The 56,615-nt window shown below is 71.0% G+C and carries 55 protein-coding genes and 2 tRNA genes (2 of these 57 cut by a window edge); 35 read left to right on the top strand and 22 right to left on the bottom strand.

Annotated features, from left to right (window positions below; all coding sequences use genetic code 11):
- Both GA0070215_RS03890 and GA0070215_RS03885 read right to left on the bottom strand, forming a co-directional pair.
- A protein-coding gene (locus GA0070215_RS03890; RefSeq protein WP_091041819.1) for a transglycosylase domain-containing protein crosses the window boundary here: on the bottom strand, positions 1-1,644 show its 5' portion. Its footprint begins 1,209 nt before the window's first position; the window shows 1,644 of its 2,853 coding nt (coding positions 1-1,644); its start codon is at positions 1,642-1,644; the stop codon falls past the left edge of the window.
- 194 nt (positions 1,645-1,838) lie between these two features.
- Complete coding sequence (locus GA0070215_RS03885) at positions 1,839-2,285, bottom strand: DUF5318 domain-containing protein (protein WP_091041816.1); 447 nt, start codon at positions 2,283-2,285, stop codon at positions 1,839-1,841.
- Between the two features lie 174 nt (positions 2,286-2,459).
- Between GA0070215_RS03885 and GA0070215_RS03880 the strand changes: the two genes are divergently transcribed.
- Positions 2,460-3,098: a PadR family transcriptional regulator gene (locus GA0070215_RS03880; RefSeq protein WP_018788504.1), complete on the top strand. Its 639-nt coding sequence runs from the start codon at positions 2,460-2,462 to the stop codon at positions 3,096-3,098.
- A 23-nt stretch (positions 3,099-3,121) separates the two neighbouring features.
- Positions 3,122-4,201: an inositol-3-phosphate synthase gene (locus tag GA0070215_RS03875; RefSeq protein WP_018788505.1), complete on the top strand. Its 1,080-nt coding sequence runs from the start codon at positions 3,122-3,124 to the stop codon at positions 4,199-4,201.
- 66 nt (positions 4,202-4,267) lie between these two features.
- Here GA0070215_RS03875 and GA0070215_RS03870 read toward each other — a convergent pair whose 3' ends face one another.
- Positions 4,268-4,747 (bottom strand): methylated-DNA--[protein]-cysteine S-methyltransferase, encoded by a 480-nt coding sequence (locus GA0070215_RS03870; RefSeq protein ID WP_026268622.1) that lies wholly within the window; start codon positions 4,745-4,747, stop codon positions 4,268-4,270.
- Between the two features lie 68 nt (positions 4,748-4,815).
- On the opposite strand from GA0070215_RS03870, the gene GA0070215_RS03865 reads away from it, so the two are divergent.
- From GA0070215_RS03865 to GA0070215_RS03850, 4 genes are read left to right on the top strand one after another with little or no spacing between them, the layout of a single operon-like run.
- On the top strand, positions 4,816-5,325 hold the full coding sequence (locus GA0070215_RS03865) for a SigE family RNA polymerase sigma factor (protein ID WP_026268623.1): 510 nt from the start codon (positions 4,816-4,818) through the stop codon (positions 5,323-5,325).
- Complete coding sequence (locus GA0070215_RS03860) at positions 5,322-6,419, top strand: TolB family protein (protein ID WP_026268624.1); 1,098 nt, start codon at positions 5,322-5,324, stop codon at positions 6,417-6,419. The genes GA0070215_RS03865 and GA0070215_RS03860 overlap by 4 nt, the downstream gene beginning before the upstream one ends.
- A gap of 31 nt (positions 6,420-6,450) precedes the next feature.
- The gene (locus GA0070215_RS03855; RefSeq protein WP_018788509.1) at positions 6,451-6,993 is read left to right on the top strand and encodes an NfeD family protein; all 543 of its coding nucleotides are present in this window, start codon (positions 6,451-6,453) and stop codon (positions 6,991-6,993) included.
- 27 nt (positions 6,994-7,020) lie between these two features.
- The gene (locus GA0070215_RS03850) at positions 7,021-8,529 is read left to right on the top strand and encodes a flotillin family protein (RefSeq protein ID WP_018788510.1); all 1,509 of its coding nucleotides are present in this window, start codon (positions 7,021-7,023) and stop codon (positions 8,527-8,529) included.
- Between the two features lie 172 nt (positions 8,530-8,701).
- On the opposite strand, the gene GA0070215_RS03845 is transcribed toward GA0070215_RS03850, so the two are convergent.
- Positions 8,702-10,162 (bottom strand): CCA tRNA nucleotidyltransferase, encoded by a 1,461-nt coding sequence (locus GA0070215_RS03845; protein ID WP_091041812.1) that lies wholly within the window; start codon positions 10,160-10,162, stop codon positions 8,702-8,704.
- A gap of 130 nt (positions 10,163-10,292) precedes the next feature.
- On the opposite strand from GA0070215_RS03845, the gene murJ reads away from it, so the two are divergent.
- The 7 genes from murJ (at position 10,293) to GA0070215_RS03810 (ending at position 18,555) form a co-directional block, all read left to right on the top strand.
- Entirely contained in the window at positions 10,293-12,035 is a 1,743-nt protein-coding gene (gene murJ, locus GA0070215_RS03840) for a murein biosynthesis integral membrane protein MurJ (protein ID WP_091041808.1), read from the top strand.
- 407 nt (positions 12,036-12,442) lie between these two features.
- Positions 12,443-14,053, top strand: a complete 1,611-nt coding sequence (locus GA0070215_RS03835) for a protein kinase family protein (RefSeq protein ID WP_167361474.1) — start codon at positions 12,443-12,445, stop codon at positions 14,051-14,053.
- 43 nt (positions 14,054-14,096) lie between these two features.
- Positions 14,097-14,801 (top strand): RNA polymerase sigma factor SigM, encoded by a 705-nt coding sequence (gene sigM / locus GA0070215_RS03830; RefSeq protein WP_091042139.1) that lies wholly within the window; start codon positions 14,097-14,099, stop codon positions 14,799-14,801.
- Positions 14,798-15,742, top strand: coding sequence for a hypothetical protein (locus GA0070215_RS03825; RefSeq protein ID WP_091041805.1), 945 nt, complete (start codon positions 14,798-14,800; stop codon positions 15,740-15,742). The genes sigM and GA0070215_RS03825 overlap by 4 nt, the downstream gene beginning before the upstream one ends.
- 176 nt (positions 15,743-15,918) lie before the next feature.
- Complete coding sequence (gene trxB / locus GA0070215_RS03820; RefSeq protein ID WP_091042137.1) at positions 15,919-16,872, top strand: thioredoxin-disulfide reductase; 954 nt, start codon at positions 15,919-15,921, stop codon at positions 16,870-16,872.
- Between the two features lie 38 nt (positions 16,873-16,910).
- Complete coding sequence (trxA, locus tag GA0070215_RS03815; protein WP_013289375.1) at positions 16,911-17,234, top strand: thioredoxin; 324 nt, start codon at positions 16,911-16,913, stop codon at positions 17,232-17,234.
- Positions 17,235-17,394: 160 nt separating this feature from the next.
- Positions 17,395-18,555: an N-acetylmuramoyl-L-alanine amidase gene (locus tag GA0070215_RS03810; RefSeq protein ID WP_026268627.1), complete on the top strand. Its 1,161-nt coding sequence runs from the start codon at positions 17,395-17,397 to the stop codon at positions 18,553-18,555.
- Positions 18,556-18,563: 8 nt separating this feature from the next.
- On the opposite strand, the gene GA0070215_RS03805 is transcribed toward GA0070215_RS03810, so the two are convergent.
- Positions 18,564-19,229: a hypothetical protein gene (locus tag GA0070215_RS03805; RefSeq protein ID WP_018788519.1), complete on the bottom strand. Its 666-nt coding sequence runs from the start codon at positions 19,227-19,229 to the stop codon at positions 18,564-18,566.
- Between the two features lie 281 nt (positions 19,230-19,510).
- Between GA0070215_RS03805 and GA0070215_RS03800 the strand changes: the two genes are divergently transcribed.
- Together GA0070215_RS03800 and GA0070215_RS03795 are read left to right on the top strand one after the other, a co-directional pair.
- Positions 19,511-20,824, top strand: coding sequence for an aminotransferase-like domain-containing protein (locus GA0070215_RS03800; protein WP_026268628.1), 1,314 nt, complete (start codon positions 19,511-19,513; stop codon positions 20,822-20,824).
- A 7-nt stretch (positions 20,825-20,831) separates the two neighbouring features.
- Positions 20,832-21,827, top strand: a complete 996-nt coding sequence (locus tag GA0070215_RS03795; RefSeq protein ID WP_091041801.1) for a D-alanine--D-alanine ligase family protein — start codon at positions 20,832-20,834, stop codon at positions 21,825-21,827.
- A gap of 1 nt (position 21,828) precedes the next feature.
- Here the strand turns inward: GA0070215_RS03795 and GA0070215_RS03790 are convergent, their stop codons facing one another.
- From GA0070215_RS03790 to rpmH, 9 genes are all read right to left on the bottom strand, one after another.
- Complete coding sequence (locus GA0070215_RS03790; protein WP_091041798.1) at positions 21,829-22,710, bottom strand: hypothetical protein; 882 nt, start codon at positions 22,708-22,710, stop codon at positions 21,829-21,831.
- A 1,446-nt stretch (positions 22,711-24,156) separates the two neighbouring features.
- On the bottom strand, positions 24,157-25,197 hold the full coding sequence (locus GA0070215_RS03785; protein WP_091041793.1) for a ParB/RepB/Spo0J family partition protein: 1,041 nt from the start codon (positions 25,195-25,197) through the stop codon (positions 24,157-24,159).
- 27 nt (positions 25,198-25,224) lie between these two features.
- A complete protein-coding gene (locus GA0070215_RS29470) occupies positions 25,225-26,559 on the bottom strand; it encodes a ParA family protein (RefSeq protein ID WP_091041791.1) in 1,335 nt (444 codons plus the stop codon).
- A gap of 247 nt (positions 26,560-26,806) precedes the next feature.
- Positions 26,807-27,559, bottom strand: a complete 753-nt coding sequence (gene rsmG / locus GA0070215_RS03775; protein WP_369754078.1) for a 16S rRNA (guanine(527)-N(7))-methyltransferase RsmG — start codon at positions 27,557-27,559, stop codon at positions 26,807-26,809.
- Positions 27,560-27,900: 341 nt separating this feature from the next.
- On the bottom strand, positions 27,901-28,491 hold the full coding sequence (locus GA0070215_RS03770) for a Jag family protein (RefSeq protein ID WP_036346880.1): 591 nt from the start codon (positions 28,489-28,491) through the stop codon (positions 27,901-27,903).
- 208 nt (positions 28,492-28,699) lie between these two features.
- Complete coding sequence (gene yidC, locus GA0070215_RS03765; RefSeq protein ID WP_018788528.1) at positions 28,700-29,692, bottom strand: membrane protein insertase YidC; 993 nt, start codon at positions 29,690-29,692, stop codon at positions 28,700-28,702.
- Entirely contained in the window at positions 29,693-29,932 is a 240-nt protein-coding gene (gene yidD / locus GA0070215_RS03760; protein WP_013477538.1) for a membrane protein insertion efficiency factor YidD, read from the bottom strand.
- Between the two features lie 44 nt (positions 29,933-29,976).
- Entirely contained in the window at positions 29,977-30,390 is a 414-nt protein-coding gene (gene rnpA / locus GA0070215_RS03755; RefSeq protein WP_091041788.1) for a ribonuclease P protein component, read from the bottom strand.
- Positions 30,391-30,424: 34 nt separating this feature from the next.
- On the bottom strand, positions 30,425-30,562 hold the full coding sequence (rpmH, locus tag GA0070215_RS03750) for a 50S ribosomal protein L34 (protein ID WP_018788530.1): 138 nt from the start codon (positions 30,560-30,562) through the stop codon (positions 30,425-30,427).
- 576 nt (positions 30,563-31,138) lie between these two features.
- On the opposite strand from rpmH, the gene dnaA reads away from it, so the two are divergent.
- The 5 genes from dnaA (at position 31,139) to GA0070215_RS03725 (ending at position 37,701) form a co-directional block, all read left to right on the top strand.
- A complete protein-coding gene (gene dnaA, locus GA0070215_RS03745; RefSeq protein WP_091041784.1) occupies positions 31,139-32,983 on the top strand; it encodes a chromosomal replication initiator protein DnaA in 1,845 nt (614 codons plus the stop codon).
- 926 nt (positions 32,984-33,909) lie between these two features.
- The gene (dnaN, locus tag GA0070215_RS03740) at positions 33,910-35,043 is read left to right on the top strand and encodes a DNA polymerase III subunit beta (protein ID WP_026268632.1); all 1,134 of its coding nucleotides are present in this window, start codon (positions 33,910-33,912) and stop codon (positions 35,041-35,043) included.
- 40 nt (positions 35,044-35,083) lie between these two features.
- On the top strand, positions 35,084-35,956 hold the full coding sequence (gene gnd / locus GA0070215_RS03735; protein WP_091041780.1) for a phosphogluconate dehydrogenase (NAD(+)-dependent, decarboxylating): 873 nt from the start codon (positions 35,084-35,086) through the stop codon (positions 35,954-35,956).
- A gap of 16 nt (positions 35,957-35,972) precedes the next feature.
- Complete coding sequence (gene recF, locus GA0070215_RS03730; protein ID WP_091041776.1) at positions 35,973-37,106, top strand: DNA replication/repair protein RecF; 1,134 nt, start codon at positions 35,973-35,975, stop codon at positions 37,104-37,106.
- Positions 37,096-37,701, top strand: a complete 606-nt coding sequence (locus GA0070215_RS03725) for a DciA family protein (protein ID WP_091041772.1) — start codon at positions 37,096-37,098, stop codon at positions 37,699-37,701. The genes recF and GA0070215_RS03725 overlap by 11 nt, the downstream gene beginning before the upstream one ends.
- Positions 37,702-37,739: 38 nt before the next feature.
- Here the strand turns inward: GA0070215_RS03725 and GA0070215_RS03720 are convergent, their stop codons facing one another.
- Positions 37,740-38,294: a hypothetical protein gene (locus GA0070215_RS03720; protein WP_018788536.1), complete on the bottom strand. Its 555-nt coding sequence runs from the start codon at positions 38,292-38,294 to the stop codon at positions 37,740-37,742.
- Positions 38,295-38,838: 544 nt separating this feature from the next.
- Between GA0070215_RS03720 and gyrB the strand changes: the two genes are divergently transcribed.
- The 9 genes from gyrB to GA0070215_RS28845 all read left to right on the top strand — a co-directional run bounded on the left by gyrB (position 38,839) and on the right by GA0070215_RS28845 (position 47,549).
- Positions 38,839-40,785: a DNA topoisomerase (ATP-hydrolyzing) subunit B gene (gyrB, locus tag GA0070215_RS03715; protein ID WP_018788537.1), complete on the top strand. Its 1,947-nt coding sequence runs from the start codon at positions 38,839-38,841 to the stop codon at positions 40,783-40,785.
- A 130-nt stretch (positions 40,786-40,915) separates the two neighbouring features.
- Positions 40,916-44,692, top strand: a complete 3,777-nt coding sequence (gene gyrA, locus GA0070215_RS03710; RefSeq protein WP_091041769.1) for an intein-containing DNA gyrase subunit A — start codon at positions 40,916-40,918, stop codon at positions 44,690-44,692.
- 3 nt (positions 44,693-44,695) lie between these two features.
- On the top strand, positions 44,696-45,622 hold the full coding sequence (locus GA0070215_RS03705) for a DUF3566 domain-containing protein (protein ID WP_091041765.1): 927 nt from the start codon (positions 44,696-44,698) through the stop codon (positions 45,620-45,622).
- A 142-nt stretch (positions 45,623-45,764) separates the two neighbouring features.
- Positions 45,765-45,838 (top strand) — tRNA-Ile (locus GA0070215_RS03700).
- 44 nt (positions 45,839-45,882) lie between these two features.
- Positions 45,883-46,011, top strand: coding sequence for a DLW-39 family protein (locus GA0070215_RS28850; RefSeq protein ID WP_013283222.1), 129 nt, complete (start codon positions 45,883-45,885; stop codon positions 46,009-46,011).
- Between the two features lie 10 nt (positions 46,012-46,021).
- Positions 46,022-46,094 (top strand) — tRNA-Ala (locus GA0070215_RS03695).
- A 113-nt stretch (positions 46,095-46,207) separates the two neighbouring features.
- Positions 46,208-46,462 carry a FitA-like ribbon-helix-helix domain-containing protein gene (locus tag GA0070215_RS03690; RefSeq protein WP_018788540.1) on the top strand — a complete coding sequence of 85 codons (255 nt, stop codon included), beginning with the start codon at positions 46,208-46,210 and terminating at the stop codon, positions 46,460-46,462.
- The gene (locus GA0070215_RS03685) at positions 46,444-46,860 is read left to right on the top strand and encodes a type II toxin-antitoxin system VapC family toxin (protein ID WP_091041761.1); all 417 of its coding nucleotides are present in this window, start codon (positions 46,444-46,446) and stop codon (positions 46,858-46,860) included. Before GA0070215_RS03690 ends, GA0070215_RS03685 begins: the two co-directional genes overlap by 19 nt.
- A gap of 434 nt (positions 46,861-47,294) precedes the next feature.
- A complete protein-coding gene (locus tag GA0070215_RS28845; protein ID WP_341844949.1) occupies positions 47,295-47,549 on the top strand; it encodes a TetR/AcrR family transcriptional regulator in 255 nt (84 codons plus the stop codon).
- 167 nt (positions 47,550-47,716) lie between these two features.
- On the opposite strand, the gene GA0070215_RS03675 is transcribed toward GA0070215_RS28845, so the two are convergent.
- The 4 genes from GA0070215_RS03675 to GA0070215_RS03665 all read right to left on the bottom strand — a co-directional run bounded on the left by GA0070215_RS03675 (position 47,717) and on the right by GA0070215_RS03665 (position 49,538).
- Complete coding sequence (locus GA0070215_RS03675; RefSeq protein ID WP_091041758.1) at positions 47,717-47,965, bottom strand: hypothetical protein; 249 nt, start codon at positions 47,963-47,965, stop codon at positions 47,717-47,719.
- Positions 47,966-48,328: 363 nt separating this feature from the next.
- Entirely contained in the window at positions 48,329-48,475 is a 147-nt protein-coding gene (locus GA0070215_RS28350) for a hypothetical protein (RefSeq protein ID WP_167361473.1), read from the bottom strand.
- A gap of 62 nt (positions 48,476-48,537) precedes the next feature.
- Entirely contained in the window at positions 48,538-49,008 is a 471-nt protein-coding gene (locus tag GA0070215_RS03670; RefSeq protein WP_026267927.1) for a hypothetical protein, read from the bottom strand.
- On the bottom strand, positions 49,005-49,538 hold the full coding sequence (locus tag GA0070215_RS03665; protein WP_091041754.1) for an RNA polymerase sigma factor: 534 nt from the start codon (positions 49,536-49,538) through the stop codon (positions 49,005-49,007). The genes GA0070215_RS03670 and GA0070215_RS03665 overlap by 4 nt, the downstream gene beginning before the upstream one ends.
- A gap of 829 nt (positions 49,539-50,367) precedes the next feature.
- On the opposite strand from GA0070215_RS03665, the gene GA0070215_RS03660 reads away from it, so the two are divergent.
- On the top strand, positions 50,368-50,652 hold the full coding sequence (locus GA0070215_RS03660; RefSeq protein WP_026267926.1) for a type II toxin-antitoxin system Phd/YefM family antitoxin: 285 nt from the start codon (positions 50,368-50,370) through the stop codon (positions 50,650-50,652).
- A gap of 20 nt (positions 50,653-50,672) precedes the next feature.
- Positions 50,673-50,966, top strand: coding sequence for a type II toxin-antitoxin system RelE family toxin (locus tag GA0070215_RS03655; protein ID WP_091041751.1), 294 nt, complete (start codon positions 50,673-50,675; stop codon positions 50,964-50,966).
- A gap of 649 nt (positions 50,967-51,615) precedes the next feature.
- Here the strand turns inward: GA0070215_RS03655 and GA0070215_RS03645 are convergent.
- Positions 51,616-52,578 (bottom strand): hypothetical protein, encoded by a 963-nt coding sequence (locus tag GA0070215_RS03645; protein ID WP_141708149.1) that lies wholly within the window; start codon positions 52,576-52,578, stop codon positions 51,616-51,618.
- A 280-nt stretch (positions 52,579-52,858) separates the two neighbouring features.
- Between GA0070215_RS03645 and GA0070215_RS03640 the strand changes: the two genes are divergently transcribed.
- A complete protein-coding gene (locus tag GA0070215_RS03640) occupies positions 52,859-53,164 on the top strand; it encodes an ArsR/SmtB family transcription factor (RefSeq protein ID WP_091041742.1) in 306 nt (101 codons plus the stop codon).
- Entirely contained in the window at positions 53,161-53,547 is a 387-nt protein-coding gene (locus tag GA0070215_RS03635; RefSeq protein ID WP_208600278.1) for a VOC family protein, read from the top strand. The genes GA0070215_RS03640 and GA0070215_RS03635 overlap by 4 nt, the downstream gene beginning before the upstream one ends.
- Positions 53,548-53,550: 3 nt before the next feature.
- On the opposite strand, the gene GA0070215_RS03630 is transcribed toward GA0070215_RS03635, so the two are convergent.
- Positions 53,551-54,141: a dienelactone hydrolase family protein gene (locus tag GA0070215_RS03630; RefSeq protein ID WP_091042134.1), complete on the bottom strand. Its 591-nt coding sequence runs from the start codon at positions 54,139-54,141 to the stop codon at positions 53,551-53,553.
- Positions 54,142-54,192: 51 nt separating this feature from the next.
- Between GA0070215_RS03630 and GA0070215_RS03625 the strand changes: the two genes are divergently transcribed.
- Positions 54,193-54,783: a winged helix-turn-helix domain-containing protein gene (locus tag GA0070215_RS03625; protein WP_091041734.1), complete on the top strand. Its 591-nt coding sequence runs from the start codon at positions 54,193-54,195 to the stop codon at positions 54,781-54,783.
- A gap of 100 nt (positions 54,784-54,883) precedes the next feature.
- A complete protein-coding gene (locus GA0070215_RS03620; protein ID WP_091042132.1) occupies positions 54,884-55,831 on the top strand; it encodes an L-threonylcarbamoyladenylate synthase in 948 nt (315 codons plus the stop codon).
- Between the two features lie 17 nt (positions 55,832-55,848).
- Here the strand turns inward: GA0070215_RS03620 and GA0070215_RS03615 are convergent, their stop codons facing one another.
- On the bottom strand, positions 55,849-56,615 hold the 3' portion of the coding sequence (locus GA0070215_RS03615; protein ID WP_091041730.1) for a cation-translocating P-type ATPase. Its footprint extends 3,748 nt past the window's final position; the window shows 767 of its 4,515 coding nt (coding positions 3,749-4,515); its start codon lies beyond the right edge, outside the window; it ends in the stop codon at positions 55,849-55,851.

The raw sequence follows: 56,615 nt of genomic DNA, 5'->3' as shown, positions 1-56,615 counted from the left end.
GGCGGCCATCAGGTTCGACGGCTGGCCGGCAAGCTCGGAGCCCTTCTTGGCCCGCTGGGCCGCGGCGAGCGCCGCCTCCTGCATCTTCCGGTTGATCGTCGTGGTGATCTTGTAGCCGCCGCGGCTCAGTGCCTTGGCGCACAGCGGCTTCTTCTCGGTCGCCTCGGCCTCGTTGTCGGTGCAGAGCTTCATCTCGCGCAGTTCCTGCGAGACGTAGTTGACGATGTTGCCGTACGGGGTGTCGATGCCGAAGCCGCCGCCGCTGTTCTTCGTCGGCTTCGCGATGTTCTTCGGGTACTCGGTGGGGTGCGCCGGCGTGTTCGGCGCATCAAGCCACTTCTCCGTGATCATGCCGTTGATCACGTAGTTCCACCGGTCCAGCGCGGCGGTCGGGTTGATCGCCGGGTCGTAGCCCTGATGGGTGGCGCTCGGCTCCGGCTGCTTGATCAGTGCCGCCAGCACCGCGGCCTCCGCCACGGTCAGCTTGTCGACGTTCTTCTTGAAGTACGTCTGCGACGCCGCCTGGATGCCGTACGCGCCGCGGCCGAAGTAGATGACGTTCAGGTAGTGCTGCATGATCACGCGCTTGTCGTACTTGTCGTTCAGCTTGGAGGCGAGGATCGCCTCCTTCACCTTGCGGCCGTACGTGTCCTGGTTCAGGTTCTCGAACGCGTTGCGCGCGTACTGCTGGGTGATGGTCGAGGCGCCCTGCTTGTCGCCGCCGGTGAGGTTGTTCCACGCGGCGCGGGCGATGCCCTTGTAGTCCACACCGGAGTGCTTGTAGAAGTTCCGGTCCTCCGCCGCGGCGACCGCGTGCTGGACGTGCTCCGGGATCTGGTCGATGGTGACGAGCTGGCGGTTCTGGTCGCCGATCCGGGCGATGGCGGTCTTGCCGGTCGAGTCGTAGATGGTGGTCGACAGCGGCGGGATGGTGTCCTGCGGGAGCACCACCTTGGTGGAGTACCAGGTGAAACTCACCACACCGATGCCGGCGAGCATGATGAACACGGCGAAGCCGGCGATCAGCATGTTGATCCGGCGGCGCTTCTTCGCCCGCGCCGGGTCCTCGCCGCGGCCACGCCGGCCGGGACCGGCCGGACCGCCGGGACCACCGGGGCCGCCACCGGCGGCGCCGGGCACCCGGGCGCGGCCACCGACAGCTGCCGCGCCCACGCTCGCGCGTCCACCCACGCTCGCCCGCCCGCCTACCGCCGCCGCGCCCACGCTCGCCGCGCCCACCGAGGCGCGTCCCGCCGGAGCCGCCGGGGACACGGGCACCGACGCCCGGCCGGCGCCCGCGCGTCCGGAGGCGCCGGGTGCCGGGGAGACCGGCACCGACGCCCGGCCGGCGCCGGCGCGTCCGGAGGCGCCGGGTGCCGGAGAGACGGGCACCGAGGCGCGGCCGCCTGTGCCGGCCCGGCCCACCGGGGCCGAGCCGGCCGCTGCGCGCGGTACCGGAGCGGCGCCGCCGACCGAAGCCCGGCCACCCGCGCCGTACGGTGACACGGAGGCGCGCGCCGAGGCGCCGCCCTCCGCCGCGCCGGACCAACCGTTCCCACCCCAGTTCCCTTCGGAACCGGGGTCGCCGTTCGGGCCCGGGATCTGGGCCCGCCCACGCGAAGAACTGGGATCGCCGTAGTTCATTCCTCACACCCTGCCGGTCGCGGTGGGACGCGGGGGCGCCGCCACCGGGTTGCCGTGAGCTGGAACACGGGACGTTACCCGCCGGCGGTACCGGCGCGCGCCCGTCAAATCCGATCTATTCGGACTATTTACGCTTGAAAGCTGTCGATCCTGCCGCCCGGGGAATGGGCCGGCAGCGATCGGGACAGCCGCGTTCACCGTTGCGCCTCTCGCCTTCGCCGAGGGGTGGAGCCGTTGGCCGCGACCGACTCGCCCGCGCCCTCCGCCTCGCCCGCGAGACCGTCCCGGCCGAGCAGGAACTGCTCGACGAGATGGTTCCAGTCGCAGCCGGGGCAGACCTCCACCACGAACACCTGGAACTCACGCAGCGTCATGGCCAGGACGGGCAACTCGGCCCGGGTACGCGCCTGGCCGGCCGACTGCTTGAGTTCGTCACCGTAAATGTAGTGGACGTGGATCAGGTTCTCGCTGCGGCAGATCGGGCAGCGGTGGTCGGTCGGCTCGCCGTGGAAACGAGCAGCGTTCTTCAGGTACGGCGAGGCGTCGCAGACGTCGTACGTGCCGATCCGCCCGGCGAGGAGTTCGCGCAGCACAGCCCGCTTCTGAAGCGAGTAGTCGACGACCTGGCGAGACGTACGCATGCGGCAAAGGGTACGCGCTCCCGCGGACCCAGGCGACCATGGTCACGATGCGTGATGGACGCGTCGCACAAGCAGGGGTTTGCCCCACCCTCACCTCTCCGCTAACGTGCGATGTATCGGTCCGATACATCGCGGTGGTTAGTGCTCCGCGCAGGGGGAAAGTAGGGATGGCCCGTGCTCGAACTCGCCGTCCTCGGCCTCCTGCAGGAGGCGCCGATGCACGGCTACGAGCTGCGCAAGGAGCTGACCGCCAAGCTCGGCGCCATCCGGGCGGCGATCAGCTACGGCTCGCTCTACCCGACCCTGCGCCGGCTGCAGGCGGCGGGATGGATCACCGAAGCCGCCGAGACACCCGCGACCGCCGAGGAGGTTCCCGCGCTGACCAGCCGACGCGGTCGGGTGGTCTACACCATCACCGCGGAGGGCAAGGAACGCTTCGCCCAGCTCATAGCGCAGGCTGGACCCGAGACGTACGACGACACGGGCTTCGGCGTGCACTTCGCGTTCTTCGCCCGGACCGACCAGGCCACCCGGCTCCGGATCCTGGAAGGTCGTCGTCGCAAGATCGAGGAACGTCGCGAAGGTCTTCGTGACGTGCTCGGCCGGGCAGCCGAGCGACTCGACGCGTACACCCTGGAACTGCAACGCCACGGGCTCGACGCCTGTGAGCGCGAGGTCCGCTGGCTGGAGGAGCTCATCGCCAACGAGCGCTCCGGCCGGGCCCCGGCCGACCCGCGACCCGGGACGGCCGGTGGCCGAGGAGACAACGACAGCCCGCCCACGCCTGGAACGTCCAGGACAGAGCGGCCGTGATGAAGAAGAAGGAGGCAGACGCTATGGGCTCCGTCCGCGTCGCCATCGTCGGTGTGGGTAACTGCGCCTCGTCGCTCGTACAGGGCGTGGAGTACTACCGGAACGCCGACCCGAACGACCGCGTCCCGGGTCTCATGCACGTCACCTTCGGCGACTACCACGTCTCGGACGTGAAGTTCGTCGCGGCGTTCGACGTGGACGCCAAGAAGGTGGGCATGGACCTCGCGGAGGCGATCGTCGCCAGCGAGAACAACACGATCAAGCTCTGCGACGTGCCGCCGACCGGCGTCACCGTGCAGCGCGGCCCGACCTACGACGGTCTCGGTCAGTACTACCGCGAGATCGTCGAGGAGTCGGACGCCAAGCCGGTCGACGTGGCGCAGGCGCTGCGCGACGCGCAGGTCGACGTGGTCGTCTCCTACCTCCCGGTGGGCTCCGAGGAGGCCGACAAGTTCTACGCCCAGGCCGCGATCGACGCCGGCTGCGCGTTCGTGAACGCCCTGCCGGTCTTCATCGCCTCCGACCCGGAGTGGGCGAAGAAGTTCACCGACGCCGGTCTGCCGATCGTCGGCGACGACATCAAGAGCCAGGTCGGCGCCACCATCGTGCACCGCGCCCTGGCGAAGCTCTTCGAGGACCGCGGGGTCGAGCTGCTGCGCACGTACCAGCTCAACTTCGGCGGCAACATGGACTTCATGAACATGCTGGAGCGCAACCGCCTGGTCTCGAAGAAGATCTCGAAGACCCAGTCGGTGACGTCCCAGATCCCGCACGAGATGAGCAAGAGCGACGTGCACATCGGCCCGTCCGACCACGTGCCGTGGCTGGACGACCGCAAGTGGGCGTACATCCGCCTGGAGGGCCGCTCCTTCGGTGACACCCCGCTGAACGCGGAGCTGAAGCTCGAGGTGTGGGACTCGCCGAACTCGGCCGGTGTCATCATCGACGCCGTCCGCGCCGCGAAGATCGCGCTGGACCGGAAGATCGGCGGCCCGATCCTCTCCGCCTCCTCGTACTTCATGAAGTCCCCGCCGGAGCAGTACGCCGACCACGATGCGCACGCCGCCGTCGAGGCGTTCATCGCCGGCGAGATCGAGCGCTGACGCGCCGTACCAGCACAAGGAGGAAGGCCGGGTCCGCGCGGACCCGGCCTTCCTCCTTCGCGTACGTCAGGACCAGGCTCGCCGCAGCGCCACCGACGCCTCCATCTCCAGCAGCGTCACCTTGCGCGGCAGCCCGCCACCGAAGCCGACCAGCTTGCCGCCCGCGCCGACGATCCGGTGACAGGGCACGATCACCGGCACCGGATTGCGGTTGCAGGCCACCCCGACCGCCCGCGCGCCTCCCGGGTCACCGACCGCCTTCGCCACCTCGCCGTACGTGCTCGTCTCCCCGTACGGGATGCGGGTCATCTCCCGCCACACCGCGCGCTCGAACTCCGAGCCGCGGGGCGCCGACACCGGCACCGTGAACTCGGTCAGCTCGCCGGCGAAGTACGCCCGCAGCTCCGCCACCGCCAACCGGGCCACCGCGTCGCCGGGCTCGCCGGACGCCCCGTCCACCCGGCCGAAGTGCGCGCCGCGCACCGCGTCGTCGTCGGTGCCGACGGAGAACTCCCCGATCGGTGAGTCGAGCACGGTCCAGCGCATGTCACCCATTGTGGCGCGGCGGGCAAAGATTTCCCCGCCCCGAGCGTCTGGAGATGCGGAGGTGCACGGTGGCAGAGGTCGACGGGGAGTTCACCGCGTTCGTCAACGAGCGGGGAGCGGCCCTGCTGCGGGTCGCGTACGCGCTGGCCGGCAGCCAGCACGCGGCGGAGGATCTGCTGCAGAACGCGCTGGCCAAGGCGTACGTCCGGTGGCCACGGATCCACGGCGACGCGGAGCCCTACGTGAAGCGGATCCTCTACCACGACCAGGTCTCCGGCTGGCGGCGGCGGGCGCGGCGGGCGGAGGTGCCGGTGGCCGAGCTGCCGGAGCGACCGGCCGCCGGCGACGACAGCGACCTGCGGCTGCTGGTACGCGACGCGCTACGGGCACTGCCGCCCCGCCAGCGCGCCGTGCTCACCCTGCGCTATCTGGAGGACCTGAGCGTCGAGCAGACGGCCGCGCTGCTCGGCTGCCGCCCCGGCACCGTGGCCAGCCAGAGCACCAAGGCGCTGGCCCGGCTCCGGAAGCTGGTACCGGGACTCGACGGGCTGACGAACCGGACGGAGGTGACCCGATGAGCACGTCACTGGACGAGACGCTCCGGACGGCCGTACACGATCTCGCCGACGGCGCCGCGCCCGCGCCGGACCTGGCGTCGCGCGCACTCGGCCGGGGCCGCCGGCTGCGCCGTCGCAGGCGTGCGGGCGCGGCGGCTGCCGCGCTCGTCGCAGTGGTCGCCGTGACCCTGCCGTTCGTCCTGCTCCGTCCGCGTCCCACCCCGCCGCCGACCGCGCCGGTCACCGTCGCCCCGTCGCCGGTCGTCCGGTCGGCGCCCGGACCGGACTGGGCGGACGGGCCGCTGGTGCTGCCCGGCGACTGGGTGGTCACCGGCACGCGGGCGCGGACCGGCGCCGCCGGACCGTCGTACCTGCTCGACCGGGGACGCGGCCGGTACGTCGGCAACGCCCGCTACGACGCCGTCCTGCCCGCGCCCGCCGGTTCGCTGGTGGCGGTTTGGGACGACGACCGGCCCCGGCAGGTCGGCCTGGTCGACCTGGCCCGGGGAACCACCAGCTGGCACGAGCCGGGCCGCGCGCTCGGCTCGCCGAACTGGTCGCCGGACGGCCGCCGCCTGCTATTCACCAGTCAGCGGGTCGGTCAATCCGGTTTCGTCGTGCTGAGCGCCGACGGCACCACGCGATCCCACGCCGTCGACACCACCCGCTACCCCTGCACCGACTACTGCTTCTTCCTCTGGACCCGGGACGGGCGGGAGGTGCTGCTCCAGCAGACCGACCTGAGCCGTCCCCGGTCCGAGTCGGCCCGGCACCTGCGGCGGGGCGTCCAGTTCTTCGCCGCCGACAGCGGCCGGCCCACCCGGTTCGAGCCGCTGCCGGGCGACCCGGCCGGGCCGTGGGCCTGGTCACCCGACGGGAAACTGGTGGCGGTGCAGGGGCAGACGGAGCCGCTGCTCGTGGAGGCGGCGACCGGCCGGGTGGTGAACCCGCTGCCGGTGGCCGACGTCGTCTGGGTCGGTGACGAGCGCCTGCTCTACCGGCGGCCGTACGGGTCGCGAGACTTCGTGCTCGCCGACACCACCGGCCGCGAACTCGTGCGTCAGCCGCTGCCGGAGGACTTCTCCCTCGCCGAGGTGACGATCGCGCCGCGCTGACCCGCCGCTGAACGTCCGCTGAACGAAGTCGATGTTGCACGGCGTCGATACCGTGCAGGTCATGGCCACCGGGACGCTCATCTTCCTGATCATCGGCGGGGTCGGTGTCGGCGTGCTGACTCTCGCCCTGCTCGGCTCGGGAGTGCTCCACCTCGGCCAGCCGGACGTCGACGGGCCGGTGTCGCTGGAGGCGGCCGCCGGGTTCACCGGGGCGTTCGGTTTCGGCGGCGCCATCGTCAACGAGCTGCTCGGGGGTCGTACCCCGGGCATGATCGCGGCGGCGGTGGCCGGCGGCGCGCTCGCCGCCGTGCCCACCGGCTGGCTGGCGGCGCGGCTCAGCCGCGCGGCCCGCACCATGCGTACCGACGCCACACCCACCCGCGACCATCTGGCCGGTGCGATCGGCCTGGTGGTGACGCCGATCCCCAGCGGCGGCTACGGCGAGGTGCGGGTCCGCCTCGCCGGTCAGCCGGTGAAGCTCAACGCCCGCGCCGACGGGCCGATCCCGGTCGGCACCCGGATCTTCGTGGTCGAAGCGCTGAGCGAGACCAGCGTGTACGTCGAGACCTACTGACACACCACCACACAGACGGGAACGCCCATGCCCCTGCTCGTCGCCATCGGCGGCGCGGTCCTCCTCGCCGTCGTCCTCGTCCTCTTCGTGTTGTCCCGGATCAAGGTGGCCGGGCCGAACCAGGCGTTCATCGTCACCGGCCGCAAGGGCCGCACCACCCAGACCGCCGACGGCGGCCGGGCCACCGACATGTCCGGGCAGAAGGTCGTGCTCGGTGCCTCGGTGTTCGTCCTTCCGGTGGTGCAGAAGCTCCAGTCGCTCGACCTGTCCAGCCGCCGGATCGACGTCAGCATCCGCGGCGCGGTGAGCAAGCAGGGCATCCGCACCGAGCTGCACGGCGTCGCGATCGTCAAGGTCGGCGGCACCGAGGACGCGATCCGCGCCGCCGCCCAGCGCTTCCTGAACCAGCAGGAGGAGATCGACAACTTCACCCGGGAGGTACTCGCGGGCGCGCTGCGCTCGATCGTCGGCCGGCTCACCGTCGAGGAGATCATCCGGGATCGGGCGGCGTTCGCCAGCGCGGTCGCGGAGGAGGCCGAGCACTCGATGACCAACCAGGGCCTGGTGCTTGACACGTTCCAGCTCCAGGACATCCTCGCCGAGGGCTCCTACCTGCAGGATCTGGGCCGGCCGGAGGCGGCCCGGGTGCTCAAGGACGCGGCGATCGCGGAGGCGCGGGCCCGGCAGCAGGCCGAGCAGGAGCGGCTGCTCGCCGAGGAGGCGATCGCCGAGGCGAACCGGAACCTGGCGCTCAAGCAGGCAGGCATCCAGGCCGAGATCGACGCGGCGAAGGCCAAGTCGGCAGCGGCCGGTCCGCTCGCGCAGGCCGAGCGGGACCAGGCGATCCTCTCCGAGCAGCAGAAGGTGGCCGAGCGCAACGCCGAGCTGAAGCAGCGCCAGCTCGACACCGAGGTCCGTAAGCCGGCCGACGCGGCCCGGTACAAGGTCGAGCAGGAGGCCGAGGCGGCCCGCAACGCGGCGGTGCTCACCGCCGACGCGCAGCGGCAGGCCACCATCGCCGCCGCGCAGGCCTCCGCCGAACAGGCCCGCCTCACCGGCGAGGGCGAGCGGGCCCGCCGGGCCGCGCTGGCCGAGGCGAACGCGATCGAGGGCGCCAAGGAGGGTGAGGCCGAGCAGCGCCGCCGTTCCGCGATCGCCGAGGCGGTCGAGCGGGAGGGCCAGGCCGAGGCGGCGGCCATCCTCGCCAGGGGCCAGGCCGAGGCCGACGCGATGGCCCGCAAGGCCGAGGCGTTCGCCGCGTACGGCGAGGCGGCCGTGCTGGACCTGCTGGTCAAGGTGCTGCCCGAGGTGGTCGGCGCGGCGAGCGCCCCGATCGGCGCGATCGACAAGATGACAGTGATCTCCACCGACGGCGCGTCGTCGCTCACCAAGTCCGTCGCCGGCAACGTCGCCCAGGGTCTCCAGCTCGGCAGCGACCTGACCGGTATCGACCTGGCCGGACTGCTGGCGCGGCTGGGCAGCAGCGCGCAGGACAACGGCAAGACCACGGTGGACGGCAGCGCCGTCACCCGATGACGACGCCGCCCGCCGGTTCCCCTCGGGGAGCCGGCGGGCGTCGCGCTGCGGTACGGGTCAGAGCACGGCGACGACGAACTTCTCGCCGGCACCCAGGCCGAGGGTCGGGCTGTTCCAGTCGATGGTCCGGCCGGCGACGAGCTGGCTGGTGCCGGCGCTGCCGGCGCCTGTCTCAGCCGGTGATGCCTTCCTCGCGCGCCCAGCGCAGCAGCTCCGCCTCGGCCTCGTCGCGGTCCAGCGGCCCGCGCTCCAGACGCAGCTCCTTGAGGTGCTGCCAGGCGCGACCGACCACCGGTCCCGGCGGTACGCCGAGCAGCTCCATGATCGCGTTGCCGTCCAGGTCGGGCCGGACCCGGGCCAGGTCCTCCTCGGCGGCGATCCGGGCGATCCGCTCCTCCAACGCGTCGTAGTCGGCCGCGAGCTGGGCCGCCTTGCGCCGGTTGCGGGTGGTGCAGTCGGAGCGGGTCAGCTTGTGCAGCCGGGACAGCAGGTCACCCGCGTCGGTGACGTACCGGCGCACCGCCGAGTCGGTCCACTCGCCCCGGCCGTACCCGTAGAAGCGCAGGTGCAGCCCGACCAGCTTGACCACCTGGGAGGTGATCTCCTTGGAGTAGCGCATGGCCTTCATCCGGTTCTTGGTCAGCCGGGCACCGACCACCTCGTGGTGGTGGAAGCTGACCCGGCCGTCCGCGCCGACCGCCTTGGTGGCGGGCTTGCCGACGTCGTGCATCAGCGCGGCCATCCGCAGCACGAAGTCGCAGCCGTCGGACTCCATCGACATGGCGTTGGCGACCACCGTGAGCGTGTGCTCGTAGACGTCCTTGTGCTGGGCGTGCTCGTCGATGGTGAGCTTCAGGCCGGTCAGCTCGGGCAGGAAGCGCTCGGCCAGCCCGGTGTCGACGAGCAGGCGCAGCCCGGTGATCGGGTCGGCGCCGCAGAGGAGCTTGGTGAACTCGTCCCGGATCCGCTCGGCGGTGATCCGGTCCAGGTCGCCCGCCATGCCGGTCATCGCCGCGCGGACGTCCGGGTGGACGGCGAAGCGGAGCTGGGCGGCGAACCGGGCCGCGCGCAGCATCCGCAGCGGGTCGTCGCGGAACGACTCCTGCGGCGTCCCGGGCGTACGAATGATCTTGGCGGCCAGGTCGGCCAGCCCGCCGTACGGGTCGGTGAACCGGTGGTCGGGAAGACTGACCGCCATCGCGTTGACTGTGAAGTCGCGGCGCTTGAGGTCTTCGGTCAGGCTGGTGCCGTACTGCACCACCGGGTTGCGGCTGACCTGGTCGTAGACCTCCGCGCGGAACGTGGTGATCTCCAGGTTGAGGCCGTCGCGCTGGCAGGCGATGGTGCCGAACTCGCGTCCGGTCTCCCAGATCGACTCCGCCCAGCCGCGGATGACCTTGAGGGTCTCGTCCGGGTGGGCGTCGGTGCAGAAGTCGAGGTCGTTGCCCAGCCGCCCGAGCAGCGCGTCGCGGACGGATCCGCCCACCAGGTGCAGTTCGTGACCGGCCTGCGCGAAGCGCCGGCCCAGCTCGTCGGCGACCGGTGAGACTCGGAGGAGTTCGGCGACGGCGGTGCGCTGCGCGGCGGTCAGTTCACGGCGGTCGGCGGCGTGGGAGGCGGAGGCTTCGAACATGGGATCGCCAGCCTATCGGGCCGGAGATGGATCGACCGCGCCGGGCGCGGGTAACGGGTCCGGGTTGACTAAGGTTCCGGTTGGGCGGGGCCGGCCGGGCCCGGTCGCCACGTACCCTGGAGGCTGGCAGATGAGCGGCGGGCTCTACCGCAGCGCGAACGCGCACGGCGACGGCCTGCCGCCGGACGACGGCGCCACATTCATCTCCGCCGAGCCGCTGAACCAGCCCGGCGTCGAGGCCGTCGCGCCCCCGCAGGAGGTGGTCGCCGAGACCAGCGCCGCGGCGAACAGCGCGGTGATGGCCATCGGCAGCCTGGTCAGCCGGGGTACGGGCTTCATCCGCAACCTGATGATCGGCGCCGCGCTCGGTGGCGCGCTGGTCGGTGACGCGTTCACCACCGCGATCTTCCTGCCGAACCAGGTCTACGAGTTCCTGCTCGGCGGTGTGCTCACCAGCGTGCTGATTCCGGTGCTGGTCCGGCGGCGCAAGTCGGATCCGGACCGGGGCGAGGCGTACTCCCAGCGGCTGCTGACGCTGGCCGTGCTGGCCCTCGCCGCCGTCGCGCTGATCGCGATGATCGGCGCGCCGGTGCTGACCGCCATCTACGCCGGCGGCAAGGACCAGGACTACCGGGGCCTGGTGACCGGCCTGTCGTACCTGATGTTGCCGATGCTGTTCTTCACCGGTGTGAGCGCGCTGATCGCCGCGGTGCTGAACACGCGCGGACACTTCGCCGCGCCCATGTGGGCGCCGATCCTGAACAACGTCGTGGTGATCGGCGTCTGCGGGCTCTACATCGCGGTCTTCGGCGCCAAGATCGTCGAGCCCGGACAGATGGGCTGGGACCGCATCCTGCTCATCGGCGGCGGCACGCTGCTCGGCGTCGCGGTCCAGACCGCCGGCCTGCTGCCGGCGCTGCGCAAGGTCGGCTTCCGGTGGAAGTTGCGATTCGACTTCGGTGCGCTCGGCCTGGGCGAGCTGGCCCGGCTCGGCGGCTGGATGTTCTGCTACGTCGGCGTCAACCAGCTCGGCCTCTTCGTGGTGGTCAACCTGCTCACCCGCGCCGCCGACGGCGACAACGCCGGCCTGCTGATCTACAACAACGTGTTCCTGCTGCTGATGATGGCGCACGGCATCATCGCCGTCTCGATCATCACGGCGCTGATGCCCCGGATGAGCGCCGCCGCCGCCGAGCACCGGTTCAGCGACGTCACCGCCGACCTGTCCCGGGGCACCCGGATGGTCAGCGCCGTGCTCGCGCCCATCGCGGTCTGCTACGCGGTGCTGGCCGCCCCCATCTCGGTCGTGGTGTTCCGGTACGGCGCGTTCACCGGCGACAACGCGGTGGCCACCTCCACCGTGCTGCTGGTCGCGGCGCTGGGCCTGGTGCCGTTCGCGGTGAGCCAGCTCTTCACGTTCGCGTTCTACGCGCTGCCGGACACCCGGACCCCGGCTCTGGTCAACATTCCGGTGGTGGCGCTGCGCGTCCTGCTCCAGGTGGGCCTGTTCCTGATCTTCTCGAACACGTTCGCGGCGGCCGGGATGATGCTCGGCAACGCGGTGTCGTACCTGGCGGCGGCGATCATCTCGGCGATGCTGCTGCGGCCCCGGGTGGGCCGGATCGGGCTGGGCGGGATCATGCGGACGCTCGGCCGGGTGGTCGTTGCGGCGCTCGGTGCCGCGCTCGTCGGCGTGCTCGTGGTGGCGGTGCTCCCCGGCGATCCGGCGAGCCTGAGCTGGCTCGCCGCGGCGGTGCAGCTGGTGATCGGCGGCGCGGCGATCGGCGCGACCTACCTCGGGCTCGCCATGGTGCTGCGGATCGGCGAGATCACCGAGGTGGTCGGGATGGTCCGGCGGCGCCTCGGCCGTTGACCCCCTCGGTGACCGACTGTGAACGAGGATCACCAGGCTGGGGATACGGCTGTGGATAACTTGGAATTCCGCCGTCCACCGGGCCTCCCGGCCTGTGGACAACCAACCGTACGGACGAGGGAGCGCAGGCCGGGACGGGGAAACCTCTCCGTCGCCACACCGGTACGCCCCTGTGCCGCCACGTTGCCGCCAACCTCTAGATTGACGGTGTGTGTCCGGCTTGCCCGTCGGGTGGGCGGGCGAGCCGGCCGGAGCGGCTGTGCCCGGCCTTCCGGCCGGTCACAGCGGGAAGATGACATGTCGGAGAACCGGGCATCCCGGGTAAGGTCGCTCTCGACGGGTACGACCGGGATCGACGCGGGTGTCGACACCGCGGCCGTTCCACCGAAGGTAGAGCGGGAAGCCACATGCCCAGCAGCACGGGTCCATCGATCGACGCGATCACCGAGGGAGGACGGGTGACCCAGGTCGGCGAGGGTCAGGAAGCGGAGGAGACCTCTCCTACGGTCGTGACCTTCGGTGCTCCCACGGTCGGTGAGCTGCTCGCCGAGCGGTACGAGCTGGTCGAGCACATCAACAACGACAGCGCGGGCCGGCTGGTCTGGCGCGGTGTCGACGTGGTGCTCCGCCGTCCCGTCGCCGTGGTCCTCCGCTACCCGGGTGGCGACTCCGCCACCGAGATGCTTCAGGCCGCGGTCGCCGCGAGCCGCGTCATCCACCCCAACCTGGTCGGCGTCTACGACGCGATCGACGAGGACGACCGGGCCTACGTGGTCCGCGAATGGGTCGACGGGCAGTCGCTGCGCGAACTGGTCGCCGCCGACGGCCCGCTGGACCCGGCCCGGGCCACCGCGATCGGCAACGCCGTCGCCAGCGCCCTCGCCGCCGTGCACGCCACCGGCATGGTGCACGGCAATCTCCACCCCGGCACCGTCATGATCAGCGACGACGGCCGGGTGGTGCTCGCCGACGCGCGTACCGACGGCGCGGACAGCCAGGAGAACGACCTGCGCGCGGTCGGCGGGGTGCTCTACTTCGCCCTGACCGGGCACTGGCCGCACGGTGAGGCCCCGCTGCACGGCGCCACCGCCGGGCACGGCCGTGCCGCCCTGCCGGACGCCGTCCGGGACGCCGGCGGCGCCATCGCCGCGCCCCGGCAGATGCGCGCCGGGGTGCCGGCCTACCTCGACGATCTCACCATGGACCTGCTCGACCCGGAGATCCCCCCGCCTTCGTCGGATGTGCTGGCCGCCGAGTTGAGCCGGCTCGACATCCCGGCCGACGAGCAGTTCCTGGAGCAGGCCGGTCCGCTGCGTTTCACCGCCGACCCCGGCGAGGAGCCCTCCCCGCTGGCCGCGGCCGGTGGTCGCAAGGTCGCCATCGGCATCGCCGGTCTGCTGGCGGTCGCCCTGGTCGGGCTGCTCATCGGCATCAACGCACTCGGTGGTGGCGACGACGGCGACAAGGAGCCGGTCGCCCAGCCGACGAACAGCGCGCCGGCCACCGACGGCGGTGCCGAACCCGCCGCGCAGGTCCGCAAGCTCACCATCGAGGACGTACGGATCATCGACCCGGAGGGCGACCGCGCCGAGGTGCGCAACGCCGAGAAGGTCATCGACGGCGACGAGGACGACGGCTGGGAGACAAACAGCTACCGCACCAACGCCAAGTTCGGCGGCCTCAAGAAGGGCATGGGCGTCTGGATCGACCTGGGCGCCCCGCACACGGTCAAGCAGCTGGAGGCCACACTCTCGGCCACCGGCGCCACCGTCGAGCTTCGCACCGGCACCCGCGGCGACTTCCCGTCCACCTCCTCCGGCGACAAGCAGCTCCTGAACGCCTACTCGACGGTGGTCGGACCGCCGAACGAGGACGGCGGCACCAAGATGATCTTCAACGCGTTCGAACCCGATCAGAAGTACCAGTACCTGCTGTTCTGGATCACCAAGCTGCCGGCGAAGGACAGCGGCAACAGCTGGAAGCTCGGCGTCCAGGAGATCACGGTCCAGGGCTCGTGACCCGGCCGCCGTCCCCGCCGAGCCACCTCCACCGGATGTGGTGATGGTCGAACGCGACGGCGCGCAGCCCGGCCGCTCCGACCTGGAGCTGCTCCGGGCACACGCGGCAGGCGACCGGGACGCCTTCGCCGAGCTGTTCCAACGGCACCGGGACCGCCTCTGGGCGGTCGCGCTGCGCACGATCGGCGACCGCGAGGAGGCCGCCGATGCCCTCCAGGACGCCATGCTGTCGGCGCACCGCGCGGCGGCCCGGTTCCGGGGCGACTCGGCGGTCACCACCTGGCTGCACCGCATCGTGGTGAACGCCTGCCTGGACCGGATCCGGCGGCGGCAGACCCACGCCACCGTCCCGCTGCCCGACGGCGTGCACACCGACGGCGAACCGGGCCGGCACACCGGCGGCGCGGAACCGGCAGCGCCCGCCCACGACCACGACACCGCCCTCGTGGTCCGGCAGGCGCTCGCCGCGCTGCCCGCGGAGCAGCGGGCCGCGCTGGTCCTGGTCGACGTCCAGGGCTACCCGGTGGCCGAGGTCGCCGGCATGCTCGACGTCGCCGAGGGCACCGTGAAGAGCCGGTGCGCCCGGGGCCGCGCCCGCCTCGCCGTACTGCTCGGACACCTGCGGACCGGCACCGACGCACCGGCCGGTGACGTGCCGCGGCTCACCCCCGGGAACCGCAGGCGTCCCGAGGGCGTCGGATCCTCGTCGGGAGCGTCCCGGCAGGCCGTCAGCCAGGAGGAGCCGTGACTTCCCGGGAGTTCAGCAAGGTCGACCACGACCTGCTCGCCGACTACCTCGGCGGGGCGCTGGACGGCACTCCCGAGCAGGCGACCGTGGCCCGGCTGGTCGAGCAGGACCCCGCGTGGCGTGCCGCGTACGAGAATCTCGCCGACGCGGTCGACCTGGTCGGAGCCGACCTCGCCGGCTGGGCCGCAGCCCCCGCGCCGGAGATGCCGCAGGCGGTGGCCGACCGGATCACCGCCGCGCTCGCCGGGGCCGGCCCCGCGCTGCGCGACGGTACGCCGGTCGTGCCGGCGCAGTCCGGCGGCGTGAGTCGGCCACCCGGCACGCCCCCCCGCCTCGACCGGCTCAGCGGCCCCGGCCGTCGGCCCCGGCGCTGGGCCCGCATCGCCGGGCCGGTGGCCCTGGCCGCGGCCTCGGTCGCCGCGGTGGGGCTCGGTGTCGGCCGGATGGCCGATCCGGGTGACGGCAGCGTCGGTACGGCCGACCGGACGGGCGGGGAGGCGGCACCCATGGCCGCCGCGCCGTACCGGACCACCGGACCGGCCGTGCGCAGCGGCACCGACTGGACACCGGAACGCCTCGCCGCCGACCGGGTGCCCGTCGGAGCGAAGTCGATCCCGGGAGACATGGCCGGGCCGTCCGGCGCGGCGAAGGACGGCGCGGAGACGCGCCCGTACAAGAGTGAGCGCCTCGGCGCCCTCAGCAACCTGGATCGGCTGAACCGGCCGGAAACCCTCGCCGCGTGCCTCACCGCGATCGGGGTCGAGCACGGCGCCGGGCCGCTCACCGTGACCATGGTCGACTACGCCCGGTTCCAGGGCGCACCGGCGCTCGTGGTGACGTTCGCGGACGCGGGCGGCGCCCGCTGGGGATGGGTGAGCGGGCCGGAGTGCGGGGTACCCGGGTCCGGCGCGGACACGCGGTTCCGGACGCGGGTAGGGTGAAAACGCGGACCCGACGCTCGTCCCGTCACGTGACCTGACCCACCGGATGACCGGCTCGGGAATCCCCGCTTCGTACGATGACGTTCTGCAAGTCAGGCGCCGGCGCCCCTGAGCCGCCGGCACTCGGGATCGACATCGGTGCGGCCGGTGACGAACACACACATCTGGAGACGGCAGTGGACGAGGTCCGCAACCTGATCATCATCGGCTCCGGTCCGGCCGGCTACACGGCGGCGGTCTACGCCGCCCGCGCCAACCTGAAGCCCCTGGTGATCGAGGGCGTGCAGTCGGGTGGCGCGCTGATGACCACCACCGAGGTGGAGAACTTCCCCGGCTTCGCCGACGGCATCCTCGGCCCCGAGCTGATGGACAACATGCGCAAGCAGGCCGAGCGCTTCGGCGCCGAGTTCCTCACCGACGACGTGACGCGGGTCGAGCTGAAGGACACCGGCGAGATCGGCTCCGACGCCGTGAGCACCGTGTGGGTGGGCGAGACCGCCTACCGCGCCCGCGCCGTCATCCTCTCCACCGGCTCGGCCTGGCGTCCGCTGGGTGTGCCGGGCGAGCAGGAATACCTCGGCCACGGCGTGTCGTCCTGCGCCACCTGTGACGGCTTCTTCTTCCGCAACCAGCACATCGTGGTGGTCGGCGGCGGCGACTCGGCGATGGAGGAGGCCAGCTTCCTCACCCGTTTCGCCGAGTCGGTGACCATCCTCCACCGCCGCGACTCGTTCCGCGCCAGCAAGATCATGGCCGACCGGGCACTGAGCAACGAGAAGATCAAGGTCGAGTGGAACACCGTGGTCGAGGAGATCCTCGGCGACGACGGCAAGGTCAACGGCGTACGGGTGCGCAACGTGCACACCGGCGAGAGCAAGGTGCTCGACGTCACGGGCGTGTTCGTGGCGATCGGTCACGACCCGCGCAGCGAGCTGTTCCGCGGTCAGGTGGAGATGGACGACGAGGGGTACGTGCGGGTTCAGGCCCCCAGCACCCGGACCAGCGTGCCCGGTGTGTTCGCGGCGGGTGACGTCGTCGACCACACCTACCGGCAGGCCATCACGGCGGCCGGCACCGGCTGCGCCGCCGCGCTGGACGCCGAGCGCTTCATCGCCACCATTCAGGGCTGAGAGTTCCACGAGCAAGGTTCGGAGGAGGAGAGTTCATAGTGGGAGCAACCAAGGCGGTCACGGACGCCAGCTTCGTCAGCGACGTGCTGCAGTCCGACAAGCCGGTGCTGGTCGACTTCTGGGCGGAGTGGTGCGGCCCCTGCCGCAAAGTCTCGCCGCTGCTGGAGGAGATCGCGGGCGAGATGAAGGACCAGGTCACCATCGTCAAGCTCAACATCGACGAGAACCCGGAGACGGCCCGCGCCTACCGGGTGATGTCGGTGCCGACGCTGACCATCTTCAAGAACGGCCAGCCGGTGCAGTCGATCGCCGGCGCCAAGCCGAAGGGCGAGCTGGTCAAGCTCATCGAGTCGGCGCTCTGAGCCGTACCGAAACTGCCGCAACCCCGTCACCACGCCCGGTGGCGGGGTTGCGGCTTTCCTGACCTGCATGAACGGGAACCCGGTGGGTATCGGCCACGGTACGCTCCGTAAGCGTCCGTCGGAGTTCCGGTCCGCCAACGTCCGTGCAGAGGGGGTCGTCGTGCGTCCGATCCGACCCGGTGACCAGGGACCGGCAGTGGCCGAGATCCGTACCGTCCTCGCCGCCCTGGAGCTTCTTCCCGCCGAGGCCGGAGGCGACGACTACGACGCCCAGACCGAACGCGCGGTACGGGCCTTCCAGCAGTCCCGCGGCCTCAGCGTCGACGGGCGGGTCGGCGCCGAGACCTGGCGGGCGCTCGACGCGGCCCGCTGGCGGTTCGGCGCCCGCGCGCTCTACCACGCCGTACCCGAGCCGCTGACCGGCGAGGACGTCCGCTCGCTCCAGGAACGCCTGCTGGAGATGGGGTACGACGTGGGCCGCGCGGACGCCATCTACGGCATCCGCACCTCCCGCGCGGTGGCGCAGTTCCAGCGGGAGATGGGCCTGAAACCGGACGGCTCGTGCGGGCCGCACACCGTCAACGCGCTGCGCCGCCTCGGCCGCAAGGTGGTCGGCGGGCGCCCGCAGTGGCTGCGCGAGTCCGACGCCATCCGGCAGGCCGGGCCGACGCTCGTCGGGCGGACCGTGGTGATCGACCCGGGGCACGGGGGCACCGACCCGGGTGTGGTGGTGCCCGACGGCCCGCTGCGCTGGAGCGAGGCGGACCTCGTGCACGACCTCGCCAGCCGGCTGGAGGGGCGGCTCGCCGCGGCGGGCGTACGCGTGCAGCTCACCCGGGGCCCGTCGCCCGGCGACTGTCTGCCGGACGCGGACCGGGCCCAGCTCGCCAACTCCCTCGGCGCCGACGTGTTCATCTCGCTGCACACCGACGGGCACGCCAACCCGGAGGCCGAGGGGGTGGCCACCTACCACTACGGCACCGACAACGGCGTCACGTCGGCGACCGGCGAACGCCTGGCCGGTCTCGTGCAACGGGAGATCGTGGCCCGCACCGGGCTGCGCGACTGCCGTACCCACGCCAAGGCATGGGAACTGCTCCGGCTCACCCGGATGCCCGCGGTACGCGTCGAGGTCGGATACCTCACCTCACCGGACGACCGGGCGCGGCTCGTCGATCCGCGCTTCCGGGACCGGGTGGTCGAGGCCATCGTGGCCGGCGTGCAGCGGATGTACCTGCCGATCGAGCGGGACGTGCCGACCGGCTCGATCGACGTGAGCGAACTACGGGCGATCGTCGCCGCCGGCACCGTCGTCGACTGAGTCGCAGCTCAGCTCGTCGAGCGGGTGGCGGGCGCCGGGCGGACCGGCCGCAGCAGCGTCTCCGGGCTCATCGAGCCGAGCAGCTTCTCCAGCGCGTACTCGACGTCCGACTTCCAGCTCAGCGCCGTCCGCAACTCCAGCCGCAGCCGGGGGTAGCGCGGGTGCGGTCGGACCGTCTTGAAGCCCACCGACAGGAAGAAGTCGGCGGGCGCCACGCACGCACGCGCCGGATCGTCCGCGTCGTCGCCGAACTTGGCGTCGCCGAACGCCTCGATCGCCTTGATGCCGCGCTTGGTCAGGTCGCGGGCCACGCCCTGCACCAGCATCCGGCCCAGGCCGCCGTCGGCGAAGGCGGCCACCACGTGCGCCGTCATCAGCAGCGCCGCGTCCGCCGAGACCGGCGAGGTGGGAAACGCCATCGAGCGCGGGACGTACGCCGGCGGGGCGTACATGACGAAGCCGGCCGGCATGCCGTCGACGTAGACGAGCTTGCCGCAGGAGCCCCACTCCAGCAGCGTCTGGGAGACCCACGCCTCCTTCTCCAGGCCCGGGTCGCCTGCCGCGCAGGCCCGTTCGGCGGAGACCGGATCCAGCTCCCAGTAGACGCAGCTGCGGCAGGATCGAGGCAGGTCCTCCAGCGTGTCCAGGGTCAGGCTGACCAGACGTCGCGACATGAGCGCACCCCACCACTAGGCTCGGAGCGCCGGTGAGTCCCGCGCCCTCCTGCTCCCGACGAGCGATCGTACGCCCCTGCCCGGCAGTACGGGAGGGAACGCGCCAACCCCCGCCCGGACGGCCGACGGCGGGTCCGGGATGTGGACGTGTCCACACGGCCGGTGCCACGACCGTCACCGGGGACTACGATCGACCAACCGGCCCCGCCGCCAATGGATGCCGGCATCGCGGGTACCACACCGGGCGGCAGCCCCGCCGACACCCGATCGAGGTGATGTCCATGACCGGCACGACGCTCGACGACTACACCGACCGGTACGCCCGGCGCGTCCGCGGGATGACCGCCTCGGAGATCCGGGCGCTCTTCGCGGTGGCCAGCCGGCCGGAGGTCGTCTCGCTCGCCGGTGGGGCACCCTACATCGCGGCGCTGCCGCTGGACGCGGTCGGCGAGATGCTCGGCCGGCTCGGCTCCGAGCACGGCGCCACCACCCTCCAGTACGGCATCGGCCAGGGCACCCCGGAGCTGCGCGAGCGGATCTGCGAGGTGATGTCCCTGTCCGGGATCGACGCCTCCTGCGGCGCTTCCCCGGAGGACGTGGTGGTCACGGTCGGCGGCCAGCAGGCCCTCGACCTGGTGGCCCGACTCTTCCTGGACCCGGGTGACGTGGTGCTCGCCGAGGGCCCGACGTACGTCGGCGCGCTCGGGGTGTTCCAGGCCGCCCAGGCCCAGGTCGCCCATGTGCCGATGGACGACGAAGGGCTCATTCCGGAGGCGCTGGAGATGGCCATCGCGGACCTCGCCCGCGCCGGCCGGCGGGTGAAGTTCCTCTACACCATCCCCACCTACCAGAACCCCGCCGGTGTGACGCTGAGCGAGGAGCGGCGTGAGCGGGTGCTCGACATCTGCGAGCGCGCCGGGCTGCTCGTGGTGGAGGACGACCCGTACGGTCAGCTCGGTTTCTCCGGCGAGGCGCCCCGGCCGCTGCGGGCCCGGCGGCGCGACGGCGTCTTCTACCTGAGCACGTTCTCCAAGACCTTCGCGCCGGGCCTTCGGGTCGGCTGGATCCTGGCCCCGCACGCGGTCCGCGACAAGCTGGTCATCGCCAGCGAGGCGCAGATCCTCTGCCCGAGCGCCTACGCGCAGTCGGCCGTCTCGACGTACCTCGGCACCATGCCCTGGCGGCAGCAGCTCAAGGTCTACCGCGAGGTCTACCGCGAGCGCCGGGACGCGCTGCTCGACGCGATGACCGACCTGATGCCCGAGGGCACCACCTGGACCAAGCCGCAAGGCGGCCTGTTCGTCTGGGCGACGCTGCCCGACGGGCTCGACTCCAAGGCGATGATGCCGCGGGCCGTGGCCGCCCGCGTCGCGTACGTGCCGGGGACCGGCTTCTACGCCGACGGCACGGGCGCCGGCAACATGCGGCTCAACTTCTCCTTCCCGACGCCGGAGCGGATCCGCGAGGGCGTCCGCCGGCTCGCCGGGGTGATGGAGCAGGAGATCGCCATGCGCAAGGTCTTCGGCGCGGTCGGCGGCGCCGGTCCCCGCCGTCGCCAGGGCGGCTCGGACGCGCCCGGTCCCGACTTGGCATGATGCCCGCATGTCCGACAGCCCCGCCACACCGACTCCCGTGACCGGATCCGCCGCCGACGAGTTGCACGTACTGGTGCTCGCGGGCGGCCTCTCCTACGAGCGGGACGTCTCGCTGCGATCGGGTCGCCGGGTCCTCGACGCGCTGCGCGCCGTCGGCGTCGAGGCGGAACTGCGCGACGCCGACGTGGCGTTGCTGCCCGCCCTGACCGCCGACCCGCCGGACGCCGTGGTGATCGCCCTGCACGGCGCCACCGGCGAGGACGGGTCGCTGCGCGGCGTCCTGGACCTCTGCGACGTGCCCTACGTCGGCTGCGACGCCCGGTCGTCCCGCCTCGCGTGGGACAAGCCGTCGGCCAAGGCGGTGCTGCGCGAGTCGGGCATCCCGACGCCCGACTGGGTGGCGCTGCCGCACGACCGGTTCTCCGAGTTGGGCGCCGTGGCCGTCCTGGACCGGATCGTCGACCGCCTCGGGCTGCCGCTGATGGTCAAGCCCGCGCAGGGCGGTTCCGGACTGGGCGCCGCCGTGGTCCGGGAGGCGGCGTCGCTGCCGGCCGCGATGGTGGGTTGTTTCGCGTACGACCAGACCGCGCTCGTGGAACGCTACGTCCCCGGGATGGACGTGGCGGTCTCCGTGCTCGACCTCGGCAGGGGGCCGCAGGCCATGCCCCCGGTCGAGATCGTGCCGCGCAACGGCGTCTACGACTACGCGGCCCGCTACACCGCCGGGCGCACCACCTGGCACGCGCCCGCCCGGCTCGACGCCGCGACGACCGCCCGGGTGACCGAGGTGGCGCTCGCCGCGCACACCGCGCTCGGACTGCGCGACGTGTCCCGGGTCGACCTGATCGTCGGCGCCGACGGCGACCCGCACGTGCTGGAGGTCAACGTCTCCCCGGGCATGACCGAGACGTCGCTCCTGCCGCTGGCGATCCAGGCGGCCGGGCTGGACTTCGGCCGGGTTCTCGGCACGCTCGTGACCCGGGCCGCCGCCCGCCGTCGCTGACTCAGACCTCCCGGGTACGCGCCCCGCCCGGCCGGTCGTCCGGCGCGTCCTCCCGCTCGTCCTCGTCTTCGTCGTCCGAGGCGTTGCCCGGCCCGCCGCCCGATGCGCTGCGTGATTCGCTCGCGGGCGTCTCACCGGTCTGCGCTGCCGGGTCGGGCTCCGACGGGTCCGCCGAGGGGTCTGAGAGGTCCGCTGCCGCGTCGGACTCCGGAATCTCATCCGCAGCCTCGATCACCGACAGGGACTCATCCTCGGGCTCCTCAGCGGCGTTCGCGGGGGAGGTCGAGGAGAGACTCGACGGTGCCTGCCACTGGATGCGCGGCGGCTCGGCCAGCGGGCGGCCACCGAACTCGGCGAGCCACGCTGCCACCAGCGCCAGGTTCTCCCGCCACTGGTCCTCGGAGATCGGCGGCAGGATCGAGTCCCACAGCGACAGGAACGTGCCCCGCAGTTGCAGCCGCCCGTACGGCCGGGCCAGGAACCACAGGTGCAGATGCGCCGAACCGTCGCCCCACCGGTTCACATGGACGCGAGCCACCCCGTCGAGCGAGCGGACGGCCCGCTCCAGGCGGACGGTCATCACGCCCAGCTCGGCGGCGAGCAGATTCGGCAGGTCGCCCAGATCCAGGTGCGATCGGGACTCCAGGATCAGGACCATTGGCAGACCGGTGGGCCGGTCCATGGCGCGGACACGCCACCGCTCACCGACCCAGATGTACGCCTCGTCGGGCGCGTTGCAGGCGGTGCACTCACGGTCCGCCTCGCCGCGGCGGGGAGGTTCGAACGGTACGGGCTCGTCGAGCTGCTTGACGCGGAGATCGCCCTCGAAGGGGAAGGACGGCCACTGGGTGAAGTCGGGAACTGAGGGAGGGGTGTCCGGCACGACGCTGACCCTAACCGAGTTGGCGACGCCTGTCCCTACCCGTTCCACTGGGCACACACCGGTTGTCCACCGGGTTGTCCACAGGCTGCCGAGATCACCAGCACAGCGCGTCATGCACTGCTCAGCAAGGGTTTCCTCGCTTCGTTTCACGTGAAACAGAGGGTGCCTGTGGAAAACTGCTGTGGATAACCAGGGGGGCTTCCGGGTCCGTTCGTCAAACGATCCGGCGACGGATCCGCACCGGGTGTGGCCGGTTCTTCTCGTACGTGTTTCACGTGAAACAGCGGCGCGGCGCTCCGTCCCGCTCTGCGGCGCGGGCGCTTGATGTGGCTGCTTGGCGCGGCACGTCGTAGGCCGCACCCGAGGATTGCTTCTTGGGCGGTCGGCAGCCGGACCTTCGCCTTGGTGCTCCCGGCGTCGGTTGAGCACGCTCGCGGTGGCGGCCAGGGTCGGGGCAATGGGAGTGGCACCGCTGGAGAGGTGGCCGTTGCCCCGGCGGCGACGGCGTCCTTCGGGAACTGATCGCGGGTCGAGCGGACCGGCCCCCTCAGCCCTGCTGCTCATCATCACGTGCACGTGGCCGCGGCTCTGAGAGCCGGAAGCGGGATGCCGTTTCACGTGAAACGGATGGCCGTCTCCAGGCTCGGTCAGCTCCGACAGAGGGGTGCGCAAGTGCGATCCCCGCCAGGCGGAGCCCACGGTGCACAGGAGCCCGAGAGGCGCGGGTAGGCCGGACCCGCGGCTTGATGGATGCTGGCAGCGCTGACCGCGCCCCGCCCGGACGCCGGGATTCTTCTCCCCGGCTCGATGGTTCGAAGTCGTAGTGCGCGGCTCGGCGTCAGGATCGGCCGGGTCAATCAGGAGCGGGGGCGCCGAGCGAGGATCGAGGTTCACCGTCCGAGTGCTCCTGCCGCTCCCGACTCGGTTTCCCGGCAGAGCGCAGATCGGTAGAACACCGGAACGCCTCGTCGCTGGCGATCGAGCGGTCGGCCGGAACGAGCCGGCCATCAAGGGACGGATTCCGGCAACCGTCGAAGCCGACCCGGCTGCATCGCTGAAACCAGCCGGTTCCACCGCTACCACCGCTACCGCACGATCGGCACCGACCCGCACCGCTGCCGCCCCGTCACCGACTCCCATCGGTCGCGGCTGGCCGTAACCGGCTCGTCCGGCGCGTGCCCCCGCGATCGGCGGCCTGGCGATCGTTGCCGGTGGTTTCACGTGAAACGGGGAGCTGCGGCTGAGGCTGGTGGCGCTCGCCGCGCGGGTCGCCGCGACCGCGGCTTCGGCGGCAACCGTTCGGCCGAGCGTCCGTCCCACGCGATCGGCGCCGACCCGGCCGCCTCCAGTCGGAGGGAGGTAGGGCACCGAAGTCAGGCCCAGACGCAGATCCGGCCGCACTCCCTCGTCGGGCGGTGCGGCCGGATCAACAGACCGGAGAAGGGACTACGCCTCGGGCTGCGCGTCCTCACCCATGCCGATGATGCCGACGATCCGCTCCAGGTCGTCGACGGTGGCGAACTCGATCGTGATCTTGCCCTTGCTGCGGCCGATGTCGACCTTCACCCGGGTGTCGAACCGGTCCGAAAGTCGGTCCGCGAGATCAGTGAGCGCCGGGGCGTGCGGCTTCGGCCGGCGCTTGGCGGCGGCTGTCTTCGTCGGCTCATCGGCGAGCGCCAGGTGCACCAGCTCCTCGGCACCGCGGACCGTGATGCCCTCGCGGACGATCCGCTCCGCGAGGGCCTCCTGCGCCTCGGCGTTGTCCAGGCTGAGCAGTGCCCGGGCGTGGCCGGCGGAGAGGACGCCGGCAGCAACCCGGCGCTGCACGGCGGGCGGCAGGTTCATCAGTCGGATGGTGTTGGAGATCTGCGGGCGGCTGCGGCCGATCCGCCGGGCCAGCTCCTCGTGCGTGGCGCCGAACTCCTCCAGCAGTTGCTGGTACGCCGCCGCCTCTTCGAGCGGGTTGAGGTTGGCGCGATGGATGTTCTCCAGGAGCGCGTCCCGGAGCATCGCGTCGTCTTTCGTGTCCCGGACGATCGCCGGGATGGTCTCCCGGCCGACCGCCTGGGCGGCACGCCAGCGCCGCTCGCCCATCACGAGTTCGAACTTCTCGGGGTCGAGCTGGCGGACCACGATCGGCTGGAGGAAGCCGACCTCCTGGATCGAGGTCTTCAGTTCCTCCAGTGCCTCCTCGTCGAAGACGTGCCGGGGCTGCTTCGGGTTGGGCACGATCGCGTCGACCGGGATCTCCGCGAAGCGGGCACCGGGCACCGGGCTCAGCTGAAGCTCAGGCTCGACGGCCGGAGGCGAGATGCTTCCGAGGCCGCCGGTGATGGCAGCGGTCGCACCAGCGGCCGGGCCCGGCGAGGGCGCGGCCGCGGCCGGCGTCTCCGGCTCGACGGCGGCCGGTTCGGCGCCCGGTACCGGTCCGGTGGGGATGAGGGCGCCGAGCCCTCGACCCAGTCCGCCGCGGGGACGGTTCTTCATGCGACGCCTCCCAGCGACATCTCCGCATTACGCATTCCGGCTCACCGGCTCCTTGACGCCTCGTTCCGCGATCTCCTGGGCGGCCTCGAAGTAACTCGTGGCTCCCCGTGAACCGGGATCGTAGGTCATCACCGACTGGCCGTAGCTCGGTGCCTCGGAGACACGCACGTTGCGGGGGATGACGGCTTGGAGCACCTTGTCGCCGAAGTGGTTCCGGACGTCCTGCTCCACCGCGTCGGCCAGCCGGGTACGCCTGTCGTACATGGTGAGCAGGATGGTGGAGACCTCGAGCTTCGGGTTGAGGTGCTGACGAACCAGGTTGATGTTGTTTATCAACTGGTTCAGGCCCTCCAGCGCGTAGTACTCGCACTGGATCGGGATCAGCACCTCCTGCGCGGCCACGAGCGCGTTGACGGTGAGCAGGCCGAGCGACGGCGGACAGTCGATGAAGACGTAGTCGAAGTGCCCCGGGTACGCGGCGATGGCCCGCGCCAGGCGCGACTCCCGGGCCACCACCGAGACCAGCTCGATCTCGGCGCCGGCCAGGTCGATCGTGGCCGGTACGCACCACAGGTTGGGGATGCCCTCGACCGCCTGGGCCACCTCCTCCAACGGCACGCTGTCGATCAGGCAGTCGTACACGTCGGGCACGCCCGTGTGGTGCGGCACGTTCAGACCGGTGGAGGCGTTCCCCTGGGGGTCAAGGTCGACCACGAGCACCCGGTTGCCGTGGAGCGCGAGCGCCACTGCGAGGTTCACGGTGGTGGTCGTCTTACCCACGCCGCCCTTCTGGTTGGCGACGCACATCACCCGGGTCCGGTCGGGGCGCGGCATGGTGACCTCGCCACTGGGATTCAGGATCTGCACGGCGCGCATCGCCTCCATAGCCAACGGTGGATCATCCTCTTCGCGCGTCGGGGTTTCACGTGAAACGTACGTGCTGGCGTCTACCTCGTCCCCGTACCCGTCTGCCTGTGGCGTGTCGGACGCCGACACGGCTTCGGGGGCGGCCTGAAACGGCACGGTCGAGACGGGCGGCTGGGGTTCGTAGCGGGTGGGCACTGCGGCGTTCGCCCGCACCGCTGACGGGCGCGGGGTCGGCGCGTTCACCGGACCGTCGGCCGGGTCGAGCGGGTCGCGGGCCGGCGGTACGTTCGCCGGCACGGACGAGACGGGGCGCACGGGCCCGCCGGCCGGCGGCTCCCGCCGCTTGGACGACTGAGCCGGGTACGAGGAGGACGGTTCGCCGGACTCGTTCACCGTCCACTCCTGGTAGTTGGTTTCACGTGAAACGGGGTCGGTGGAGGGCTGGCCTCCGGGTCCGGTCAACCGTGGATCGTCGTACCTGCCGTCGTCATGCACCTGTCATCCCTACCCGCTCCGGATGGTCGGTCCGCACCCGTCGAAATCGCGTCCGCGCCTCGCACGGCGCAGTCGGCTCGGCGGGAACCGTCGGGTTCGGGTGCCGCCCCGGCACCGCCGTTCCACACTATCGACGCGCGGTCAGCCTACGGCCGACGGGCGCGGTGGGTCCATGTCGGGTTGCGATCGATCGCGTCACGCCCACCGGTCCAACGACCGGACGGGGCGTGCGGAATGGCGTACCCGCTCAGCGGTCTCCGCGACGGCGACCGCCACGCGACCGCTTCGGCTTCTTCGGACGGCGCGGGTTGACCACGCGCTCCCGGACCACCTCGACCACCGTCGCCGGGGCTTCGATCACCCCTTCGCCGCATCTATGCAGTTCCGGTGTACCACCGCCGAGGCGGATCACGGCCTCGGCGTGCTCGGTGATCTCATCGGCGGCCGATGCGCCCTTGAGCGCGACGAGCCGGCCGCCGGCAGCCACGAGCGGCAGGCACCAGGAGGCGAGCCGGTCCAGCGGCGCCACCGCGCGTGCCGTCACGATGTCGGCGCTCAGCGGCTCCCGGTCACGCGAGCCGGCCGCCGCCTCCTCGGCCCGCCCACGGAACACACGGACGTCCCGGGTCAGGCCGAGACGCTGCACCGCCTCGATCAGGAAAGCGGTACGCCGGGCCAGCGGCTCCACGAGCGTCACGGTGAGGTCGGGACGCGCGATCGCCAGCACCAGACCGGGGAGCCCGGCACCGGAGCCGACGTCGATGACGCGGGCGCCCTCCGGAATCCGTTCCGCCACCACCGCGCAGTTGAGCAGGTGCCGCTCCCAGAGGCGCGGGGTCTCCCGGGGGCCGATCAGGCCACGGACCACACCGTCGGTGGCGAGCAGTTCGGCGTACGCGGCGGCGAGGTCGAGCCGGTCCCCGAACAACGAGCGGGCGGCCTCCGCCAGTTCGGGCGGCAGCGTCGCCGACGCCGGATCAGGCTCGGCGCCACTGTCCACGAGGGACGGTGTGTCCGCCGACGGCTCCGCGAAGACCGGGTCGGCCACCGCGGCGGGGTCGGCCGGCGTCACGTCCGCCGCCTGCTCACCGGAGAAGGCAGGCGTCACGTCCACCGCCGGGTCGGCGGGCTCCACCCCGGTCACCACCGCCGGTCCGCCGGAGAAGGCGGGCTCGCCCGGGTCGGTACCGGCCCTTCCCGGGTACGCCGGGTCGGCCGGCCCGTCGTCGTCGGAGAAGACCGGGTCGACAGTGTTGTCGGGGCGCACAGCCGACGGCCCGGGCGGCGTGCCACCCGGGCCGGTCACGGCTCCTGCCGTCGTCTCGTCGGAGATCACGGACCTCAGTCCGCCGCCGGCCGGACGACGATGCGGCGGTTGGGCTCGACGCCCTCGGACTCGCTCTCCACCCCGCTCATCGCGTTCACCACGTCGTGCACGCACTTGCGCTCGAACGCGGACATCGGCTCCAGGCGCACCGGCTCGCCGTGCTCCTTGACCTTCTCGACCGCGTTCTTCGCCACGGCGGCCAGCTCCTTGCGACGGGCCGCCCGGTAGCCGCTGACGTCGAGCAGCAGCCGGCTCGGGGTGCCGGTCTGACGGAACACGGCCAGCCGGGTCAGTTCCTGGAGCGCCTCGAGGGTCGCGCCGCGCTGGCCGACCAGGTTCTGGAGCCGGGCGCCGACCACCTCGACCACGGGACGGCCGCCGGAGACCAACTCGTCGATGTCGCCGTCGTAGTCGAGGATGTCCAGCAGACCCTCGACGTAGTCGGCGGCGATCTCACTCTGCCGGAACAGGTCGCTGTCGGCCGGTGCCTTCTTCTCCCGGGCCTCGCCCGCGGCGTCCTCGGTCTCGGTGGCGGCGGTGACAGGGGTCTCCTCGTCCAGGGACTGGTCGGCGCTGGGGATGCTGGTCTCGGTCACGGGTCTCATCTCCGTACTCGCTCGGCCGGACCGTCGGGGTCCGCTGGTCTCCCGGGGCCGGCGGGAGGTTCGCCGGGTGCCCTCGGGCACGTCTGTACGGGCCAGTTTCGCCCGTGTCCGCGCTCCGCGCGGCGATTCCGGCGCGGCACCGACTCCTCGGAGGCAGCACGCGGCCGGAACGGGCCACCGCCGGGATCGCAACGGTGGCCCGGCGGGCTCAGCCCTGTCGCTTGGCGGGCCTGTTGCCGCCCTTCTTCGGGTTGACCGGCTTGGCGCCCGGCTTCGGGCCGGCCACCTTCGGCGCGGCTGCCGGAGCCTTCGCGGGCGGCTGGGCCGCCTTGCGGCCGAACAGGCCACCGGCCTTGGCCGGCTGTACCGGGCCCTTACTGGGGGCGGCGCTGGTGCTCTTGGCCGTGGGCGGCGGCGGGAACTTCCGCAGCACCCACTGCTGCTGGCCGAGCGTGAAGAGGTTGTTGGTGACCCAGTAGATGATCACACCGATGGGGAAGATCGCGCCCGAGACCAGCAGGGACAGCGGGATGCCGTAGAGCATCAGCCGCTGCACCATCCGCTGCTGCGGGTCCTCGGCCCAGCCGGTCTTGAGGATCATCTGGCGGCTGGTCAGGTAGGTGGTGGCGATCATGATGATCACCAGGATGCCAGCGACCACCTTGACCGTGCCGGTGCTCGCGCCCAGCCGGCTCAGCTCCTCGGCGGTGGAGCCGAACTTGCCGGAGATCGGCGCGGTGAAGAGCGTCGCGTTGGAGGCGCTGTCGAACTGGTCGACGGTCCAGCCGTACAGGGTCTTGCCCTGGTTGTCCGGGCTGAGCCGGCGCAGCGTGTGGAACAGGCCCAGGAAGACCGGGATCTGGAGGAACATCGGAAGGCAGCCCATGAGCGGGTTGGCCTTTTCCTTCCGGTAGAGCTCCATCATCTCCTTCTGGAGCGTCTCCCGGTCACCCTTGTGCTTCTCCTGGAGCTCCTTGACCTTCGGCTGGAGCGCCTGCATGGCACGCTGCGACTTGATCTGCTTGACGAAGACCGGGAACAGGATCACCCGGACCGTCACCACCAGGAAGATGATGGCGAGGATCCAGGCCCAGTTCGTACCGATCACGGCCCCGACCGGCACTCCGATGGCGTCCCAGGCCGAGTGCCAGGCCAGCAGGATCCACGAGATCGCGTAGTAGATCCAGTCGAGACTAAACACTCAGGCTCCAGTCACGTCGGAACGGCGGCGGTCGCCCGGCTCCGGAACCGGGTCGTGTCCACCAGGGTGGAAGGGATGGCAGCGCGACAGCCGACGGACCGTCAGCCAGGCTCCCCGCAGCGCACCATGCCGGGACACCGCCTCGACGGCGTAGGCACTGCACGACGGGTAGAACCGGCAGCGGGCCGGCAGAGCCGGACTTATCCACCGACGGTACGCGATGATGGGCGCCAGCAGCAGGCGGGCACCGGTTGTGCGCGGCCGAGCCGCCGTCGTCGGACCGGTCACCGCGACCGCCGTCCCCGAGGGGCCCGCGCGGCCGCGAGGGCCGCGTCCAGGTCGGCCCCGAGCCGGGCGTACGTCGTGTCGGCGGCGGCGGGCAGTGCGCGTACCACGAGGGTGGTGCCGGCGGGCAGTTCGGCCAGCCGCTCGCGGACCAGGTGCCGGAGCCGGCGGCGGACCTTGTTGCGGACCACCGCGCCGCCGACGGCCTTGGACACGACGAAGCCGGCGCGGCTCGGTGCGGATGTCTCCGCACCGCTGCTTCGCGCCGGCTTCGGCGAGGGTGTCGCGGTCGTGCCGATCGATCCGGGGAGGGTCAGGTGGACCACGACGGCACCGCGGCCGACGCGTCGGCCACCGCGGACCGCTGCGGCGAAGTCGCTACTGCGCCGCAGTCGTTGCGCGGCGGCCAGCACGACTGCCCACGTCCCCGGACCGGACCTGTCGGCGTCAGGCCGACAGGCGGGCGCGGCCCTTGGAGCGACGGGTCGCGATGATGGCGCGGCCGGCACGGGTGCGCATGCGCAGCCGGAAGCCGTGGGTCTTCGCGCGCCGGCGGTTGTTCGGCTGGTAGGTGCGCTTGCTCACGTCAGGCTCTCCGTTGTCGTACGCCCCGCGCGGCGGATCGCCCGGGGTCGTGTGCTGGTTCAGATCACCTGTCGGTGACCTCCGATCGGCGCTGCCGTGACACGCTCCCCGGTGATGCGGGGTGACAGCCACGGACAGCAAGCATCAATCACCCTAGCAGAGGGCGAGAGAGCAGCCGCTCCAGCCTACGCAGGGGCGCAATGACCGTCAAACGTCACACTCGGGCGCCCGACCTGCGGGCAAGCGCGACCGAAGGGGCGGTTTTCACTGATGTTGCCAAGGTCGTCAGGGTGTCGCCGGTTGATGCTGTGGGGTCCGCGCTGTTAGCGTGCGCGATTGCGGTCGGCGTCGGGGGTTCGGGGTTTGTCGCCGATCGGCAAGACCGGACACGCTGTTGAATCGTTCGGCACGGTGAACCCGCTTCAACGCCTCCATGGATCGAGGGGGGCAGGTCCGACCCGCGTCCGGTGGGCGGCCACAATCGGTCGGTACACAGGCTGTGGATAACTTGTGGATGACGACCGGTCAGCCGTCCGGGCGGGCGTGAGAAGGAGCAGGCGAGGGGGTGGCACGACGGTGACCGGAGCGATCGACCTTGCCGCGGTGTGGACGGCGACCACCGACGAGCTCGCCGACGAGATCATCTCCGCGCAGCAACGGGCGTACCTCCGGCTCACCCGGCTGCGCGCGATCGTCGAGGACACCGCGCTGCTCTCGGTGCCGGACGCCTTCACCCGGGACGTGATCGAGTCCCGGCTCCGCCCGGCCATCACCGAGGCGTTGAGCCGCCGGCTCGGCCGGCCGATCCAGGTGGCGGTCACCGTACGGGTCGCCGACGGCCCGGGCGCCCGCCCGGCCGGCACCGTCTACCGCAGCGGCCCGGAGCCGCTGCCCGAGCACGACGGCACCGCCGCGCTGCCCGGTTTCGACGAGCCCGGCCCGCAGGCGTCCGCCCCGCCCTTCCCGTCGCCGCGCCCGGAATCCGGGTACGCCGATTCCCGCTCCGAGCCCGGGTACGCCGATCCGCGCCCGGAGCAGCCGCTCGACGAGCCGGCGCCGCGCCAGCGGACCGCCGACGGCGGTCGCCCGCACCTGATCCCGGCCGGCCGGGACGCGCAGGACACATTGTTCAGTGCCGCGTTCGCCGAGCCGGTGCGCACCGCGCCCGAGCGCCACGCGTTCGACGAGCGCACCCGGATCGAACCTCCGGTGCCCGACGCCGGCGGATACGAGCCCCGCTACCGGGAGCGCCCGGCTGCCGACCCCGCGCCGATGCGCGGCCTGCCCCGCGACGGCGCCACCGACAACGGCCCCGGCCGCGGTGGCGCCGACCACCACCGCCCCGGCGGCGGCCAGGCCGACCGCAGACTCCCCGGCGGTACGGAGAGCGGCGGCAACCGGCTCAACCCGAAGTACATGTTCGAGACGTTCGTCATCGGCTCGTCGAACCGGTTCGCGCATGCCGCGAGCGTGGCGGTGGCCGAGTCACCGGCGAAGGCGTACAACCCGCTGTTCATCTACGGCAGCTCCGGGCTGGGCAAGACCCACCTGCTGCACGCCATCGGGCACTACGCCACGACGCTCGGCAACGCGCGCTCGGTCCGGTACGTCTCGACCGAGGAGTTCACGAACGACTTCATCAACTCGCTGCGCGACGACAAGACGAGCGCGTTCCAGCGCCGCTACCGGGACGTGGACATCCTCCTGATCGACGACATCCAGTTCCTGGAGAACCGGGAGCGGACGCAGGAGGAGTTCTTCCACACCTTCAACACGCTGCACAACGCCAACAAGCAGATCGTGATCACGTCCGACCGCTCACCGAAGCAACTGGCGACGCTCGAAGATCGGCTGCGTACGCGCTTCGAGTGGGGCCTGCTCGCCGACATCCAGCCGCCGGACCTGGAGACGCGGATCGCGATCCTGCAGAAGAAGGCGGCGCAGGAGCGGCTGTTCGCGCCTCCGGACGTGCTGGAGTTCATCGCGTCCCGGGTCTCGAACTCGATCCGCGAACTGGAGGGGGCGCTGATCCGGGTCACCGCCTTCGCCAGCCTCACCCGGTCCTCGGTGGAGCTGTCGCTGGCCGAGGAGGTGCTGCGGGACTTCATCCCCGACGGCGCCGGCCCGGAGATCACCGCGGACCAGATCATGGTGTCCACCGCCGACTACTTCGGCGTGAGCCTGGAGGACCTGCGCGGCCACTCCCGCTCCCGGGTGCTGGTCAACGCGCGTCAGGTGGCCATGTATCTGTGCCGCGAGCTGACCGATCTGTCGCTGCCCCGGATCGGGCAGGCGTTCGGCGGCCGGGACCACACCACTGTGATGCACGCGGACCGCAAGATCCGCCAGCAGATGGCGGAGCGGCGCTCGCTCTACAACCAGATCGCCGAGCTGACCAACCGCATCAAGCAGAACACCTGACGCTCCCCCCGCGCAGTCTCCCCGCCCGCTGCCCCATGGGGCCCTCCGGCGTTGATCAAGGAGTTTGTGTCGGGAAAGCCTGTCGTTCCTGCCCCAAACTCCTTGGTCAACACGACGGGGTGAACGCTCGGACGCCGCCGGAGCGGGATCGGCCGTCGGGTGCCGCCAACTTCATGATCAACGCGAGCGGGGGCGGGCGACGCGTGGGTGGCGGGCTGCCGACAGCGGGGAACTGTTGACCCTCGAGCCGGTGGAGGGCCCAGGATCGGTCGTGTGCTCGTCCACAGCTCGTACCCGTTGTCCACAGCCCCTGTGTCACAGGCGGTGGACAGCCACGCTTCGCGCCCAGCCGGTTACCCACAGACTGTGGACAACTCCTGGGGACGACGCTGTGGATGCCTGGGGACGACGAGCACGTTGTCCCCAGGCGGCGGTCCGCCTGTGGGCAGGCTGTTGAAGGTTCTGGGGATGACGGCTGTGGACCCGGCCGACGTTGTCCACAGCGCTGGGGAGAAAACCGGTGGATTACCGGTGGACAACCGGTGGACAGCCGTGGAAAACCCGGCGGACGACGAGGGCTGTGGACCGGGACACGGGTTTTACCCCTGGTTCTCCACAGCCAAACCACCGGTGGATAACGTGTGTGACCTGCGCGGACGCTAGTTCTCCACAGTTTGCACAGGTGCGATGAAGACGATGAGTTATCTCTTCTAAACAACAAAAACCAATCATCACCGTTGGACTTTCTGTGGATCGGGCCGCAGCACTGCCGTCGGCAGTCGCCCGGGCACCTGGAACCAACGGGGTCGGGCGCACAGCCGATGCCCCAGCGCCTTAAGGTGCGATGGGTACCCGCACGGTCGGGCGGGGCGGGTGGCAGCGGTCGGCATGAGAGAGTTGTCGCTGACGTCGACGCGGAGGCATTGATGAAGTTCCGAGTGGAGCGCGACGCGCTCGCCGAGGCGGTCGCGTGGACCGCCAAGAGCCTGCCCAACCGGCCCTCCGTACCGGTGCTGGCCGGAGTGATGCTCCGGGTCACCGACGGCAACCTCCAGGTCTCCGGCTTCGACTACGAGGTCTCCAGCCAGGTGACCGTCGAGGTGCAGGGCGACGCGGACGGCGCCGCCCTGGTCTCCGGCCGCCTGCTCGCCGAGATCACCAAGGCTCTGCCGGCCAAGCCGGTGGACATCGCCGCCGTCGGCGCCCACCTCGAACTGGTCTGCGGCAGTGCCCGGTTCACGCTGCCGACCATGCCGGTGGAGGACTACCCGACGCTGCCGGAGATGCCGGAGAGCGCCGGTACCGTCGACGCCGCCGCGTTCGCCTCCGCCGTGGCCCAGGTGGCGGTGGCCGCCGGCCGCGACGAGACGCTGCCGATGATGACCGGCGTCCGGATCGAGCTGAGCGGCAACACGATGGCCATGCTGGCGACCGACCGCTACCGCCTCGCGCTGCGCGAGATGGAGTGGAACCCGGACGACCCGGAGATCAGCCTCAACGCGCTGGTGCCGGCCCGTACGTTGCACGACACCGCGAAGGCGCTCGGTCCGCTCGGCGGCCACGTCACCATGGCGCTGTCCTCCGGCGGTGCCGGTGAGGGCATGATCGGTTTCTCCGGCGGCACCCGCCGGACCACCAGCAGGCTGCTCGACGGCGCCAACTACCCACCGGTGCGTTCGCTGTTCCCGGCCGACCACAACGCCGAGGCGCGGGTCGCCGTCGCCGCGCTCATCGAGGTGGTCAAGCGCGTCGCGCTGGTCGCCGAGCGCACCACCCCGGTTCTGCTCAGCTTCGGCGCCGACGGTCTGGTGGTCGAGGCGGGTGGCACCGAGGAGGCCCGGGCCAGCGAGGCCATGGAGGCCACGTTCAGCGGCGAGCCGCTGACCATCGGGTTCAACCCGCAGTACCTCATCGACGGTCTGGCCAACCTGGGCGCCCAGCACGCCCTGCTCCGGTTCGTCGACGCGTTCAAGCCCGCGGTCATCTCCCCGGCCGGCGAGGATGGCGAGGTCATCCCGGGGTACCGCTACCTCATCATGCCGATCCGCGTGTCCCGCTGATCGCAGGCAGCACGACCCTGACGTACGGAGGTAGGAGCAGATGCAGCTCGGCCTGGTAGGACTCGGCCGCATGGGCGGCAACATGCGGGAGCGGCTGCGCGCCGCCGGGCACGAGGTGGTCGGTTACGACCACAACCCGGAGATCAGCGACGCCGCGAGCCTGGCCGAGCTTGCCGAGAAGCTCCAGTCGCCCCGTGCGGTCTGGGTCATGGTTCCCGCCGGTGTCACCGACGCCACCATCGACGAACTGGCCGGTGTGCTCGGCGAGGGCGACATCATCATCGACGGCGGCAACTCCCGGTTCAGCGACGACGCCCCGCGCGCCGAGCGGCTGAACGAGCAGGGCATCGGCTACCTCGACGTCGGCGTCTCCGGCGGCGTCTGGGGCCGGCAGAACGGGTACGCGCTGATGGTCGGCGGCGCGCAGGAGCACGTCGAGCGCCTCATGCCGATCTTCGAGGCGCTCAAGCCCGAGGGCGAGTTCGGTTTCGTGCACGCCGGCCCGGTCGGCGCGGGCCACTACGCCAAGATGGTGCACAACGGCATCGAGTACGGCCTGATGCACGCGTACGCCGAGGGCTACGAGCTGCTGGCCGCCTCGGAGCTGGTGACGAACGTCCCCGGCGTGTTCAAGTCGTGGCGTGAGGGCACCGTGGTCCGGTCGTGGCTGCTCGACCTGCTGGACCGGGCGCTCGACGAGGATCCGGAGCTGGCCGACCTGAGCGGCTACACCGAGGACACCGGCGAGGGCCGGTGGACCGTGGACGAGGCGGTCCGGCTCGCCGTTCCGCTCAACGTCATCACCGCGTCGCTCTTCGCCCGGTTCGCCTCCCGGCAGGACGACTCGCCCGCGATGAAGGCCGTCGCCGCGCTGCGCCAGCAGTTCGGTGGCCACGCCGTCCACAAGCGCTGACCGGTATCCACAGGCTGTGTACGTACGCCGGCTCGAACTGGTCGACTTCCGCTCCTACGAGCGCATCGGTGTCGACCTGGAGCCGGGTCCGAACGTGCTCGTCGGCGCCAACGGCGTCGGCAAGACCAACCTGGTCGAGGCGCTCGGCTACGTGGCGACCCTGGACTCGCACCGGGTCGCCACGGACGCCCCGCTGGTCCGGATGGGCGCCGCCTCGGCGGTGATCCGCTGCGCGGTGGTGCACGAGGGCCGGGAACTGCTGGTCGAGCTGGAGATCGTCCCGGGCAAGGCCAACCGGGCCCGGCTCGGCCGGTCCCCGGCCCGACGCGCCCGGGACGTGCTCGGCGCGTTGCGCCTGGTGCTGTTCGCGCCGGAGGACCTCGAACTGGTCCGTGGCGACCCGGCCGAACGTCGCCGCTACCTGGACGATCTGCTGGTCACCCGCCAGCCCCGCTACGCCGGGGTACGCGCCGACTACGAGCGCGTGGTCAAGCAACGCAACGCGCTGCTGCGTACCTCGTACCTCGCGCGGAAGACCGGTGGCACCCGCGGCGGCGACCTGTCGACGCTGGCCGTGTGGGACGCGCATCTGGCGCAGCACGGAGCGGACCTGCTCGCCGGCCGCCTGGAGCTGGTTGCCGCGCTCACCCCGCACGTGGCCAAGGCGTACGACGCGGTGGCCGCCGGCCGTGGCGCGGCGGGCATCGCCTACCGGCCCTCGGTGGAGCTGCCCGAGCCCGGTGCCGACCGCGCGGCGCTGGCCGAGGCGCTCGCCGCCGCGCTGACCGGGAACCGCGCCGCCGAGATCGAGCGCGGCACCACGCTCGTCGGCCCGCACCGCGACGACCTGGCGCTCACCCTGGGACCGCTGCCCGCCAAGGGGTACGCGAGCCACGGCGAGTCCTGGTCGTACGCGCTCGCGTTGCGGCTGGCCGGGTACGACCTGCTGCGGGCCGACGGGATCGAGCCGGTGCTGGTGCTCGACGACGTCTTCGCCGAGCTGGACTCCGGTCGGCGGGAACGGCTGGCGGAGCTGGTCGGCGGCGCGAGTCAGCTTCTGGTCACCTGCGCCGTGGACGACGACGTGCCGGCGACGCTGCGCGGCACCCGGTACGCGGTGGGCGAGGGGACGGTGCGACGTGCCGGATGACGAGGTGCAGCTCCCGCCCGCACGGCTCGGGCCGGGACGCGACGCGCGTACCCCGGGGAAACCCGCGGGCGGCGAGCCGGCCGCGAACCCGCCGGAGGGCACGACCGGGCCGGAACTGGCGCGGGCGGTGCTCGACGCGGCGAAGGCCCGGCGTCAGACGGCGGCCCCGCGCCGTCGCGGGGCGGTCCGCGGGGACGGCGAGAAGCGGCTGCGCGGCTACTCCGGCCCGGGGCCGGACCCGCGCGACCCGCAGCCGCTCGGTGCGGTGCTGGACAAGCTGATGAAGGCGCGCGGCTGGCAGCAGCCGGCGGCTGAGGCGACCGTGTTCGGCGCCTGGGAGAAGGTGGTCGGCCCGGAGGTCGCCCAGCACAGCCGCCCGGTCAAGCTGGAGGACGGCGAGCTGACGGTGGAGGCGCGTTCGACGGCCTGGGCGACGCAGTTACGTCTGCTGGCGGGTTCGCTGCTCAAGCAGATCGCCAGCGAGGTCGGCCACAACGTGGTGCGCAAGCTGCACATCCACGGCCCGGCGGCGCCGTCGTGGTCGCGCGGTCCCCGGCGGGTACGCGGGCGCGGCCCCCGTGACACCTACGGCTGACGACACCCGGCCGTGTTCGCCCAGGCGTCGGCGCCCGGTCAGGCGTCGGCGTAGACCGCGAAACCCCGCTCCGCGCAGCGCCGGTAGAAGGCCGCCAGCACGCTCAGCTCGGCGCAGGTGAAGTTCCACTGCGGCGGATCGCCGTTCTCGTCGCGCAGCCGGTCGAGCCGGCTGTCCAGCCAGCGGAGCTGCTGCTCGGCCAGCCGCCCGTCGCCGAGCAGCGCGCGCAGCACCTCGCTCACCGACTCGAACGTGACCGCCTCGCCGGACGGCCGGTGCCGGGCGATGAACTTCTCCACGCCCTCGGCGATCCAGGAACAGCCGTCCGGATCGATCACCGGATCCTCGTCCTCGACCGCGTTCTCCGTGGCGTAGAGCACATTCTCCAGCCCCAGGATCAGGTCGACCAACTCGGTGTACGCGGTCGCGCGTACCGTGCCGGTCTTCGCGATCAGCTCGGCGAGCGCCGCGGTCGGCGCGGAGATCCGGGGCATGTCCACGATCTCGCCGAAGTCCACGAACTCAGCCGGCGCGACCGGGTCGTAGAAGCGGCCGGTCCGCGGCCAATGCACCGCGACGTTGTCCAGCCCCATCTGGCGTCACCTCTCACCAAGCGTTTTCGGACCATCTCCGACGATCGTCCCGGTTCCGGGCGCAAAAGATCAAGACCGCAACGGCGGCGCCGCAAAAGCTACGGCACGCCGGGCCCGGCCGCGACCCCCGGTCGGGGCAGCCGTCGATCACCGGTCGGACGACCGTCGCGGCTCACGGTGGCCGGTGGCGCGGCACCGCCCTGTTGGCGTGTAGGGGGAGTCGCGGGAGGCGCGGTTCGTCCGGCTACGGCATTCTCAGCCGCCTCGGAGAGGGTGCCGAGTGGCGGTTTGGTCGGCTCCGCACAGTAAGATTGGGAGCGAGACGAAAGACCCGAGACGGAGCGACGGACAGGGGGCCTCCGAGCCCTCGATCATAGTCCCGCATCGGGTCCGAGCCGATCGCGATCCGCGGGCAACCGCGGCGCCCGGCGCACATGATCCGACCTGGCGAACCCAGGGGCGGCCATGCGCGCCGACGTCGCGTCCTGTCCGCCGAACCCGCGCCCCGCGCCCACGCGCGGCCGGTGCGAGAAAGTGGCCGAGCGTGGCAGCGGAGGACAACAAGAAGTACGGTGCCGAGTCCATCACCGTGCTCGAAGGCCTGGAAGCGGTCCGGAAGCGGCCCGGTATGTACATCGGGTCCACCGGCGAGCGCGGCCTGCACCACCTGGTGTGGGAGGTCGTCGACAACGCGGTGGACGAGGCGCTGGCCGGGCACTGCGACACCATCGACGTGGTGCTGCTGGCCGACGGCGGTGTCCGGGTGACCGACAACGGCCGAGGCTTCCCGGTCGACCTGCACCCCAAGCTGAAGAAGCCGGGTGTCGAGGTCGCCCTGACCGTGCTGCACGCGGGCGGCAAGTTCGACGGCAAGGCGTACGCCGTCTCCGGCGGCCTGCACGGCGTCGGCGTCTCCGTGGTGAACGCGCTGTCCACCCGGATGGCAGTGGAGATCCACAAGGACGGCTTCGTCTGGCGTCAGCGGTACGACCACTCCAAGCCGACGCCGCTGGAGAAGGGCGAGGAGACCGACCGCACCGGTTCGGCGGTCTCCTTCTGGCCCGACCCGGACGTCTTCGAGACCGTCGACTTCGACTTCCACACCATCTACCGGCGCCTCCAGGAGATGGCCTTCCTCACCCGGGGCCTCACCATCCACCTGCTCGACGAGCGGGTGCCGGAGGACGAGGACGGCAAGATCCGCGAGGTCACCTTCCACTACGAGGGCGGCATCGCCGACTTCGTCCGGCACCTCAACGCCTCCAAGAGCCCGATCCACAAGACGGTGGTCGAGTTCGGCGCCGAGGAGACGGGCATGTCGGTCGAGATCGCCATGCAGTGGAACGAGTCGTACGGCGAATCGGTCTACACCTTCGCCAACAACATCAACACCCACGAGGGCGGCACCCACGAGGAGGGCTTCCGGGCCGCGCTGACGAGCGTCGTCAACCGCTACGGCGCGGAGCGCAAGCTGCTCAAGGGCGACGAGCGCCTCTCGGGTGAGGACATCCGCGAGGGCCTCGCCGCGATCATCTCGGTCAAGCTCACCGACCCGCAGTTCGAGGGCCAGACCAAGACCAAGCTGGGCAACACCCCGGTCAAGGGCTTCGTGCAGCGGGTCTGCAACGAGTCGCTCGTCGACTGGTTCGACCGCAACCCGGCCGAGGCGAAGATCATCATCCAGAAGGCGTCCCAGGCGGCCCGCGCCCGGATCGCCGCCCAGCAGGCGCGCAAGCTCGCCCGGCGCAAGTCGCTGCTGGAGTCCGGCTCGATGCCCGGCAAGCTGGCCGACTGCCAGTCCACCGACCCGCGCGAGTCCGAGGTCTTCATCGTCGAGGGCGACTCGGCCGGCGGCTCGGCCAAGCAGGGCCGCGACCCGCGCGTCCAGGCGATCCTGCCGATCCGCGGGAAGATCCTCAACGTCGAGAAGGCCCGGATCGACCGGGTGCTCAAGAACGCCGAGGTGCAGGCGCTGATCACCGCGCTCGGCACCGGCATTCACGACGACTTCGACATCGAGAAGCTGCGCTACCACAAGATCGTGCTGATGGCCGACGCGGACGTCGACGGCCAGCACATCCAGACGCTGCTGCTCACCCTGCTGTTCCGCTTCATGCGGCCGTTGGTCGAACTGGGCCACGTCTACCTGGCCGCCCCGCCGCTCTACAAGATCAAGTGGAACAAGAAGGGTGACGACGCCCAGTACGCGTACTCGGACCGCGAGCGCGACGGGCTGATCGCCCTGCGCCAGCAGAAGAAGCCCAACGCCCGCCCGGACGACATCCAGCGGTTCAAGGGTCTCGGCGAGATGAACTACCCCGAGCTGTGGGAAACCACGATGAACCCGGCCACGCGTACGCTGCGTCAGGTCACGCTCGACGACGCCGCCACCGCGGACGAGCTGTTCAGCGTCCTGATGGGCGAGGACGTCGAGGCCCGCCGGTCGTTCATCCAACGCAACGCCAAGGACGTGCGGTTCCTGGACATCTGACGGACGCGACCGGGCCGGCCGGCATCCACCGGCCGGCCCGGCAGTCCACAGAGTTATCCACAGCCTGAACGCTTTCCACAGCCGTTATCCACAGCGAGACCACGACTGAAGAGTCTGATAAGGGTTAACAGTGACCGATACACCCGAGTCCACCCCGAACGAGCCGGAGACCCCTGAGGCACTGGCCGCGGTCGTCCAGCACGACCGGATCGAGCCGGTCGGCCTCGAGGTCGAGATGCAGCGCTCGTACCTCGACTACGCGATGAGCGTCATCGTCGGGCGGGCCCTGCCGGACGTCCGGGACGGGCTCAAGCCGGTCCACCGCAAGATCCTCTACGCCATGTTCGACTCCGGCTACCGGCCGGACCGCGGGTACGTGAAGTGCTCCCGCGTCGTCGGCGACGTGATGGGCCAGTTCCACCCGCACGGCGACTCGGCCATCTACGACGCGCTGGTCCGGATGGCGCAGCCGTGGTCGCTGCGCTACCCGCTTGTCGACGGCAACGGCAACTTCGGCTCGCCGGGAAATGATCCGGCTGCCGCCATGAGATATTGTCTTGTCGCAGATGTCCGGGTTCGTGCCGTCGACGGCACCGTGCGGATCGGCGACATCGTGCCGGACGCCGCGCCGAGCAGCGAGACCGATGTCGAGCTGAAGGTCCGCGACCGCAACGGCGATGTGGTCCGCGCCTCCAAGTTCTTCCACTCCGGCGAGCACCCGACGCTGCGGTTGCGCACCCGCGAGGGGTACGAGCTGACCGGCACGCACAATCACCCGGTGCTCTGCCTGGTGAACGTGGCCGGTGTGCCGACCCTGCTGTGGAAGCTGCTCGCCGAGATCTCCCCCGGCGACCGGGTGGTCCTCCAGCGCACCGTGCCGGACGAGATCGGCTACCCGATGCCGGAGCACGTCGAGGCAGCCGTGCTCGCGGGCGCACTCGTTAGCGAAGGCTGGATCTCCGGCGAGTGGGTCGAGTTCGCTGACGCGGACCGGGAGTTCTTCACCCGAGTTGTCGCGGCTTTCGACCTTTCCGTTGGTGGCAAGCGCTGGTTCGGCGAAGAGTTCATGCCTTCGGGTAAAACCCTGCACCGGATGCGGGCGAGCGTCCGGCAGCTCGCCACCACGGCGCTCGGCGAGCTGGTTGGCGCGCGGAGTGCCGACAAGTTCGTGCCGGAGTTCGTCTGGCGCGGACCGGCCGCGGTCAAGCGGGCCTTCCTCCAGGCGCTGTTCGAGGGCGACGGCTCGTCGTCGCTTCTGCCCCGCCACACGATCCAGGTCTCGTACTCGACCCGTAGTGAGCGGCTGGCCCGCGAGGTGCAGCAGCTGCTTCTGGAGTTCGGCGTGGTCAGCCGGCAGTGCCGGTACGACGACGGCGAGATCAAGGTCGTCGTGACCAACCGGCGGGACGCCCGGATCTTTGCCGCCCACGTCGGCTTCCTCGGCCGCAAGCAGGCCAAGCTGGAGTCCGAGCTGGCCCAGGTTCCGGCGAGCAGCACCGCGCTCTCGGGCGACCACGTGCCGTTCGTCGGTGACTTCGTCCGCGAGCACGGCGCGAGCCGTTGGACCGAGCGTGACTGGCTGCGCCGGCACAACGTGGACCGGATCGAGCGCTGGGAGCGGGACCGCGACGAGATCGCCTCCCGGATCACCGAGCCGGGGATCCTCGACGTGGTCGAACCGCTTGTCGACGGGCGCTTCTACTACGCCGAGGTGACCGACGTCACCGACGCGGGAGTGCAGCCCGTCTACAGCATCCGGGTGGACACAGAGGACCACTCCTTCGTCTCCGACGGGTTCGTCAGCCACAACACCGAGTGCAAGCTCGACCCGCTGGCGATGGAGATGCTGCGGGACATCGACGAGGACACCGTCGACCTGCAGGACAACTACGACGGCCGGGCCAAGGAGCCCACCATCCTGCCGTCGCGCATCCCGAACCTGCTGATCAACGGTTCCGAGGGCATCGCGGTCGGCATGGCCACCAAGATCCCGCCGCACAACCTGCGCGAGATCGGCGCGGCCGTGCAGTGGTGCCTGGAGAACCCGGAGGCCGACGAGGCCACCACGCTGGAAGCCCTGCTGGAGATCGTCAAGGGCCCGGACTTCCCGACCCACGGCCTGATCGTCGGCCAGGCGGCCATCCAGGACGCGTACCGGACCGGGCGCGGCTCGATCCGGATGCGCGCCGTGGTCGAGGTCGAGGAGGACAAGCGGGGCCGGCCGGCGCTCGTGGTCAGCGAGCTGCCGTACCAGGTCAACCCGGACAACCTCGCCGAGCGCATCGCCGAGCTGATCAAGGAGGGCAAGCTCGGCGGCATCGCCGACATCCGGGACGAGTCCTCCGGGCGTACCGGCATGCGGATCGTGCTCGTGCTCAAGCGAGACGCGGTCGCCAAGGTGGTGCTGAACAACCTCTACAAACACACCCAGCTCCAGGAGACGTTCGGCGCCAACATGCTGGCGCTGGTCGACGGCGTGCCGCGCACGCTCAACCTGGCCCAGTTCATCCGCTACTACGTCGAGCACCAGATCGAGGTGATCCGGCGGCGGACCGCGTTCCGTCTGCGCAAGGCCGAGGAGCGGGCGCACATCCTGCGCGGTCTGTCCAAGGCGCTGGACGCGCTCGACGAGGTGATCGCCCTGATCCGGCGTTCGCCCACGGTGGAGGACGCCCGGCAGGGCCTGATCCGGCTGCTGGACATCGACGAGGTCCAGGCGACCGCGATCCTGGACATGCAGCTGCGCCGGCTGGCCGCCCTGGAGCGGCAGCGGATCCTGGACGACCTGGCGAAGCTCGAGGTGGAGATCGCCGACCTCAAGGACATCCTGGCCAAGCCGGAGCGGCAGCGGCGGATCGTCTCAGAGGAACTGGGCGAGATCGTCGCGAAGTGGGGCGACGACCGGCGTACGAAGATCGTCCCGTTCGACGGCGAGGTCTCGATGGAGGACCTCATCGCCCGCGAGGACGTAGTGGTGACGATCACCCGCACCGGGTACGCGAAGCGCACCAAGGTCGATCTCTACCGGTCACAGCGGCGCGGCGGGAAGGGCGTCAGCGGGGCGACGCTCCGTCAGGACGACATCGTCAGCCACTTCTTCGTATGCTCTACCCACGACTGGATCCTGTTCTTCACGAACAAGGGTCGGGTCTACCGGGCGAAGGCGTACGAGCTTCCCGAGGCCAGTAGGGTGGCCAAGGGCCAGCACGTGGCCAACCTGCTCGCGTTCCAGCCCGACGAGCAGATCGCGCAGATCATTGAAATCCCGAACTACCAGGTGGCGCCCTACCTGGTACTGGCCACGAAGAACGGCCTGGTGAAGAAGACGCGGCTCGAGGAGTTCGACTCCAACCGTTCCGGCGGCATCATCGCGATCAACCTGCGCGATGAGGACGAGCTGGTCGGTGCGGTCCTGGCCGCTCCGGAGGACGACCTGTTGCTGGTGTCGAAGAACGCCCAGGCGATCCGCTTCAACGCCACCGACGAGGCACTGCGGCCGATGGGCCGGGCCACTTCCGGGGTGATCGGCATGCGCTTCAGCGGCGAGGACGAGTTGCTCGCCGTCGAGGTCGTCCGGGAGGGGCTCGACGTTCTGGTGGCGACGAACGGGGGTTACGCGAAACGTACCCCGATCGAGGAATACCCGGTCCAGGGCCGGGGAGGTAAGGGCGTGCTGACCGCGAAGATCACCGAGCGACGCGGTGGCCTGGTCGGTGCGGTCGTGATCGACCCGGAGGACGAGCTGTTCGCCATCACGAGCAACGGCGGCGTCATCCGGACTCCGGTGAAGCCTGTACGCCGTACGCGTGACCGGAACACAATGGGGGTCAAGCTGATGGACCTCCCGGACGGCGTGACTATCGTGGCGATTGCTCGCAATGCCGACGAGCCTGACGAACAGGACTAGTTGATGACGGAGACACAGGCGAAGTCGGGGAACAAGGGGACCTCGGCCACTCCGGTCGACGAGGAGGCCGCACAGGGCGGCACACCAGCGACCGGCCGCGCGGCTGTGGGCCGGGCCACGGTTCCCGCCGACGCGCCTGCCCCGAAGTTCACCCGGGCTCCCGGCATGGCCCCGCCTCCGGACAAGCCGGCCGAGGACTCCGGTTCCCGGGACTCGGCCGAAACCAAGGTCGACGCGCCGACGTCGGCCGACGGGCTGGCCGCTCCGGCCGCCAAGCCCGCGAACGCCACGAGCACCCAGCCGATCAAGACCCCGTCGGCCGCCGGCCGGGCCTCCACCGGGACGACCGGCATGCAGCCGCGGATCGGCGCCGGCCTGGGCACCGCCCCGAAGGCGTCGCCCGACGGCTCGCGCCCGAGCGGCGCCGCGAGCGCCCAGTCCCGGCCCGCCAACGGCGGCGGCCTGCCGCCGGGCATCGGCGGCGCGGCGGCCGTCGGCGCCGCGCGCGTGGGTGAGGCGGTACGCGCCGCGCGTACCTCGGTCAGCTCGGCCGCCTCGCGCGGACCGCGACGGGCCCGGCTGAACCTGAAGCGGATCGACCCGTGGTCGGTGATGAAGTTCGCGTTCGCGGTGTCCGTGGTGCTTTTCATCGTGGTCGTCGTGGCGACGTCGGTGCTGTACCTGGCACTTGACGCCATGGGTGTGTTCACGAGCGTGAACGACAGCCTGACCGACCTGGTGAACGCCGGCGGCGCCCAGGGCAGCGGCGGCTTCCGGATCACCGCCAAGGGCGTGATCCTGACGTCGGCGCTGGTCGGCCTGGTGAATGTCGTGCTGTTCACCGCGCTGGCCACGCTCAGCGCGTTCGTCTACAACGTCTGCGCCGACCTGGTCGGCGGGATCGAGCTGACGCTCGCCGAGCGGGACTGATCGACCGGCGCCGGGGCACCGCGTAAAGCGGTCGCCCCGGCGCCGTGCGTCCGGGTAGGTTCGAAATGGCGCGGGTGCTTCCACCACACACCCCGATTTGGGCCCGGTGGAGGCGATGGGTTAACCTAGCTCGTCGCTACGCGGGGCTATAGCTCAGTCGGTTAGAGCGCAGAGCTGATAACTCTGAGGTCGCTGGTTCGATTCCAGCTAGCCCCACCGCACATCGTCCGACGACAGTCGAGCGCGAGGGGTCAAAGCACATGTTCAAGAAGCTCCTGATCCTTGCCGGCATCGTCGGTGTGGCCGCCGTCGTGGCCAAGAAGGTAAAGGCATCGAACGACGAGCGTGCCCTGTGGCACGAGGCGACCACGGCGCCCGACCTGCGCTGAACGCCGTCACGGGGCCCTAGCTCAACTGGCAGAGCACTGCCTTTGCAAGGCAGGGGTTAGGGGTTCGAGTCCCCTGGGCTCCACACACTTCTCTGACCTGGGACTCTTGGCTGTACCGCAGTCGTCATGCGAACCAGTTGATCGAGGGTGCGAGTCTTTCCTGACGAGCGAGCGATGGTGCATGCATAATGAATGCATGGTTGCTCTCCAGATTCGGGACGTGCCGGAAGAAGTGCGAGACGCCCTGGCGGCCCAGGCCAGGGCGCGCGGGCAGTCCCTCCAGGCATACCTGCTGGAACTGGTGGAGACGCAGGCTCGACGGCTGCGCAACACGGCGGCCCTTGATCGCTTCGCCGGCCGATCCGACGGTGCTCGCTCTCTGCCGGGGGAGAGCGCCGCAGAGTTGAACGACCAGCGGGAGCAGCGCGGATCGTGGGGAAGCGCCGCGTGATCGTCGTGGATGCGTCGGTTCTGGCCGACGCTCTGGTCGATGATGGGCCGGTCGGGGACGCGGCGCGGGCGGAACTGACCGGAGATCCGCACTGGGCCGCGCCGAGTCATCTTCTGGTCGAGGTCATGTCTGTGATCAGAGGCAAGGTCCTCGGCGGGAAGCTCGGCCTTGCCCGGGCTCAGGAGGCGATCGATACCCTGCCTTCGTTGGTCATCGACGAGGTTCGCGTCGCGATGCTGGTTGACCGGATGTGGCAGATGCGGGGCAATGTCACGGCGTACGACGCGGCTTACGTCGCGGCGGCGGAGTTGATGGCCTGCCCACTCGTGACCGGTGATGGTCGGCTCGCCAAGGCCAGCGGTATCCGCTGCGAGATCCGACTGCTCGCCGCGTCCTGACGGCGGCCGCCCGAGGATCATCGGCCTGACGCCCTTGGACCGGCCATCCTGAGTTGAAGCGGCTCACCGGCGATCGTGGCGGTGTGGTTCGCATGGTGGTACCTCCGGCCCACCAGGCCATTCCCCTGGTCGATAGTGCTGTCGGGGAGACCCGGACGTGCCGCGTCGACGTCCGGACCGACGCCTCTCCGCGGCGTGGCAGGGTGCGAGACCACCTCCTTAAGCTGTCCTGATCGATGCCTGTCAACCCGCAGGAAGGCTGTTGTCGGCGGTAGAAGGGCTGGCGTGGGCCCGGCCGGGCAGCCTGCGCGTCGCCGGAGGTGGTCGCGGCCGCCGTCGCGGCGGTCGCGACGCGCATCCGGGTGGGCAGCGGCGGTGTCCTGCTGCCCTACTACAGCGCGCAGACGCTCTGCGAAATCGCGCACGCATCGTCGATGTCGCACGTCTCGCCTTCGCCGCCGATGGAGCCGCGACGATGCAGTCCGTCGCGCGCGGCTGGTGTAGGGCAGGGGACCCTCTACCGGCACTTCCCCACGCGGGAGGCGCTGCTCGCTGAGGTGTACCGCGAGGACTTCGAGGAGTTGACGAGCGCTGCGAGTGAACTAGCTAGCTTGCCGGGGTTGCTCGTCAGATGGCCCAAACGCCTGGCCTTGAACCGCCGATCAGGCTCAGGAGCGGCGCGGGCGTAGCGGCAGCGGATCACCGGCGACCGTGGCGAAGTGGTTCGATGGTGATACCTCCGGCCCACCATCGAACGCGATCATGCTGCGACGAGGTTCCCCCCCCCAGCCGGGTAGGGTCGCTCCGAGCCGCGCCGCCTGCCGCAGTCGCGGAGGCCGAGCAACTGGCCGGCCGATCACTGCCGTCGCTGCTGCGCCGGCTCTATCTGGAGGTCGGCAACGCCGCCGCTCCGGTGCCGCAACACCACCAGGGCGATCGATAGCACGAGCAGAGCCCCGGACCCACACAGCGCAACGAAGTACAACACCGGGCCACCGAACCGATGGCCCGGGCCGCTGAACAGCAGCGCAGCGAAGGTGCACGTGGTCGACACCAGCATCATCCAAGGCCACCAACTGGGCTGCCGTTGCAGCTCCTCCAGCACTCGCTCTCGGATCACTTCCACCCCCGCTCATCGAAAGCTGTCACGGCGCATCCGCCCTCGATTGTGCAGTCAACGTGAGCCGCCGGGACTGAGTTGTTGACCCGTAGCCCAAACGGATACCCAGCTGAGGGGCGCACGGTGGCTGAAACGCTGGCGGCCGATGCCGTAGGCGCACTGCCGGGCAGCGGCCGGAACTTGCACCTCGGTGGTGGATCCGTGGGTCAGCGTCATGGCCGCCGAGGCGTGCTGATCGTGACACTCCGAGCGCGGCGCCCGACGAGAGTGGGTGACGTTCCGACGACATATCAGCGAGTCCTTGGCGGAGGTGGCCGCTGCCGTTGAGTTGGCGGCGTCCGCCAGTGATCAGCGCAGGAGTAGGGCGATACCGGCCAGCAGGGCCACGGCGACGACCACGGTGAGCACGGCGACACGGCGGCCCGCAGACTCGGGTCGAAGATGGCGCAGGGCCAGGGCCAGCGGACCGATGGGGGCGGGCTTGCGCGCGTTCATGGTTTCTCCCTCTACGGCGTGACTGGTGATCCAGGCTTGGCTGAGCATTGATGTGTGCTTTCTTACGGTTTGTGGTCTTCTAGTTCGCGCTTGCGGGCGAGCAGTGTCGCCCGGTAGGCGCGGGCGCGGATCAGCATCGTGCTCGAGACGACGATCAGGATCAGACCCAGGCCCCCAGCGGCCAGGACGCCGACGGTGCTCGTGCGGTTGACTGCGACCGCGACCGTGCCGCCGGTCGTTAGGAAGCTGAAGGTGGCCGCGAGCCAGCCTGTGATCACCCGGTCCACTGCGAACAGTGGCCGGCGGATCAGCGCCCAGCCAGCGAAGCATGCCCAGGTCACGCCAACGAGGATCATCGCAGCGAAAACGAGCTTGGTCCCAGCCGGCAACGCCCCGGGCTCGGTGGCCCACAACAGGCCGATGGTCGTGGACCCGGCCAGACCGCCCAGTCCGGCTACGAGAACACCGACGCGGCGCGGCAGTGACATCGCCCGTACGATGTGGTCCGGGGTGTATCCAGGTCGTTCGGTCATGACGAATAACCCTTCTCGACCAGCGAGTCCCGCAACAGTCGCCGGGCCCGGAACAACCGGGACTTAACCGTTCCCGACGGGATCTGCAGCACCTGCGCGCACTCTTCCAGTGCCAGGTCATGGAGATAGAACAAGATCAGCACTTCGCGTTCGCGGACCGGCAGCCCAACCAGACCCTCGGCCACCTGCGCCCGGTCCAGAACGGCCGAGATATCGTCGTCGCCGGTCCCGTCGCCGTCGACTGGGTCCGCCTGGGTGTACTTCTCCCGCAGGTGGTTCGTCACCGAACGTCGGGCGATGGTGAACAGCCACGGGGCAAACCGCTCCGGCTGCTGCAGACGTGGCAGCGCCTTCAGCGCACTCGCCCACACGTCCTGGCTCACGTCGTCCGCCCGACCCGGCCCGTCGAGCATCCGTCGCACATACCGCCACAGCGGGTCGTGCCAATGCCCGACCAGTTCGGCCAGCGCCTTCCGGTCTCCGAGCTGCGCGCGCACGACCAGCAGCGCATCACGTCCGACCCGATCCACGTCGCCTCCCGTCCGTTCGGCCTGCCACACGATGACAGTCGCCCGAGAGAGCGATCTGGTTCACGGCCCGCCCGCGGCACGATCGGATGCCACCACGGCCACGCTGCAGCCCAGTCACCAGAGGCGTCAGATCAACGTCGACCGGCCGGAGAGTAGGAGGCGGCCGGGCAACGGCCGCCTGTCGCAACGGCTCACCCGACCCGCGACGTCGCAGCCGATCAACTCCGGCGGCAGCACGAAGGTGCGTTCTCTCCGGCGGATCCGCACTCGCCGACAACGGCTGGGCCCAGTATCACCCGTTGCAATACGTTACTGACCATGATCGCCGCGTCGTCGTGTTGAGAGGGCAGGCGCTGAACACGGGCCGCGCTCGCAGCCCTACCTGCCGGGCGCTCCGACTGGTGGCAGGGGTAGCGGGTCGCCGACGATCGTGGCGGTTTGGTTCGCATGGTGGTACCTCCGGCCCGCCGAAACGGATATCCAAACGGAGAGGTTCGCGAGCCGCGAAGCCGCAGTTCAAGGCCGATATTCTGGTCGTGCTACCACGCCCTGGACCCGATCCCCCTCACACCGGGGCGGGTCCGGCGACCGGATTCCGTACCGCCGCCATGTGCGGCCAGATCGTAGACGTCGTGTGCTTGGTCCCGAAGGAGTTCGAGGGCTTGGGCGAGGCGGGTTTCGACCTCGTCCCCCGGCGGGAACCACGCGCTGGATTATCACGTGGATGTCAGCGCCGTGAAGGTACCGGAGCCCAATGAGCGGGTAGGGGCTGAGCCGCGATACGAACTTCACTTGGTCATAATTATGACCGGTCGCTATTGTGGTCGTCATGGAGACCATCCCCATCACCGAAGCCAAGGCTCGGATCGCCGAACTCGCCGACCGGGTCGCCCGGGAGCACGACCACTTCACGATCACCCGCAACGGCCGCGCCGACGTGATGCTGATCTCGGTGGCCGAGTATGAGTCGATGCGAGAGACGCTCGACCTGCTGTCCGACGACGAAGCCCTCGTAGACCTGCGCCAGTCACGGGAGGACTTCGCAGCTGGCGACACGTTCTCGATGGACGAGGTGCGTGCCGAGTTGGAGCGGCGTCGAAGCAGGGCGGCCTGATGCCTCCAGGCGGCAAGCGGGTGGACGATCACACCAACGAGCCGCTCAGCCCGTACACGGTGATGTTCTCCCGGCAGGCTCGCCGCAACCTGCACGAGGACCTGCCGTTGGAGGTGGCGATCGCGGCAACGGAAACCATCCAGCGGGCGATCGCGATCAACCCGTATCGGGTAGGCAAGCCTCTCGACGAACCTTTCGACGGTTTCCACTCCGCTCGGCGTGGCACCTACCGGATCATCTACCGGATCAACGAGGCAAAACGAGTCGTGGAGATCCACTCGGTCCGCCATCGGCGCAACGCCTACCGTTTGTAGCGCCCCCTGGTCAAGTCCGGCGACCCGCCGCTGTTGTGGCGAAGCCGCAGGCTGAGGGGCTCTGACCCTTGACCCTCGCGCGGGCTCGCCGACCGGACCGATGAACCGCTCAACCCGTACACGGTGATGGGATGGGTGCAAGGTCGCGGAGACGCAGGCAGGCCGGCCGATGTAGTGGCCTCGCTGCCGCACGAGTGGCCGAACTCTGTATCAGTGCCGTGCCGGACTCACCGGTCAGCACGTGGGCGATGGCCAGGTCGATGGCGTCGAGGCTGCGGAGCGTCGGCTCGGCGAACGCTCCCGCAGTCGCACGGATCGTGGTGTCGGCCTGATGCCCTTGGGGCGGCCATCCTGAGTGGAAGCGGGTCACCGGCGATCGTCGCGGGGCGGTTCGCATTGTGGTACCTCCGGCCCACCCATAGCTCCTGAGCTGGGCAAACAGGTACGTCCTCGGTAGGCCCTGCTCGGGTAGGCGGTGCCGGAGGTGGCGCTCCGTCGCGCTGCCTGGCGGTCCGCCGACGCTGGTGGACGGGCTGCGGCGATGGCTACGGCTTCGAAGACCTCCAGGCCTACCGGGAGCCGATCAACGAGGGGTTTCCAGCCGACAGGCCGGAAACCCCTCGCGGTGATCTACTTCAGGAGGCTGACGTCACGCGATAGGTGACATGCGGCGTCGGCGCAGAATCACCAAGGCGGTGCCGCCGAGGGTCACCATCGCGGCGCCGATGCCGAACAGCCACCACAACCCGGTCGCGTCCGTGCCGGTCACGGGAAGGATCGGGCTGGGGCTGGCCGTCGGTGGTTGGGTCGGGCCGTCCGTGGGCGGCGCGGTGGGTTGGGTCGGCGAAGGCGTGGGCTGCGTCGGCGTCGGGGTCGGCGACGGGCCGAGCGGACGCTCGCAGCGCGCCTCGGCGAGGATGACGGTGCCGACAGGGATGTCCAGCAACGGCCCGCCGACGATAGTGCCTGTCAACCTGAGGGTCGCCTGTACGGCGATGGCCACAGCACCGTCTTCGGTCACAGTTTCGACGTTGGTGAGCCTGGCGTTCAGTGCGGCGCCGACAAGGCCCGGGACCGTGACCGCTGCGCTGGCGGTGACACCAGGAGTGTTCGGCAACAGGACTACCGGATCGCCGAACAGTTCGAGCCCGGTGAAGGAGGTGTCCGCTGTCTGCGTGCCGGTCTGTGGGCAGTTGACCGCCGCGGTGATCACTTCGGCGTCGATTACGGGTGTGCCGAGGATGGCCAGGGCCAGGTCGGCGATCTCGGCGTTGGCCGATGATGCCGTCTCACCCCGGGTTGCACTTACCTCGACCACCGTGCCCGAGGCCGTCACGCCCAGGGCACCCGGGATGGTGATCGCCAGGGCGGTGTCGGTGTCCGTGCCGCCGCCGGCCGGCGCGGTCGCGCTGCCGATCACCGCGTCGGCCGTGATCACCGGAACGCCGGCCACGGCTGCGGACAGGTCGACCACGACGCCGCGCGCGCTGGCATCGCCGGGCGCGGCGAGCGCTGGGGTTGTACTCGACAGCGCTACGGCTCCGACGGCGATCGCCATCGCTCCGGTGGCGGAAATTCGCCGGGTTAGTCTCACGTTCTCGCCTCTGCTCATTCAGTCCCTTCCCGACTATCGAGAAGGCAACACGACCCTACAGAGCAAATGCCTATTAAGTGGACAATTGGGGCAGTGTGTGAACCGCTCACGTCACCCGGGTCGCCAGCGGTCCGGCCGGCACTTCGGCCAACTCGAATCCGGCCTCCCGGTAGGTCGATTTCCAGGTGGCGCAGGAGCGCAGTCTTACCGGAGCTGGGAGCGCCGGTGAGGATGTATCCGGGCATGACGTCCTCCGATACCTGAGAAGACGGCTTGATAGGCAAGCCGTGACTTGCATATGCTGGATGACGTGGGCGATCTGTACCAGGCGCTGGCCGATCCCACCCGCCGCCTGATCCTCGACGAGCTGACCGGGCGCGACGGTCAGACCCTGTTCGAGATCTGCGGTCGGCTGGCCACCAAGCACCAGGTCGGCTCGTCCCGGCAGGCGATCTCCCAGCATCTCGACGTCCTGGAGGCCGCCGGCCTGATCGTCACGCGGCGGCAGGGTCGCTACAAGTTCCACCACCTCGACACCCGGCCGCTGCGGTCCATCACTGAGCGATGGCTCAGGTCCACCGAACCGACCCGGGAGAATCCGTGAGAATCAACCTCACCAACGTGTACGTCGACGACCAGGCCAAGGCCCTGCGCTTCTACACCGAGGTGCTCGGCTTCGTGAAGAAGACCGACGTGCCCACCGGGGAGTACCGCTGGCTCACAGTGGTCTCGCCCGACGCCCCGGACGGCGTGGAGCTGCTGCTGGAGCCCGACGCCCATCCGGCCGCCAAGGCGTTCAAGGAGGCGCTCGCGGCCGACGGCATCCCGCTGGCGCAGTTCGCGGTGGACGACGTGGCCGCCGAGCACGACCGGCTGCGCGGCCTCGGCGTGCTGTTCACCCAGGAACCCGTCGCCATGGGTCCGGTGACCACCGCGGTGTTCGACGACACCTGCGGCAACCTGATCCAGATCGCACAGTACGGGTAGGCGTCAGCCGAGCCGGTCGAGCAGCTCGTGGCTGCGGCTCACCACCAGCGCTGTCGTCTGCGCGTCGTACGAGGGCAGCGAGCTGTCGGTGAAAAGGTGCCGGTCGCCGGGGTAGACGTACAGCTCGGCGCGCTCGGGACCGACGATCGACACGAGCTCGCGAGCGGCGTCCACGTCCCCTTCCAGCCCGAAGAACGGATCCCGCTCCATGCCGTGCACCTGCACCGCCACCCCGTCGGGCCAGGGACCGATGGCCCACTCGCCGGTCACCGGCAGGCACGCCTCGTAGAGCAGGGCGGCCCGGGCGCCGGCCCGGGTCTGGGCGAGTCGCTGGGCGATGGCGGCACCCCAGGAGACGCCCGCGTAGACGAGGTCGGCGGGCAGGTCGGCGACGAGCGTGTCGGCGCGCCGGCCGAGGACGTCGCCGCCGATCCGCTTGATCAGCGCGGCGCCGTCCTCGATGGTGGCCGGCCGTTCGCCGTCGAAGAGGTCGGGGGCGTGCACGGTGTGCCCGCCGGAACGCAGGGAGTCGGCGAGCGCGCGGACACCATCCGTGAGCCCTTGGATGTGGTGGAGGAGCACGATCTCGGCCATCACCACACTCCTGAGTTGGCGAACGAACCAGAATCTTAGAACGGTCGAGAAATGTCGGTCAATCAGCGGATCCCGGACTACGACCTCGACGACCTGCTCGTGGTCACCGCTCCGGAGCAGTTGCGCGCGCTCGCCGACCCGCTGCGGGGCACGCTGCTCGAACTGCTCCTGGAGCGCGCCGCCACCGTCAACGAGATGGCCCGAGCCGTCGACCGGCCCAAGAGCAGCGTGGCGTACCACGTGAACCAACTGGTCGACGCCGGTCTGCTGCGCGTGGTGCGGACCCGGCGGGTACGCGCCATCGAGGAGCGGTTCTACGGGCGGGTGGCACGCACCTACTACGTCGGGGCGCTCAGCCGGGCCGAGGACGAGCAGGTGGTGTCCCGGGTCAACGGGCTCGCCGGGGCAGCCGCCGAATCGGCCGCCGCACACGCCGCCGACGAGCTGCGGTGCACACTCGTGCACGCGCGCATCCCGATCGAGGACGCCCGTGAGTTCTGGGCGGAGGTGCAGGCGCTGGCCCGGCGGTTCGCGCAGATCCCCCGAGCCGGGGACCAGGTGTACGGCTTCGCCGCCGGCCTCTATCCCACTGACGCGCCCACGCTTCCCGACACGGACCCCGCCACCGACCCACGCGACTGAACGCCCCGCCACCCCGGGACGGCAAGCCGGCAGGGTCTTGCCGGGGCGGCCGACCGGGCAGGCTAGCGTCGGAAGCGTGAGCACCGGATCCCCGCGCGTCCTGCCGGCCGAGCGCGGCGTCGACGAGGCAGCCGCCGTCCTGCGCGCCGGCGGGCTGGTCGCCTTCCCCACCGAGACGGTCTACGGGCTGGGCGCCAACGCGCTCGACGCCCGGGCCGCGGCGCGTATCTTCGAGGCGAAGGCCCGGCCCAGCTTCGACCCGCTGATCAGCCACCTGGCCGACGCCGCCGACCTGGCCGTACTGGTGGGCGAGGTGCCCGCGGCGGTGGCCGCGCTGGCGAAACGCTTCTGGCCCGGCCCGCTCACCCTGATCGTGGACCGGCCGCAGGCCATCCCGCCGATCGTCACCTCCGGCCTGGGCACCATGGCGGTACGCGTACCGGACGAGCCGTCGGCGCGGTCGCTGATCGCGGTCGCCGGTGTACCGGTGGCCGCGCCGAGCGCCAACCGGTTCGGCCAGCTCAGCCCGACCCGGGCCGAACACGTGGTGGCCGGGCTGGGCGGCGCGGTGGACGTGGTGCTCGACGGCGGGCCCACCCGGTGCGGGATCGAGTCGACGATCGTGGACGCGCGAGGTGACCGGCCGGTGGTGCTGCGGCTGGGTGCGCTGCCGGTCGAGGCGATCGTCGAGGCGGTCGGCCCGGTCGAGGTGCGCCAGGGCAGCTCCGGCCAACCGGTCGCGCCCGGGACGCTGGCCGCGCACTACGCCCCGCGTACCCCGTTGCGGTTGGGCGCGGCGGCCGAGCCCGGCGGCGGCCGGCGGGGCTTCCTGGCCTTCCGGGAGCCACCGGCGGACGGCGACTGGGCGGCGGTGCAGGTGCTGTCGCCCGACGGCGACGTGACGACGGCGGCGGCGCGGCTGTTCGACGCACTGCACCGGCTCGACGCGGCCGGGGTGACCGAGATCGTCGCGGAGCCGGTCCCGGAGACCGGTGTGGGCCGGGCGATCAACGACCGGCTGCGCCGGGCCGCCGCCACCTGGCACTAGAACCGGGCCGTGTCACCTCAGGCGTCATGTCCTTCGCCGGACCCCTGATCGGGACGCCCGTGCGAACCGGGCTGCGGCAGGCGGTCCACCAGCCTGGTCAGCGCGCCGTTGGCGAACGTCGCACCGAGCGCCGAGCCGGTGGCGATGGTCCAGCCCACCGGGCCGAGCGGGGTGCAGCCGAAGAAGTGGCTGACACCAGGCGTCTGCACCACCGCCACGAGCACACCTACCGACGCGGCGGTGGCGGCGAGCACGCTGGGGCTGGTGCCGCCGGCCAGTACGGTCTGGCCGAGCTGCGTGCCGATCAGCGAGGCCAGCGCGACGGTGCCGGCACGCCGCTGGGTGCCGGTCCACCGGGCGATCGTCCAGCCGGCGGTCGCGCCCAGCGTGGTCGACGCCGCGCGCAGCCCGATCTCCCGGGTCATGGTGACGCCGAGCGACGAGTCCGGCCCCTCCCGCAGCAGGTGGTCGGCGCGGTCGTCGGCGGGCGGGCGGACCGCGATGGCGAGCGCGGGCGCCAGGTCGGTCAGCAGGTTGACCAGCAGCAGTTGCCGGCCGTTCAGGGCGGACCGGCCGGTCGCGGCGGCGGTCAGCACGCTGAACGCGATCTCACCGAGGTTCCCGCCGACCAGGATGCTCAGCGCGTGCCGTACCGACGACCACATGGCCCGCCCCTCGACGAGCGTGGCGATGATCGTCTCCAGCCGGTCGTCGGTGACCACCAGGTCGGCGGCGGCGCGGGCGGCGGGTGTGCCTCGCTGGCCGAGCGCGATGCCCACGTCGG

This window comes from Micromonospora marina, from assembly GCF_900091565.1.
Lineage (GTDB): Bacteria > Actinomycetota > Actinomycetes > Mycobacteriales > Micromonosporaceae > Micromonospora > Micromonospora marina.
The sequence above is the reverse complement of the archived record's forward strand: the minus strand, read 5'-3'. Positions and strand labels throughout refer to the sequence as shown.

What these genes read in the sequence shown, in the direction of transcription:
- murJ (WP_091041808.1), top strand. Translation starts at nt 10,293, where the DNA reads ATGAGCGGCGGGCTCTACCGCAGCGCGAACGCGCACGGCGACGGCCTG.
- GA0070215_RS03645 (WP_141708149.1), bottom strand. Translation starts at nt 52,578, where the DNA reads ATGAGCAGAGGCGAGAACGTGAGACTAACCCGGCGAATTTCCGCCACC.
- GA0070215_RS03855 (WP_018788509.1), top strand. Translation starts at nt 6,451, where the DNA reads ATGTTGCACGGCGTCGATACCGTGCAGGTCATGGCCACCGGGACGCTC.
- sigM (WP_091042139.1), top strand. Translation starts at nt 14,097, where the DNA reads ATGGTCGAACGCGACGGCGCGCAGCCCGGCCGCTCCGACCTGGAGCTG.
- GA0070215_RS03860 (WP_026268624.1), top strand. Translation starts at nt 5,322, where the DNA reads ATGAGCACGTCACTGGACGAGACGCTCCGGACGGCCGTACACGATCTC.
- GA0070215_RS03805 (WP_018788519.1), bottom strand. Translation starts at nt 19,229, where the DNA reads ATGTCGCGACGTCTGGTCAGCCTGACCCTGGACACGCTGGAGGACCTG.
- dnaN (WP_026268632.1), top strand. Translation starts at nt 33,910, where the DNA reads ATGAAGTTCCGAGTGGAGCGCGACGCGCTCGCCGAGGCGGTCGCGTGG.
- GA0070215_RS03850 (WP_018788510.1), top strand. Translation starts at nt 7,021, where the DNA reads ATGCCCCTGCTCGTCGCCATCGGCGGCGCGGTCCTCCTCGCCGTCGTC.
- GA0070215_RS03795 (WP_091041801.1), top strand. Translation starts at nt 20,832, where the DNA reads ATGTCCGACAGCCCCGCCACACCGACTCCCGTGACCGGATCCGCCGCC.
- GA0070215_RS28350 (WP_167361473.1), bottom strand. Translation starts at nt 48,475, where the DNA reads ATGAACGCGCGCAAGCCCGCCCCCATCGGTCCGCTGGCCCTGGCCCTG.
- GA0070215_RS03870 (WP_026268622.1), bottom strand. Translation starts at nt 4,747, where the DNA reads ATGCGCTGGACCGTGCTCGACTCACCGATCGGGGAGTTCTCCGTCGGC.
- GA0070215_RS03885 (WP_091041816.1), bottom strand. Translation starts at nt 2,285, where the DNA reads ATGCGTACGTCTCGCCAGGTCGTCGACTACTCGCTTCAGAAGCGGGCT.
- GA0070215_RS03845 (WP_091041812.1), bottom strand. Translation starts at nt 10,162, where the DNA reads ATGTTCGAAGCCTCCGCCTCCCACGCCGCCGACCGCCGTGAACTGACC.
- GA0070215_RS03640 (WP_091041742.1), top strand. Translation starts at nt 52,859, where the DNA reads ATGCTGGATGACGTGGGCGATCTGTACCAGGCGCTGGCCGATCCCACC.
- GA0070215_RS03630 (WP_091042134.1), bottom strand. Translation starts at nt 54,141, where the DNA reads ATGGCCGAGATCGTGCTCCTCCACCACATCCAAGGGCTCACGGATGGT.
- GA0070215_RS03770 (WP_036346880.1), bottom strand. Translation starts at nt 28,491, where the DNA reads ATGAGACCCGTGACCGAGACCAGCATCCCCAGCGCCGACCAGTCCCTG.
- GA0070215_RS03660 (WP_026267926.1), top strand. Translation starts at nt 50,368, where the DNA reads ATGGAGACCATCCCCATCACCGAAGCCAAGGCTCGGATCGCCGAACTC.
- GA0070215_RS03625 (WP_091041734.1), top strand. Translation starts at nt 54,193, where the DNA reads ATGTCGGTCAATCAGCGGATCCCGGACTACGACCTCGACGACCTGCTC.
- GA0070215_RS03705 (WP_091041765.1), top strand. Translation starts at nt 44,696, where the DNA reads ATGACGGAGACACAGGCGAAGTCGGGGAACAAGGGGACCTCGGCCACT.
- GA0070215_RS03835 (WP_167361474.1), top strand. Translation starts at nt 12,443, where the DNA reads ATGCCCAGCAGCACGGGTCCATCGATCGACGCGATCACCGAGGGAGGA.
- GA0070215_RS03670 (WP_026267927.1), bottom strand. Translation starts at nt 49,008, where the DNA reads ATGACCGAACGACCTGGATACACCCCGGACCACATCGTACGGGCGATG.
- GA0070215_RS03720 (WP_018788536.1), bottom strand. Translation starts at nt 38,294, where the DNA reads ATGGGGCTGGACAACGTCGCGGTGCATTGGCCGCGGACCGGCCGCTTC.
- GA0070215_RS03690 (WP_018788540.1), top strand. Translation starts at nt 46,208, where the DNA reads ATGGTTGCTCTCCAGATTCGGGACGTGCCGGAAGAAGTGCGAGACGCC.
- GA0070215_RS03875 (WP_018788505.1), top strand. Translation starts at nt 3,122, where the DNA reads ATGGGCTCCGTCCGCGTCGCCATCGTCGGTGTGGGTAACTGCGCCTCG.
- GA0070215_RS28845 (WP_341844949.1), top strand. Translation starts at nt 47,295, where the DNA reads ATGTCGCACGTCTCGCCTTCGCCGCCGATGGAGCCGCGACGATGCAGT.
- GA0070215_RS03785 (WP_091041793.1), bottom strand. Translation starts at nt 25,197, where the DNA reads ATGAAGAACCGTCCCCGCGGCGGACTGGGTCGAGGGCTCGGCGCCCTC.
- GA0070215_RS28850 (WP_013283222.1), top strand. Translation starts at nt 45,883, where the DNA reads ATGTTCAAGAAGCTCCTGATCCTTGCCGGCATCGTCGGTGTGGCCGCC.
- gnd (WP_091041780.1), top strand. Translation starts at nt 35,084, where the DNA reads ATGCAGCTCGGCCTGGTAGGACTCGGCCGCATGGGCGGCAACATGCGG.
- GA0070215_RS03800 (WP_026268628.1), top strand. Translation starts at nt 19,511, where the DNA reads ATGACCGGCACGACGCTCGACGACTACACCGACCGGTACGCCCGGCGC.